Origin of the sequence: Chryseosolibacter histidinae (genome assembly GCF_018598225.1) — a bacterium.
Taxonomy (GTDB): Bacteria; Bacteroidota; Bacteroidia; order Cytophagales; family Cyclobacteriaceae; genus Chryseosolibacter; species Chryseosolibacter histidini.
On sequence record NZ_JAHESF010000005.1, the window covers coordinates 172,061 to 229,731 of the forward strand.

A 57,671-nucleotide genomic window follows, 5' to 3' on the forward strand; every position below is an offset into this window, starting at 1 on the left:
ACAATGCCGGAAACAATCTTTTCAGGAGACAAGACCAGATTGAGAGCACATACGAGGAAGGTTTTGCTTATGCAGATCCTGAGATCATCGACATCCTGCAGATCCCGCTGGTCTATGGCAATCCGCGTCATGCGCTGGACCAACCGAACACCATTGTTATCTCGAAACGTAAAGCCGACAAATATTTTCCGGGTGAAGATCCCGTTGGCAAGACCGTTATCTTTAACGAGGATAAATCAAGACCTTATACCATTGGTGGTGTGATGAAGGAGTTTCCTGTCAACTCGCACCTTCAGTATGATTTTCTCATCACGCTCACGCAGGAAGAATTCTGGAAGGGCGAGCAGACCAGCTGGTGTTGCTGGAACTACAACATCTATCTCAGGCTCAGGCCTGATGCCGACCCCGCGCAGCTCGAGAAGAAGCTGCTCTCTGTGAGGGATACCCACTATGTCGGTTATCTGAAAGAGATGGGCGACAAGAGCCTGGAGGATGTGCGCAAGTATCACTCGTTCCGGTTGCAGCCTGTGAGCGATATCTACCTGCAGGAGGAAGTTATCTGGGACAATCTCCGGCATGGCGACGTCAGGTATGTATGGCTTTTCGGTGGGGTTGCCTTTTTTATCCTGGCACTGGCCTGTATCAATTTTATCAACCTCTCCACCGCTAAATCGGCCAACCGCGCGAAAGAAGTGGGCCTGAGAAAAGTGGTGGGCTCCGTTCGTGGTTACCTGGTGCGGCAGTTCCTGACAGAGTCTGTACTTTACAGCCTGGTGTCTTTTGCGCTTGCCATTGTCATTGTATGCCTCGCGATGCCGTATTTCAACGGCCTGGCTGGTCGCACATTGTCTATTCCGTGGTCGGCATGGTGGTTGTTCCCGCTGCTCCTGCTTTCTGTTTTGGTGATCGGTTTTATGGCGGGCGTCTATCCTTCATTCTATCTCTCCGCCTTCAAGCCCATCGATGTGCTGAAGGGCAGCATCAGCCGTGGCACCCGGAATTCGAAAATGAGAAGCGTCATGGTGGTCTTTCAGTTTACCACTTCCATCATCCTGGTCATCGGCACTTTCATTATTTACCGTCAGATGAACTACATCTTGAATACGAAGGTCGGTTTTGACAAAGAGCAGGTGATCATGGTACAGGGGGCGAACACACTGCCCAATCAGAAGACATTTAAAGATGAGCTGAGGAAGCTTCCGGGGGTGGAAGATGTTACGGTGAGCTCTTATCTGCCGGTGGAAGGTACAAAACGCGACCAGAACTCTTTCTGGAGAGAAGGAAAATCGAAAGAGGAAAAATCCATCGGCGCGCAGAAATGGTATGTCGATGAAGATTTTATCGGCACCATGGGCATGAAGCTGGTGGCGGGAAGGAATTTTATGCAAGAGATGGCATCCGATTCACAGTCCATTATCATCAATGAGGCCATGGCCAAAGAGTTTGGATTCAAGAACCCTGTCGGTGAGCGCATCATGACCTGGGAAGTTTTTACGGTGATCGGCGTGGTGGAAGATTTTAACTTTGAATCAATGAAAGGAGAGATCGGTCCGCTCGCCTTTGTGCGGGGTGGATGGGGATCCATTGCTGCCGTAAAAGTAAAGACGGAAGATATGGCCGGCATGATCGCACAGGTTACCAACGTATGGGACAAAGTCATGCCCCATCAGCCCATACGTTACACATTCCTTGACGAGAGTTACGCACGCATGTATGACGACGTTCAGCGCATGGGCCAGATCTTCGCCAGCTTTGCTGTATTGGCCATTGTTGTTGCCTGCCTCGGTTTGTTTGCGCTTTCTGCCTTCATGGTAGAGCAGCGCAACAAAGAGATCAGCATCCGCCTGGTGTTGGGTGCATCTGTCAACAGCATCTTCAGGCTGCTGACCCAGAACTTTGTGATGCTGGTGCTGATCTCGTTTGTGGTGGCCGCGCCCCTCGCATGGTACCTGATGCAGGAGTGGCTTAAAGATTATGCTTACAGGATCGACATCACGTGGGATGTGTTCGCCTTGTCTGGCCTGCTTTCAGTGCTGGTGGCATTGCTCACCGTGAGCTACCAGTCAGTTCGCGCCGCTATGGTGAATCCCGCGACTCGTTTGCGGTCCGAATAAGCGTTTTGGGTTAAGGGGGAAGCGGGTTACAAGCGGCTCGCTTCCACCCCTTTTAGAAGGTACGAGGTACGATCCCGATAGCTATCGGGAACGACGTACGAAGTGCGGGTAGTGACTTTTCACTATATTGTCAGGCATTTACTTTGCCCGTATGACAACTTCCTATTTATCACTGCTCCTCAGCACCTTGTTACTCCTCACCAATCCTGAAAATCCTGTTAATCCTAAAAATCCTGGTCAAAATCCTGGTCAAACGAAGCGTTGGTTTAAAGGCAATCTGCACACCCACTCTTACTGGAGTGACGGCGATGAATTTCCGGAGATGATCCTGGACTGGTACAAAACGCATGGCTATGATTTTGTGGCGCTCTCTGATCATAACACCATGGCCCGTGGCGAGAAGTGGATCAAGGTTGTGAAAAGCAGGATGTATGCGGAAGCATTCGACAGGTATCTCGCCAAGTTCGGTCCTGAATGGGTGACCTATAAAGTAGACTCGGGGCGTACCCATGTGAAGCTCAAGACGTATCCCGAATACAAGAAACGTTTCGAAGATAAAAATTTTCTCATCGTGCCTGCAGAAGAGATCACGGACCGTTTTGAAGGCAAGCCGATCCACCTTTGTGCTACCAATCTACAAAATGTGTTGCCGCCCCAGGGTGGAAGCAGTGTGATGGAGACCATGCAGCGCAACGTAGATGCCGTGCTGGCGCAGCGCAAGGAGACCGGCATCCCGATGTTTCCGCACATCAACCATCCTAACTTTTATTACGCCATCACCACACAGGATATGATCGGCTTGCACGGCGAACGGTTCTTTGAAGTATACAATGGCCATCCGCTGGTGCACAACGAGGGCGATTCGCTTCACCCCGGCACGGAGCAGATGTGGGATGAGATCAACGTCGCTTATTTCAAAAGACAACAACCCCTGCTGCTGGGATTGGGCAGTGATGACAGCCACAGCTACCATCAGTTTGGTACCGCTTACAGTAATGCAGGCCGCGGGTGGGTGATGGTGTACGCCACTTCGCTTGAAGCCGGCGCGCTGATAGAGGCGATGGAGCGTGGTGATTTTTATTCGTCGTCAGGCGTGACCCTGAAAGATGTATCGGTTCAGAAGAAAACACTTTCGGTAGAAGTGGCAGGGGAGGCCGGCGTTACGTATACCATTGAGTTCATCGGCGCTACAACGGATGACGAACAGGCAAAGGTGCTCAAAACTGTCACGGGAACGAAAGCAAGTTTTCAGCTCACGGCACAACACCTGTTTGTTCGCGCGCGCATTACTTCCAGCAAAATGAAACCAAATCCCTACCGGGAAAATGAAGTGGAGATGGCATGGACCCAGCCGGTGTTGTACCGGTAAAACAAACATCATCTTCTGATACTTATTCAACCTGCGATGACACCAAGAATCGAAACCCTCAAAGAAAAGAAGCTGATCGGCAAACAGTTACGGATGTCGTTATCCAATAACAGAACGGGTGAGCTGTGGCGCAGCTTTATGCAGAACCGGAGATCGATCACAAATAATATCGGATCGGAGCTTTATTCCATGCAGATTTATGATCCTTCTTATTTCCGGAATTTTAATCCGGCCACCGAGTTTCAGAAATGGGCTGCGATAGAGGTTGTTGATCATAACACAGTGCCCGAAGGTATGGAGACTGTGACTTTGCCGGGAGGACTTTACGCCGTATTCTTTCACAAAGGAGACGCCAGCACAGGCCCCCAGGTGTTTCAGTATATTTTCGGCACGTGGTTGCCAGGTTCAGATTACGTGCTCGATAACCGGCCGCACTTCGAGCTGCTCGGCGAGAAATACAAAAACGGCGATCCCGCTTCTGAAGAAGAGTTCTGGATTCCCGTAAGGCCAAAATAGAAGCACCACTTTCTCAAAATCCTGAAAATTTTCCCGCAGATCACGCTGATTAAATTCAATTACCATCTGCGCTCATCTGCGCAATCAGCGGGAACAAAACCCCATATGCTTCAAAGCAAATCTTGTTTTTACCCGTACAGTTTATTTTTCGCTTTGTTCCGTTTTGTACAATTCCGGCAGGGATCGCTTGCATAAGTTTGAGACAACGCATTTTTGTATCTTTGTTTTCCGCTATCAGGTTTTGCAGTAAAATCGCACGTTTATGAAGTACCAGGAAATAGTGCCGGGCAGCAGGCTGAAGCCGTATGTGAAATGTTATTACATCTACGAGGCTGATTCCACGGCGTCGTTCGAGGATACCGTTTTTCCCAGCGGATGTATGGAGATCATTTTCAACCTGGGTACGGGCCACTGGCAGACCGCTGCCGCTGGCGATTTTGTTACCACGCCCTCCATTGAGCTGTGGGGCCAGATCACAAAGCCGTTGATGGTCAAATCTGTCGGAAAGAACACCATGCTGGGCATCCGTTTCTTTCCACATGCCGCGGCTTATTTCCTGAAAGAGAACATCGAACAGTTCAACAACCAGATCGTTGATCTGATGGATGTTTCCGGCAGTATGGTGAACGCGCTCCATACAAGATTGCTCGAAACCGCCGAATGGAATAAAAGGATCAGCCTTGTTGAAGAATTTTTATTACAGAAGCTTTCGCCGGTAGAAAGAAGACATAACAAGGTAGCCATGGTCAGTGACATCATGCACGAGATCAAACGTGAAGATTTTTTCGACAAGATCGAAGACATCGCCACACGGTATGGCATCACCTCACGTTACCTGCAGAAATTGTTTTTACAATATACCGGACTCACTCCGAAGCTCTACAGCAAGATCAACCGCTTTCAGAATAGCCTCCGCCTGGTCACCAGAAAGGATTCATCGCTTACCTCCATCGCTTACGACTGCGGATATTTTGATCAATCACATTTTATCTGGGAGTTCAAATCTTTTACAGGCCTTACACCTTCAGGTTATGCGTCTGAAAATTCTCCGCTCACCGTTGCCCTCGTAAATAATTAAGCAGTTCCGTTTTGTACAATGAATGCCCTCCATGGCATTCTACCTTTGTTTCACACACAGCAAGAGATCATCAAATGATGTGATCTGTACGCCAGGCACTCAGTTGCGCGATGCCTATCGTTGTTTCTGAATTGTATGGATCTGTGTGAATAATATTTAACAAATTAAAAACAAAACGGTATGTCGTCACAGTTTAAAAAATTCAAAGCCCTCCATCAGGCGGATAGCTTGTTTGTGTTGCCCAATGTGTGGAATGCGAAGAGCGCCATGGTCTTCCAGGAGAAACAGTTTCAGGCCGTAGGTACCTCGAGTGCCGCGGTCGCGAGTAGCCTGGGATATGAGGATGGCGAGCAGATGCAATTTTCAGATTACCTCTTTGTGATCGGTCGCGTTCTGGCATCGGTAAAAATTCCAGTGACCGTAGATCTCGAAACCGGTTATGGCCGCACGAACGATGAGATCGCGGCAAATGTAGTAAAGCTTGCCGACATGGGAGTGGCAGGTATCAACATCGAGGACTCCGTCATCAGCGGATCGAAACGTTCGTTACAGAAAGCGGATACATTCGCAAAAACCGTAGAAGCCATCAAGAACGCATTGGAGAAAAGGAAAACAGGCCTGTTCGTCAACATCCGCTGCGACACGTATATCCTGGACGTTAAGAATAAACAGCAGGAAACTGCGGCACGTCTGGAAATATACGGGAACACCGGTGCCGACGGGATCTTTCTGCCGTGCATCAGCCATGCGCAGGATATCACAGAAGCGTTGAACAATACCAGCTTACCACTCAATGTCATGTGTATCCCCGGGCTTCCCTGCCTCGATACCCTGAACGGCCTGGGTGTAAAACGCGCAAGCATGGGGCCGTTCCTCTTTAATAAGGTGTATACTCAAGCAGGTGAGCTCTCACAGGCAGTTCTCGCGGACAAAAGTTTTGCGCCACTTTTTTCGTAAGAATTTCTTTCACCAGCAAGACAGGTACGAAGTACGATCCCGATAGCTATCGGGAACGAGGTATGAGTCAGGTCTCCGATCGAAGGCCTCCTGGCTCCTTACTCCTGACTCCTGGCTTCTAGTCTTTGAAACACAATTTTTCAACCATAAAAACAAAAACCATGAATTTACCAAAACGCGCAGAAGATGCGCATGCAACACTCGCAGCAGCCTTCAACACCGGTAACGTAGCCACCGTACTGAGCATGTATGATGTGAACGGCATCATTGTACCCGAGCCCGGCAAATCGGTTTCAGGCAAAGAAAAATTTGAAGAAGCCGTAAAAGCGATCCTCTCCATTAAAGGAAAGATGGAGATCAAAACCGTGTATTGTCTCCAGACAGGCAACCTCGCCGTGGGTAGGTCTGAATGGAACATCACCGATGGCAAAGAAGTGAAAGTAAGTGCCAAAGGTATCGAGGTCATGCGTCAGCAACCCGATGGCACCTGGAAGATAGTGATCGATCACGCCTTCGGTGCGCTTGAAGAGCTGGTGGCTTAAAAAAGTATCCGTCCACAGATCAAGAGCGCACGTTACGTGCCAGAAATTGTATCCCTCGATCCAAATTTCTGTGGCACGTGAAATGCCAAACACAATATCCACGGGCTTCACCCGTGGATATTGACATTAACGCCCTCCAGGCCTTTGTTCGCTTCTCGCGTTTCAATCGGGTTATTAACGGTGAAGGTCAATGGTGTGTGGTTATTGATTCAAACTTCGCCGCTTCGATGCTCATTTCCCAAGCCCCGAGAGGGGCTTAATATTCATAACCCGCGGTGAAGCCGCGGGTTATGGGTGAGATGAGGAACTGCGTCACGCTCGATCGTGATCGGTGCGTAACTTTATCATGGCGCATAGCAGCAAGCTCGATGATCGAGAGAAATCACTCGCAAAAACTGACCCCACCGATAAAGCATCGTCTACTTACTCAAAAAGGAGTAGATGCATTTTTTATTGTGTTTCCCTGAAACAGGGATACTTGAAAACCACTATCTTTCATAAAATTAATTTTTATGTATTTCTTAATCTCACTGCTCATTTCAGTTTTTGGCTTGTCAGATGCAGGCCAGGCTGACCAGGCGGATAAAGGTGTGGTTGTACAACAGGAGAAACCTGGTTCATTTTATCATTCTTAAGACCGGTTGTCTCAAGGCCATCGTCACTGCAATGTGGTGATGTGTTTTTGAGACAACTTTTTTTATCATGTCATCTTCTTCGCGCATCTTTCTTTCTGTTTGTATCCTCACAAAAAATGAAGCGCAGTTCATCGGCGATTGTATCAACAGTGTAAAACGTGTTGCCGATGAGATCCTTGTTCTCGACTCTTATTCAACAGACGACACTGTAGCGATTGCTACTGCGGCGGGTTGCCGTGTGACGCAGCAGCCCTGGGTGGATTTCTCTTTTGCCAGGAACACGCTCATCGCACAGGCCCGGGGCAAATGGATCCTCTTCCTGGATGCCGACGAAACACTGCACAACGCCGCCTTGCTGAAATTCAGGCTTCGTTACCTGACCGGAAAAAAGACGGGAGGTTTTCTCATGGAGCGTACGGAGATCTTCAGGCACAAAGACTCCGGCAAGATCGAATCCGTGCCCATCGGCCTGGTGCGGCTATTCAGGAACCATGCCCAGGTCCGGTTTGAGTACACCGTTCATGAAACCGTGGATGCTTCTATACTGAAAGCCGGATTTGAGATCGGTATACTGAAACGTGCCAGACTGCATCACCGGATCTTTTTATCGGAACGCGCTTACATCGATGCCAAGCAAAAGAAATACCTGGAGATGATCGAGTCCTACCTCGCAGGAGATGGTGATGATGGCTGGATGCTGCTGCACAAAGCTAAAACACAATGGTACTTTGAACGCACGGGTGAAGCGCTGGCAACTTACCTGCGCGTTACCCTCTCAGGATGGATACCAACCAATATCAGGGCAACTGCCTGTTGTCATGCCGCATCTCTCTACGTGCACCATGGCAAACCTGATGAAGCCCTGCTTTTCCTGAAACAAAGCTTCGCGTTCGTAAAAGATCAGTCACTGGCGTGGCTTGTCAAAGGCGATCTTCATTTTGCCGCAGGTCATTACAGCGATGCGCTGGCATGTTATCATCGGCTGTTGCCTACCCTGCCATCGAAGTACCAGACGTGCATCTTCAGTTATTTGTACACACCGGCGCCTGTGAAATTGTTCAAGATGGGATGCTGCCACCTCGCGCTGGGTAACATTGGGAAAGCATATCTTTTGTTCAAGGCAGGTCTGCGCATGCAGAAGCGCTCCGCCGAGAACTGGCTTGGCCTTGCGCATTGCTACCATGAACGCAAGGATTATCCGCAGGCGCTTCACGCGGTGATGGAATGTTTGGCGCTGAATCCTGAGTGGAACCAGGCGCTGACACTGAAGAAAAGAATTGTGTCCAGGGCCTCGGCAGTCAGTAGATCAATTGCTGTATAAAAGCAGCTCGTCGCCACTGGCGGAGTGGATCTTGTTCCTGAAGCTCAGCCCCAGTTTTTCCAGGAGGCGGATGGACCTGACATTGCCAGGTAGCGTGATGGCGGCGATCTTCTGCAATCCTAGTTTCTCTTTCGCATATACCAGCGTAGCCCTGGCTATCTCCAGCGCATAACCCATTCCGCCGAAATCCGGAAGCAAGGCAAACCCGATATCGGGGCAATCGAGCGTGTCCCGGTTCAGGATGCCACACATTCCAATTGACAAGGCTGATTTCTCCTCCATGCCATTTTTCTTCTCTACCATATACAGCCCATAACCGTTTACCCGGTAACTTTTGAACGGGCCGTTTTCGAGGTAATGTTGTGCCTGCTCGCGGTTCCTTACATTTCTGTCGCCAATGAATTGAAGCCAGCCCGGGCTGTTCAGCAGCTCGATGATGAAGTCGCAGTCGTCGTACGTGAATTCACGCAGCCTCAGTCTTTCGGTTTCCAGTATGTATTTCATCGCGCGTGCTTTGGTGTTGGGAGTTTGTGATCCAAAGATCCGGTTTTCTTTTGTCTTCGATTCTGTTTTTCAATGAATGTTGACCAAATTTACCGGGTGGTGAAGTTATCGCCTGAACGGCCTATGAAGAACCTGGAATTGATCCTTCAGAATATTGCCAAACATATCTCCCTGACGGAAGAAGAAAAACGTTTGTTTACCGGCATGCTGGAAGCACGGCATCTGAAAAAGAAGGACGTCATTCTGAAGCAGGGTGAAGTTTGTAAATATTCAACGTTTATCGTCGATGGCGCCTTAAAAGGATTTACCGTGGGCAAGGATGGCAGCGAGCACGTGATCAATTTTGCGCTGAAAGACTGGTGGATCGCCGACATGTACAGCCTGATCTCGCAACAACCCGGTATGCTGACCATCGAGGCTATTGCCGACTCGGAAGTGTTATTGCTTTCCAAGCAGGACCAGCTGTTGCTTTACGAAAAGGTGCCGAAGTTCGAAAGGTTTTTCAGGATCCTGGTGGAGAATTCGCTTGTAGCCAGCCAGCAGCGCCTCATCAATAATTTAAGCCTTACCGCCGAGGAACGTTACCGTTTTTTTATGAAGAAGTATCCTTTCATCCTGGAATGTGCGCCGCTGCACAGCATTGCATCTTACCTGGGCATCACGCCTGAATTTTTGAGCAAGATCAGGAGGCGAATGGCCGGTAAGCTCAAATGAGCAATGCTTTCTTAACCTAGTTCAAGGCTTTTGGCGATCTTCCGGGAGTAATTTCACGTTATCAACGTAGCAATAAAAAATTACGAATCATGGAAAACAGGATCACAGGAATACATCATATAACAGCGATTGCCGGAAACGCCAAACGCAACTTCGACTTTTATACCAAAGTGCTCGGTCTCAGGCTGGTGAAAAAAACAGTGAACTTCGACGACCCCGGTACCTATCACTTTTATTTCGGCGATGAAACAGGAACGCCCGGCACCATTCTCACTTTCTTTCCCTGGGAAGGGATTCAGCAAGGAAAGACAGGCACCGGCATGGCAACCGACATCGGATATTCCGTGCCCGGAAAAAGCCTCGACTTCTGGAAAGAGCGTTTCAAAAAATACAATGTGAAGGTCACGGATACTGGTAAACGATTTGGCGAAGATTACATCTCTTTCGAGGATCCCGACGGACTGTCACTCACCCTGATCGTTCCCGCTTCAGCAGACGATCGCAAGCCGTGGGAAACGAGCGAGGTAAAAGCTGATGCTGCTACAAGAGGTTTTCACAGCATCACGCTGAAGCTGCGCAAGGTAGAAGCTACTGCCAGCGTGCTGACGAACATCTTCGGTTACACACTGCAGGGCAAAGAGGGTAACCGTTACAGGTATGTGACCGATGCCGTGCCGAATGCTTCAGTTGTTGACCTGATCGAGGCGCCTGACGAAGCTCCGGCGATCAACGCGGGAGGCACCATCCACCACGTTGCATTCAGGGTAAAGGATGAAGCGACACAAATGGCGTTCCGTGAAAAAGTTGTGAAGCATGGCCTGAGCATTACGCCGAAGATCGATCGCAACTACTTCTTCTCGCTTTACTTCCGCGAGCCGGGTGGTGTGCTCTTCGAGATCGCCACAGATAACCCGGGCTTTGCTGTTGATGAACCGGTGAACGAATTGGGCAAGAACCTGAAGCTGCCGCAACAATATGAAAGTCACCGTGCGAAGATAGAACAAGTATTACCTGTGCTGAACTAAGATCCGGTAATAGAAAAAGGTATCGGGCATTGGGGACTTGGAAGATAAAGTGTCAATGCCCAATGCCCTCCCGATCCTATCGGGATTCCCAATGCCCGAGAACAACATAGTGTTACAAATATGGAAAAGTTAATCACCGGTATCCACCACGTTACGGCCATCGCTTCGGATGCACAGCGCAACATCGACTTTTATGCAGGCATCCTGGGCCTGAGGCTGGTAAAGAAGACCGTCAACTTCGATGCGCCCGACGTGTATCATTTTTACTACGGCGACGAGCTCGGCCACCCGGGAAGTATCCTTACATTTTTTCCATACAGCGGCCTGATCAGGGGAAGACATGGGACAGGTTTTTTAAATACCACCACCTTCTCGCTTCCGATGGCTTCCCTCGATTACTGGATGGCCAGGTTGAAAAAATTCGACATCAATTTCAAGCATCCGCAGGAGCGGTTTCAACGCGAAGTGGTGGTGTACCTGGAAGATCCGGATGGACTCGGACTGGAGCTGGTCTTTGTGGAAGGCGATCCAAGAAAAGGTTTTACCTACGGCCATATTCCCGTGGCACACTCCATACGCGGTTTTAACAATGTAGAGATCTGGGAAGAAGGATATGAACGCACCGCGGCCCTGCTTACGGAGCAGCTCGATCACGTGCTGATCGCCGAGAATGGAAACCGCTTTCGTTTTGCCGCGCAGGATACGCCGGGAAATTATGTTGACATACTGTGTGCGCCCGATAGTCTTAAAGGAAGGAGTGGCAGCGGCACCGTGCACCACATCGCGTTCAGCACACCCGACAACAAGAGTCAGCTGGCCGTGAGAGAAAAGATCAACGGCAGGATGCTGAACCCAACGCCGGTGCTGGACAGGCAGTACTTCCGTTCCATTTATTTCAGGGAACCCGGTGGTGTGCTGTTTGAAGTGGCGACAGCAGATGACGGTTTCACCAAAGATGAAGACAAGGCTCACCTGGGCGAGGCGTTGAAGCTGCCAGCGTGGTTTGAGCCCGATCGTGAAAAAATTGAAAAAAGTGTAACACCCGTTGCACTGAACTTTGAAAAGTATAAATGATATGCATAAGAAAGAGATCGTTACGGCTGGAAAAAAACTGACGGAAGCCAAGAAGGCGCTGATCATGATCCATGGAAGAGGCGCTACGGCAGAAGACATCATAGGCCTGAGCAGCTACCTTCAGGTGAAGGACTTCGCGCTGCTGGCACCACAGGCCACCAATTATACCTGGTATCCTTATTCATTTTTGATGCCACCCAGGCAAAACGAACCCTGGCTGTCGTCAGCGCTCGCGCTTTTGGGCGACGTGGTTTCAGACGTCAACAAGGCGGGCATCGCGTCAGAGAACATATACTTCCTCGGCTTCTCCCAGGGCGCCTGTCTCACGCTCGAGTTTGTTACCCGCAACGCCAGGCGATGGGGCGGCGTTACAGCGTTCACCGGCGGGCTGATCGGTGACAAGATCTACCCGGAGAATTACAAAGGAGATTTTCAGGGAACACCCGTGTTTCTTGGTACCAGCGATCCTGACCCGCATGTTCCCGTTGAAAGGGTGTATGCCACCACCAACATCCTGAAATCCATGAATGCTGCTGTTACCGAAAAGATCTACCCGGGCATGGGCCACACCATCGACCAGGACGAGATCGAAACTGCTAACACGCTGATCTTTCAATGATATGTTTACGGTCACCAGAATTTACAGCGACGCCAGGGGCGAGAGTCATTTTGAAGACATGGAGATCCCCCTGAAAGATGCAGGCATCGTAGGTCGGTTGTCTGATCCTGTGAGCGCGCGGTCGGTGATCTTCAGGGAAGTTGCTCCTTCTTATGATTGGGATTTTCACCCGGCGCCCCAGCGGCAATATATCGTGTTGCTCGATGGCGAGATCGAGATCGAAACTTCGCTCGGGCATAAACGCAATTTCAGGGGCGGCCAGATCCTGCTGATGGAGGACACCACGGGGAAAGGGCACCGGACAAAGAATGTAAGGCCCGAAGCAAGGAAATCGATCTTCATCACGCTGAATGACTGAATCTTCAGCCGGCCCGTACTGCCGTAAGGAATCACCCTTTCTGGGTGAAGATTTTCATAAAATGACTCCTCCCGTTGCTTATCTTTACAGATTCTGAAACCTGTACCTATGCATCGGTTCCTGTTTTTAACTGCGCGGAAATTTTACTGTGTCCTGGAGGCCCAGGCAGGTACCACGGTGACGTTGGAAGTACCTTTAAAAGTAAGACAATCCGCATGACCAATCTGACCGCTGTTATTGTAGACGATGAAAGGCGGGGCCGTGAGCTGCTGAACCAGTTGCTGCAGGTGCACTGCCCCGAAGTTGAAGTGCTGGCACTGGCCGCTACGGTTGACGAAGCCATTGAAGCGGTGAACAGCCACCATCCCGATATACTGTTCCTCGACATCCGCATCGGAAATACTTTCGGGTTCGATGTGCTTCCGTCGCTCGTGGAGCCACTACCGGCTATCATTATCACCACAGCGCACGAAGAATATGCCATCAAAGCCGTGAAGGTGCAGGCCACTGACTACCTGCTGAAGCCCATCGTGAGCGATGAGCTCAAAAGTGCCGTGCGAAAAGTGATGGAGAAAAAGAAGAGCACAGGCGCCGAACCTGCATCTCCTTCAGGCGCCGTTGCAGGTGATAAGAAAATAGCCATTGCATCGGCCGAAGGATTGATCTTCATCAAAGCCGATCACATCATCCGCTGCGAGGCTTCCGGCGCCTACACCGAGATCTACGTTAAAGAGGGCAGCAAGATCGTGACCAGCACCAACCTGGGTGAGTTTGAAAAGTTATTGCCCGAATCCATGGGCTTCCTGCGCGTTCACCATTCCTCGCTGATCAACCTCGCAGAAGTCTCCATGTACGTAAAAGCCGAAGGTGGCAGCGTTGTCATGAGCGATAAAAGCAAAGTGCCCATCTCGCAACGAAAAAAGGCTTCCTTCCTCGAAGCCATTAAAAAATACACCAGCTAACCTCCCTGGCCAATAACCCGTCCCTAAAAACCCACACTTCCCGGCCATGGACTATCGACCATGGATTATGGACTTTTCCAGTTCATCACTTATTCCTCACAACCTGCACTTATCAACCCGGAAGCCCATTCCGCCAAAACGGCCCTTTTTCGGCGGTCCCCCGGCCATGCTCTTCCGTATAGACTACGGATTAAGCAATTAACATTTATCATTTATGACACAATTTTACAGGCTTTGCGGGGTATGGGCTGCGGCTTTGTTGCTGGCATTTTCCGCCAGTGCGCAAAGTACGTACTATGTAAAGGCGAACGCGTCGGGAAGTAACAACGGTACCTCCTGGACCAACGCTTTCACAGACCTTCAGCGCGCTATCGATGTTGCCGTGAGTGGCGATCAGATCTGGGTGGCGGCTGGAACGTACAAACCTTCTAAAGACATGGCGGGCAGCACAACGCCTGCCGATGCGCGTACCAAAACGTTCGTGATCAAAAACGGTGTAAAGCTCTATGGTGGTTTTGCGGGAACAGAGACCACACTGGGTCAAAGAAATGAGACCGTCAACGCTACGATCCTCAGCGGTGATATCAATGGCAACGATGGCGGCGACTTTGTCAACAACGGTGAAAATGTGTACCACGTGATGGTGGCCAATGCCATCACTACTGAAACAGTGCTGGACGGCTTTATCATCACCGGTGGTAATGCCAACCTCACCTCGGCGTTCCTGGGTATGAGCTACGGGCATCAGTATGGCGGCGGTCTCATATCGAGTCAGGTGAACACAAACCTGGCCGTGACACGTTGTATCTTCAGAGGCAACTATGCAGGTTTCGGCGGCGGAGCCATGCAATTGTATTATTCGGCGCCCGTCATCAGCGGTTGTGTGTTTGCAGGGAACAGTGTGAGTAACAGCTATGGCGGCGCCATTTATTTTGAGCATGGATCACCCGTGATCGCCAGCAGTGTTTTTACGGGCAACAAGTCAGACTACCAGGGTGGTGCACTGTATATTTTTAATTACTCCGATCCTGTGATCGTCAACAGCACATTCACCGATAACTATGCCAAGGTGAACGGTGGCGCGATCTACGTAAGAAATAGCTGTACCGTTGATATCAGGAATTCCGTTATCTGGAACAACACCGGTGGCGGCACACAAGCCGTTGCGAATGAGGGTATTGCCGTGATCGGTGTCACCTACTCTGATGTGCAGGGCGGTTACACAGGCACTGGCAATATCAACATAGATCCTGCTTTTCACAACGCTTCGGATGCTGACGGCGCAGACAACCTTTGGCGCACTGCAGATGATGGATTGGCGCTGCGTGCTGCTTCACCTTTAGCTAATACGGGAAGCAACGCCGCCATCCCTGCAGGCGTCACCACCGACATTCTTGGCAATGCGCGGATCCTTAATACCACAGTGAACATGGGCGCTTATGAAGCACTTCTTCCCGCGGTACGTTACTATGTCAACGGATCGGCATGGGTAAACGGCAACGGATCATCATGGTATAATACTTTCAACAACCTTCAAAGCGCAATTGATGTTGCCGTGAGTGGCGACGAGATCTGGGTGGCAGCCGGAACATACAAACCTACGAAAGATATCACCGGCTCCGGATTTCCTGCCGATGCACGCACCAGAACCTTCCTGATCAAAAACGGCGTGAAGCTTTATGGCGGTTTCGCGGGCCTGGAGTCAACGCTCAACGAAAGAGATTTTACGGCTAATCCCACCGTGCTCACCGGCGATATGTGGGACAATGATGAAAGCAACTTTATCAACAATGGCGAAAATGTTTATCACGTCACGACGGCCAGTGGCATTGTATCGCCCACGGTACTGGATGGCTTCATCATTAAGGGCGGCAACGCCAACCTCACCGCGGCATTTCTGGGTATGTCTTACGGACATCAGTACGGTGGCGGTCTCATCTGCAGCCAGGTGAACACGAACCTGTCGGTGACGCGTTGTATCTTTAAAGACAACTATGCAGGCTTCGGTGGCGGCGCCATGCAATTATATTATTCAGACCCTGCTATCACCGGCTGTGTGTTTGCAAATAACAGTGTAAGCAACAGCTATGGTGGTGCAATGTATTTTGATCACGGCTCTCCGGTGATTGCCAACAGTGTTTTCACAGGCAACAAGTCGAGCTACCAGGGTGGTGCGTTGTATATTTTCAATTACTCCAGTCCCCTGATCGTTAACAGCACGTTCACCGGTAATTATGCCTACGTTGACGGCGGCGCTGTGTATATGCGGAACACCAGCACGGTCAACCTGAAAAACGCCATCATCTGGGGCAACACCGGCGGCGGCGCACAAGCCATTGCCAATGAGGGCAGCGCTACGGTCAACGTCACTTATTCTGATGTGCAGGGAGGTTACACCGGCGCAGGGAACATCAACGCCGACCCTGCCTTTGCTCAGGGCGATGATGCCGATGGATACGACAACCTGTGGTTCACACTGGATGACGGTCTGGCTTTATTGAGTGATTCTCCCGCAGCCAATACCGGAAGTAATGCTGCGATTCCCGCAGGTATCGCAACGGACATCCTGGGTAATAACAGGATCGTGAACACCACGGTGAACATGGGTGCATACGAATTGCTCAGGCTGACGTCTTCTGTGGCACTTACAAACACATCAACTGTTTATGATGGCACCCCGAAATATGTAGATGTTATTACGGAACCTGCCGGGCTCACGGCATTGATATCGTACAACAGGGATGGACACGACGTCAGCGATCCTGCAGATGCCGGTGTATATCAGGTGACGGTGGTGATCGATGATGCCACCCATGGCGGTATAAAGACTGGTACACTAACCATTGCCAAAGCAACGGCGACCATCCGTTTTGAGAACCTCGTTCATACCTATGATGGTGAAGAGAAATGGGCCGATATTATCACCACACCTGAAGGCCTGCCCGTAAGAGAGGTCTATACCCAGAACGATGAGGAAGTAAGTGTCTACAATGCCGGCACGTATGAACTGACAGCCACCATCCAGGATAATAACTACGAGGGTACGGCTGTTGAAACTTTCACGATCAACAAAGCTCCTGCAACTTTGAATGTAAGCGGGCTGGAATATGTCTACGATGGCATGGCAAAAACAGTAACAGTTACTTCCGGTCCGGCAGACTTCGAAAACATTACCGTGACCTTCAGGCAGGATGGAAACATTGTAGCGCAGCCCGTAAATGCCGGCAGCTATGAAGTGGAAGCAAAACTGGAGAATGCCAATTATGCGGCCACCGTGAGTAAAACACTCGTGATCGCCAAAGCCAGCCAATCCATCACCTTCAATGCGCTTACCCCAAGAACCTTTGGTGATGCACCCGTTACACTTGACGCCACCGCTTCATCAGGGGCAACGGTGACCTACACCAGCAGCAATACCGCAGTGGCTACTGTCAGCGGCAATCAGCTTACCCTTGTGGGTGCCGGAACAACGACGATCACGGCCATCCAGGCAGGAGATCAGAACCATGGCGCGGCGGCCAATGTTGAGCGTGCCCTTACCGTGACCCCGAAACAACAGTCGATCACATTTGATGCACTGCAGGAGCGTACGATGGGTGAGCGCACTTTTTCAATCGTGGCATCTGCTTCTTCGGGCTTGCCTGTGACATTTACGAGCAGCAACCCTGCGGTGGCTACTGTTAGTGGCAACACCATCACCCTGGTGGGTGCGGGTACTACCGTGATCAAAGCAAACCAGTCCGGCGATTCACGTTATGCCAGTGCCCAGGGCGTTGAAAGAACATTGACAGTCCGTAAGAGAACACAGTCGATCACTTTCTCGGCGCTTACTGAAAAGATCCTGGGTGAAACAGACTTCCAGCTTGCAGCCACTACTTCATCGGGGCTTGTTATCAGCTATGCGAGCAGCGACCCGGCCGTGGCTACGGTAGTTGGAAACACCGTTACCTTGCGTGGCGCAGGAGAGACCACCATCACGGCTACGCAGCAGGGTAATGCGCAGTTCGACGCTGCCACCCCGGTAAGTCAGACTTTGGTTGTGAGGCTGGTGACGGGCATCGAAGCAGGTTATGATAATGCTGTAAAAGTGTATCCCAATCCGGTGATCGACCACATCACGGTAGAAAGCCATGGCCCTGACAATATTTTCAGCGTGCGCGATGTCACCGGCAAGGTGGTGCTCAACCCGAGCGCTTTGCTCTCTGACGGAAAGCAGCATACGCTGGACCTTGGCAGCCTCACAAGCGGCGTGTATTACCTCAGCATCAGCACAGGAAAAAGTATCGTCTCCAAACGTATCGTTAAAAAATAAAGTCAGGCAGGAAGCAGTGAGCGGAGGATGTTTGCTGCTTCCATAATCTTTTTAACAATGATGAACTACATTCAACAATTGCAATATATGCGCAGGTCTGTTTACATGCTGGCAATCATGATCAGTGTGGTGTACCTCTCCGGTTGTGATGGCGGCGACGAGCCCGGTGCGCAGGAGATCTTTATGGACAAGCTCGCAGGATCATGGACCCTGCGCAGCGGAAGAGTTACGGTAAATGATGTGGACGTAACAGGCGCATTCAAAGAACTCGCGATCACCTTTAATAAAGATATGAGCTATAACGTAACGAACCCGGCGGCATCGCTCTGGCCCCAATCCGGAAGCTTTACACTGCAACCCTCTGATGCGGACGCGCTGTTCAATATCGTACGCGACGATAACGTTGTGGTGGCTGTCAAAGAGCTTACCGCCACAACGGTGACCCTGGCGATGCAGTACGCTCCTCCCGGGGGACGTGTTAAAAGTGTTGGCGGTCAGTATGTATTCAAGATGAACCGGTAGGCACCAGGTGGAACGGAGAGTCTTCACCGTTCCATCATCCAAAATTTCCGCTGGCCGATTCTTTAGTTTGATCTTGTTTGCCAAAAACGCATCTTGGTACACACGATATAAACCCTATGAAAAAAATACTTGTGCTGATCATCCCGGCTTTGCTCCTTTTCTCCTGTCTCGATGACGATGCATTCCCCCGGATCGAAAACATCACGAAGGGTGGTAAATGGACCCTGAAGATCGGGAGCACACCTGAAGAGGTTTACAGCCAGCTCCAGGAATTTGCCATAGACAAAGTGTTTGACTTGGCCGTGGTTGGCCGGAACTCGTTTTCAAAACCGGAGCAGGTTCGCGACCTGTTGCCTTTCTATAACTCCATTACCCTCCAGAATCCCGCGTCAGGGCGGATCGACCGGGCCATTTTTTACCTGGACCAGGACAAGGTAAGCAGGATCGAGGCAGGTGGCGGAATGCCTGAAGAAGTGTTTCAATGGCCACTGGAGGTTTCCGATGGTGTCAGCATCCTCGGCGGCGATCCGCTGGATGTGTTGTACGACAAGCTGGTGACGATCTATCAAATGCCTGCCTACAGCAACTACCAGATCTATTTGCCAAACAAGACACTGAACAAACCTTTCGATCCCGACATGGCCAACTACGAGCAATGGAATTTTTCCTTCGAGACAGAAGTACGCCCAAACGTCCGCGGCAGATCTAACGTTACCCTGTACTTCGGCAACGGCGTGCTGAAAAAGATCCACCATGAATACAATGAAGCAACGGTATATATAGATGTGCAGCAAGTGAATTAGTCACGGGTGATTCTTGCCTGAACTCACATACGCTAAGTCCCGGTTAGGGCGACGTCATTAGTTAAGAAATCAACTAAAGGTTAACAATCCCCCAGCCCTGAAGGGGCTGAATGTCAATATCCATGGGTAAAGCCCATGGATATTGTGTATTTGGTATTTCACGTGCCATAGGTACTCCAGATCGGGGTACTTCTGATCTGGCGCGTAGCGCATGCACCAGATCAAGGCTCGCTTAAAAAAAAATCGGTACTTTTGTTCACTAACCCAGCCACCCCATGACGAAGCAAGCTTCACCTCACGCCATCACGCGCAGACATTTTTTACAAACCGGAGCACTCGTTTCCGCGTCGGCTTTTGGACTCGCCGCGCTCGCGCCCCGCACGAAGGCAAAGTTCAAAATGGGGTTGCAGCTTTTTACCGTTCGCGATGCCATGGCCCGTGATGCAAAGGGCACGCTGAAAACCATCGCTGCATTGGGCTACCAGGACCTCGAAACCTATGGCTTCGACTCCAATAACCAGAAGTATTATGGCTTCCCCGCCAGCGACTTCAAAAAACTGCTGGAAGACCTTCAGCTCACTACCACCAGCGGACACTACGATCTTTTCCGTTTTCTCAACGCTCCTGACGATAACCTGAAGCGTTATGTCGATGAATGCATTCAGGGAGCCCATACACTCGGGCAACCGTACATCACCTGGCCCTGGCTTGATCCCGATTCCAGGTCGATCGACAAATTCAAGCTGCTTGCCACGAAGCTCAACATGATCGGTGAACAGATCCGGAAAGCTGGACTTACCCTGGCGTACCACAACCACGATTTCGAGTTCATCGATCATGGCGGTCAGAATGGTTACACCATCGTTATGAATGAGACCGATCCAAAACTGGTGAAGCTGCAGATTGACCTCTACTGGGCTGTGCATTCTTCGCCCCTGAGTCCGCACGAGTTATTTCTGAAGCAGCCGGGACGTTTTGTGATGTGGCATGTGAAGGATATGGATAAAAAGACGCGCGACTACACGGAGCTGGGAAATGGCTCCATTGACTATAAGGTCATCCTTCCGGATGCTCCCCTTGCCGGGATGAAATACTATTACATTGAGCAGGGCGGAAATTTTGCCAAAGATTCCATGCAGAGCATTTCAGACAGCGCTGCCTTCATGAAGCAGCATCTTGAAAAATACTGGTAGTAATTCCGTTGCCAGTTCATGTACAGGTCAGCAGTAGCTACCGGGTTGCCGATAACAGCCGGTTGCAATCAATGATAGTCTGGCAACAATCCCCAATGGAGTCTTCGGTCACTTCGCGGCTCTTAAACGAAGCACTTTTTTTTGATGCGTTGACAGGAACTTTTTGCACTGACACAGGAGTTTAAGTGGAAAACTGAAACGCAAAAAAATGTCTGCTCAAAGGCCGCTGGTACTTGTCGATGATGACAAGGAGGATCAGGAACTACTGTTACTCGTGTTGCGCGAACTTGGCTTTGATCACGAAATCAAATTGTTCAATACTGCTGAAGCGGCTTTAAATTTCCTGTATGAGTCAGGCGATCGGCCATTCATGATCGTGTCTGATATCAACATGCCCAGGATGGATGGAATAACCTTTAAAAAGAAGATCGAAAGTTGTAAAATTCTGCAGCCAAGACATATCCCTTTTGTCTTCCTGTCGACATCGGCAAAGTTTGTAGCGCAAACAGGAGGCCTGAACATTCAAGGTTATTTCCAGAAAGGCAATAGCTGGCAGGAGCTACGCGAAACCGTAGAAGTTATCTTACGGTACTGGCAGCGGACACAGCACACAGCCTCAAACTAGCTTTTCGGTCAGGAAATCTTTCGCTGAACATCGCTTCCTCTTTTAATATCTCGTCTGAAAATTATACTGTTATTGCCCCGGCAGACGGCCATCTCGTTGATAAAATGTTAACAGTATGTGCTTAAAATAATTGCGGCGGGACATCTCGAAAGATAATTTTAACACACTGTAACGATTAGCAGCGGCTGAATGTTAAAATAATGAAGGGAGAAAGCAGGTCATGACAATTCTGTATATCGATGACGACGCTGATGACGCAGAGATTTTCTGCGAAGCGGTAAAAAGAATTGACCCTGAGATCAAATGCCTGATCACCGCTAACCGCCGAAAAGCTTTTGAAAAGGTGGACCCCTGTCCTGATTTTATCTTTTTAGAATACCGGATGTCTCAATTTTCCGGATTGGAAGTGGTGGAGCAGTTAGCTAAAAGTGTGTGCTTTAAGGTTTCAAGGATCATCATGTATTCAACCTTTATGAGCGACTGGGAAATGGCTGCGTGCAAAAGACTGGGAGTACACAGCTTCATACGGAAAACAGGACATTTTACTTCTTTGATCCAAATAATTAAAGATCAGCTCTTTCCCATTGATCCATCACCCGCCCCTGAAGAACTAACGGCCTGAACGTGCGCGGGGTAAATTATCTACACATTACTTTTGAACTGCTTTAGGACATTTGTATATATTTACTTCTGCTGAGCCCTGCATATTTTTTAATTTATAGCTGGTGGGCTCCAACGAAAAAGTCCTTATGAACTCGCGATTAGAAGGTAGAAAAACAAAGCGAAGCACATCTAATGTACGGTCTGGCTGTGAGGCGGTCAGTTTGGCAAGCATCAATGTAAACGCGCCTACAAACTTTTTTTGAGCTGCGGACTTTCTTAAAAAAAACATTACGGCTAAACATCACTTAATGGCTGACACCATGTTGGATGAAGGCGCCGGTAATATTGCAAAAACCCTTAATAAGAAGACTTATGGTATTGTTGATTGACGATGATAAAGATGACTGCGATATCTTTTGTGATGCTGCCAACCAGGTAAGCGAATGCAAATGCCACTGCGTTCACAGCCCTGTTGACGCTTTGTCTGTTCTTGCCAAAACTCAAAAATTACCCATCTGCATTTTCCTTGACATCAACATGCCGGTAATGGATGGGTTTGCAGTTCTCAAACAGATCAGGAGCAACCCGAAATTTTCAAACGTTCCCGTGGTGGTATACTCTACCACACCCAACCCCAATGAAGCTAAAAGAGCTTTGGCCTCCGGTGCCGACCGATTCATCAGAAAAACTTCCGATTATAGCAGATTGGTTAGCATGCTGCGAGAAGTAAAGACGGAGCTCATTGATGGCCGGCTTGGTAATCGGTGAGTCTATGGTTCACAGTCCACGGACCACAGACCGCGGCAGGATAGAGAATTGATCTCCACATTCTTTTTTATCAAATTTTTGACATCAAGACCCGGCACTGTCGGCAACTCCGAACGGCTGTGGACCGTCGACTGTGGACTAATCCCTATCTTTGATAAAAAACGAAAACAATGAAACATCTCACCATACTGGTTCCCGATGGAGAGAACAATCTCAGCAGCATCGTGGGGGCTTACAAGATCTTTACCAGGGCCAACGACTATTGGAAGAAGGCCGGTAAAAAAGAATTGTTCCGGATCGAGCTGGCAGGCATCTCAAAGAAAGTGGATTTTTACAACGGACTGTTTACCGTCACACCGCAGACCCATATTTCGGCGATCAAAAAAACGAACCTCATCATCATTCCTTCGCTGAATCACAACTATGAAAAAACAGTGCAGCATAACCAAAAGCTGATCGACTGGATCGAAAAACAATATAAGAACGGGGCGGAGGTGGCCAGTATCTGCACCGGGGCTTTTATGCTGGCTTCGTCAGGTTTGCTGGATGGCAAGAGCTGCTCCACGCACTGGTCGGCAGCCGACACTTTCAGAACCAAATTCCCGCAGGTGAACCTGCAGGCCGACAGGCTGATCACTGACGAGAATGGCATCTATACGAACGGTGGCGCATACTCCTTCCTGAACCTGATGCTCTACCTCGTAGAAAAATATTACGACCGGCAGGCTGCGATCTTTTGTTCCAAGGTATTTCAGATCGACATCGACCGGCAAAATCAGTCGGCCTTCACAATCTTCACGGGCCAGAAATCGCATGGAGATGAAATGGTAATAAAAGCGCAAGCCTATATCGAAAGCCACCTGCAGGAGAAGATCTCCGTTGAGCAGTTGTCGTCCAGGTTCTCGGTGGGCAGGCGCAACTTCGACAGGAGGTTTGTCAAAGCTACGGGTAACACGCCCGTTGAGTACGCGCAGAGAGTGAAGATCGAATCGGCCAAAAAAGCTTTCGAAGCCAGCCGCAAAACCATCAACGAAGTAATGTACGACGTGGGCTACTCCGATGTAAAAACTTTCCGCGAGATCTTCAGGCGTATCACAGGAATGTCTCCGCTGGAATACAGAAGCAAATACAACCGCGAAGCCGCGCTCCAATAATTATTCGTACCGCAGCGAGTCGATCGGGTTTGCCCGTGCCGCCTGCAAGGTCTGGAAGCTCACCGTGAGCAGGGTGATCAGCAATACCGTGAGGCCGGCGGCGATGAATACAAATACTGGGATGGGTGTCCGGTAGGCAAAGCCGTTGAGCCAGTCGTTCATGAGCAGATATACCAGCGGCATACCCAGCACGATCGCCAGCATCACAGGCTTGATGTATTCTTTAGACAGCAGCACGAAAATGCCACCCTCGCTCGAGCCGAGCACTTTGCGGATGCCGATCTCTTTTGTACGTTGTGTTACCGTGTAGGCTGACAATCCCAGCAATCCGAGACAACCGATAGCCAGGGCTACGGCGGCGAAGGCAGTGAACAACGTGCCGAACCGGTGCTCGTTTTTGTATTGCTGATCGAAGTAATCGTCGAGGAAGAAATAATCGAAAGGGTTTCCGGGGAAAGCTTTTTCCCATGATGCTTTGATGTGGTCTATTGTTTCAGAAAGATTACCTGTGCTGATGCGCATGGAGTAGAATTCTCCTTCGTATTGTGTGCAAAAAAAGATCGTAGGATCCATCGCACGTTTCAGCGACACCTGGTGATAGTCATTTACCACCCCCACCACGATGGGACTCCACGGCCATTCAGGAATGTTCAGCGTTTCTCCCACGGCAGCGGCAGCATCTTTGAAGCCGAGAAGTTTTGCGGCCGACTCCGTGATGATGGCAGCAGTGTCAGGATCGCTCGTGTACGCTTCTGAAAAAGTGCGGCCCGCCACCAGTTTCATTTTGAATACATCGGTGAACTCATAGTCCATGCTGTTAGACCGCACGCTTACCAGCTGATCATCGCTGGCGCCGAATCTTTTTACCAGCGCTTTCCATTCGCGTTGTACACCAGGCACTGTGAACGATGCGGTAACCGATTGTATAGAGGGATCTTTTTTTAGCTCGTTGCGGAATACATCGATCTCTGAAGTGAACCCTTCCCGCTGAGGACCGATACCAGGACGTTCCACTACCAGCACCTGCTCGATATCCACACCGATGTTCCGGCTCATCATGTAGTTGAGCTGGTTGTAAACGATCAGCGTACCGGCGATGAGCACCACAGAAGCGGTGAACTGGAATACCACCAGCGACTTGCGCAGAACGATGCCGCGGCTGCTGTTCTTCAATTTACCTTTGAGTATGACCGCGGGCCGGAAAGATGACAGCACAATGGCAGGATAAAAACCTGACAGCACCGTTCCGCCGATCCATAATAAAACCACGAGCACCACAAACCAGGGACGAAGCAGGTAGCCTGCGTCCAGTGACAACCCTGAGAGCGTGTTGAAGAATGGAAGCGCGGCACCTACAATGGCCAGCGCCACGAGGATGGAAAACAGGTTCACCAACGCAGCTTCCGTCAGAAAGTGGCTGATCAGCTGAAACCTGAAGGCGCCCATCACTTTGCGAACGCCCACCTCTTTGGCACGTTCCATTGCTTTTGCTGTTGACAGGTTGATGTAGTTGATCCACGCGATCACCAGCACAAACAACCCGATCATTCCCAGGAATCTCACGGTGCGGCCGTCGCCATTTGTTTCGGGTTCTTCAGCAAGGTTTGAATGCAGGTGAATGTCTGCCAGTGGCTGCAGTGATAATACATAATCCTGGTTTGCTTTTTCCAGGTCGGGGTTCAGCCTGTGAACAAGCCCGGGAAACTTTGACTCCAGTGCCCTGGCATCGGTGCCCGGTGCCACCTGGATAAAAGTATACATGTCGTTGCGTCGCCAGCTCTGATCATACCGCACAATGCCGTAGTTGGGCCGTGTGCCCTGCCTGGCGTACAGGGTTTTGTAAGAGAACAGGATGTCGAATTTCAAATGCGTGTTGACCGGTACAGCTTCGATCACGCCGGTAACTTTTGCCAGCTCGTTGTTGTTGTCATCGTCCTGCAGGTGCAGCGTTTTGCCCAGTGGATCTTCATTGCCGAAGTAACGTTTGGCATAGGCGGCCGTGATCACAGCGGTGTTGGGTTCCGCCAGCGCAGTGTTCACATCGCCGGCCATGAGCTTGTAACCCATCATGGGCAGGAAGGCAGAGTCGGCATAGAGGAACCGGCGCTGTTTGAAAGCAACAGGTTCGGGCTTTGCATCGTCATAGGTAATGATCACGTTGTTCTTGTAACCCATATTATAGAGCCGCGAGTAACCCGTCACTTCGGGGAATGCCGCCTTCAACGCAGGCCCGGCAGCCGGAAAATTCTCGGCGGTGGTTTTCACAAGCTCGCGGTTGCTGTAGATATCAAGGTTCAGCCTGTAGAGGGTCGACACCTCCGGCACAAAGTCTTCGTAGCTGTTCTCGAATTTAACATACTGCGAGATGAGCATGAACACGGCCATGCCCGTAGCAAGTCCCAGGATATTGAGGGAAGCGAAAAATTTGTTCTTTAAAAAACTGCGGTAAGCCCTTGTCAGGATGGTAATCATGTCGATAATGTTTTATTCAGCGCATCTGGCTGCGCCTGTTTTGCAAAAAGGCAGCCAGTTTATTGCTACCCCATAAGGCGTTATCTTAAACAGATGAAAAACAACGTTTTACAAACAGGATTTTGAAAATGACACCAGCAGGCATCGTTCCACTTCGTCCGGGTGCGGTCACCGCTTTTCGTTTGCGGGCATTTAAAGTAACTCCGCCGCCTCTTCCACCAACGACTCCATCAGCGTTTTTACATTTCTATGCTTGAGCAACGGTGCGATCTGGCCACCCCAGAAAAATACCATGTCCCATTTCTTCTGATCGAGCGCAGCTTTTCTGAGTGACGACATCAACGTGGTCTGCAGTGGAAAGGGCAGGTGATTATCCTTACCCGCATGCGCTTCGCCTATTTTGTTGCTGAGGCCGCGGCCAAGCCTGCCCGTGAAGGCTCTGGTGAGCATCGTTTTTCGGGCAGCCTGCGAGAACAACATCTCCCGGTGAATGGGCAGCGCGTTCGATTCTTCACACGCCAGGAAGGCAGTGCCCACCTGCACAGCATCCGCACCCAACGTCATGGCTGCTGCTATGCCACGTCCGTTGGCGATGCCTCCCGCCGCGATCACCGGTATCTTTACTTTTTCGCGGATCAGCTGCAACAGCACAAACGTTCCGGTGAGAGACGACTCAGCCGACGCAAGAAAGGAGGGACGGTGACCACCTGCCTCGAAGCCCGAAGCAATGATCATGTCTACACCTGTGTTCTCCAAAGCAATGGCTTCGTCAAGCGTGGTGGCCGCGCCGGCGGTCCTGATCCCCAATCGCTGACACTGCTCGATCACATCGGGTGGCAACGCGCCGAATACAAAGCTGAATACTTTCGGCCGGATATCCATGATCACCTGTAGCTGGTTCTGGAACCGCGAATGGAACGGTGCCGGTTTTTCAGGAAAAGGCAGTCCCGCTTCTTCGAAATACGGCCCGAACATTTGCCTGGCCCGCGCATATTGCTCATCGCTGATCACAACACCGGATGCGTCTGTATCCGATACCCAGAGGTTCAGGTTGTAAGGGCGATTGGTGAGCGCCCTGATCTGCTTGTCCACGTCATAGATCTCCTGCGGACTGAATGTATAAGCGCCAAAGCCGCCGAGGCCGCCCGCGTTCGATACCGCTGCCACGAGCGCCGGCGAAGAAAGACCGCCGCCAAAAGGTCCCTGCATGATCGGATAACTGATGTCCAGTAACTTTGTTGTTTTTGTGTTATACCACATGGTTGAAGATTGATGTGTGAATGTCGTTGTGACTTTTTCTTTACCTTGACTTTTATTTAACAATAAATATAGGCTGCAAAGCATTACTTCGTGAAAAATGTTTGTCGAAAACCTGGTCCTTGTTATTAGCTGTCTCGGCGTAGTGCAGGCCGTTCTCATATGTATTTATCTGTTCTCCGTAAGGGAAAAAAAAGGCAATATGTTCCTGGCATTGACGCTGCTCGGACTCATCATGATCGTGGGCAAGTCTGTGCTTAATAATTACATGGGGCTGCCTTCGTGGCTCCGCGTGCTCGGCATTTCAGGAAGTTTGATGATAGGCCCCTGCCTCTGGCTTTACGGTAGATCACTGTTTGAAAAAAAGGAACCTTCAAAAAGCAATTTCAAAGCTGGCCCTGCCTTCGCCGCACAACGCTTCCATGGACCATGGACTATGGACCATCGACTATTTCACTTAATTCCATTCGTTGTTTTCGATCTGTTGTGCTGGGCCATTCCCAACGGCGCTGATTTTACATCTTACCTGATCGCGTCGGTGGTATTTCTGCACCTGGGCGTTTACCTGGCCGTTTGCTGGCGTCTCATCATCAAAAACCCGGAGGGCTCAAGGCTTCTGCCGTGGTACCGCAGCATCGTGATAGGCGTAACCGTGATCTGGTTTCTGTACGTTGGCATTTTTATCGGAATCATTCCCCTCTATATATTAGGTGCCGTATTCTTTTCATTTCTGATCTACGTCTTCTCGTACCTTTTATTGAAGCGGCATGTTTTTGCGCTGGAGAAATACGGCAACTCCGCCATCAGCCCCGGTACGTCAAAACAATTGCTGGAGCGGATAAAAGTGCTGTTCGAGACAAAAGAAATTTATCTCGAGAGCACCGTTTCGTTAAAAGTGGTGGCGGAGAAGCTTTCCACCAGCCCCCGAGAGGTGTCGCAGGCCATCAACGAGCATGGTCACATGAACTTCTCTGAATTTGTAAACCATTACCGGGTGGCCAGGGCAAAGGTGCTGCTGGCTGACCCGGCCCGCCTGCAGGAAAAGATCGAGACCATTGCCTACGACTGTGGTTTTGGAAACGTTACCTCCTTCAACCTGGCTTTCAAGGCTGAGACCGGCACCACCCCTTCACAATACCGCAACCAGTTCAGCGCGGCCTGATCACCCACAAAAGGTATTCTTTCACGCTTTTTCGCTTTAAGGATCATGTTTATTAAAGGATTCTGAGCTCGTTTGTGAGATCCTTGCGCTAAAAACGATATGGATCGATCAATGGGAAAGTTTACAGCGGGGATACAATTTTTATTTTTGGCGCTGGCCGTGTTGCCCCTCGCCAGCCAGGCACAGGTGCAGAATAAGGTCAGCGGCAGGGTGCTGAGCCGGCAGGGTGAGCCCCTCATGGGGAATGTGGTGGCGCTCTCGGTCAAAGATTCCAGCTTTATAAAAGGGAACAGTTTTATCGCGGGCGACTTTGAGCTATTGGAGCTGAACGCAAAAGAAGTGCTGGTGAAACTGACTTCGCTGCAATTTAAAGATACCGTTTTCAGGGTGTCATTTGTTGAAAAGGCGTCTGCAGACCTGGGCGTGATCATGGTGAATGATGGCGCGCAGGAGCTGGAAGCAGTCGAGATCGAAGGCTCCGTACCCTTGTTCAACACACGGCCCGATGGTGTTTTGCAGGTCAACGTTGCCAATACCGTGCTGGCTACCAGTAATTCGGTGAACGAGATCCTTACCCGTTCACCAAACGTGACTGCTGACGATGATGGCATTTCCGTTTTTGGCAAGGGACAGGCCATCCTCTACCTGAACGGAAAACGCATCCCGCCAGAACGGCTCTCGGCTATTTCCGCCAGCCAGGTCAAAAGCATCGAGATCATTACCAACCCTTCGGCTATCTACGATGCAGAAGGCCGGGCCGTGATCAACATTATTACCAAAGACGATCTGCAGGATGGCTACAGGGCCACCGTCCAGCAGCAGGCAACGTGGTCTGACTTCGCCGGCGCCATGACCAGCACCATGCTCAATCTTAATTACAAGAAGAGAAAGATCGACATTGCCGGCACGTACGATCTCAGGCTTGGCAACGACCGCGAGAAGCTCATTACATCACGGGTCCGCAGTGCCGAAGATGATTACCTGAACTCACAGGTGCTCTGGGACCGGCGCCGGGATTATAAAAATGTATCCAATTATAGTCTCGGTGCCTCGTACGACCTCAATGGAAAAGGTTATGCTTCACTTCAGTACAATGGCTCTTATGAGAACATGCAAGATCCCACCGATAACCGTAACCATATTGTAACCGCTGATGAGAATGGCCTGTATGCCAGCCGTGTCAACAGGATGGGATTGACCCGTAACAATGCCGTGACCATGAACCTGAATACGATGCTTGATAGTTTGGGATCGTCGTTCTTTGCCGGCGGCCAGTTCTCGCATTACCGGTTTGTTGCGAACGACAACATTACCGAAAATAATGTGGTGAACGGAGAAGAAGCTTCCGCACTTTTGAGAAGCCGGCAGAACAGTGAGATCATCATTGTTAATCCGCAGGCCGATCTTGTAAAAGTTTTTTCTGGCGGCGGCAAGCTGGGTATCGGCGCCAAGCTCAGCTACGCCAGGGCTACGTCAGACCAGAGGTTTTACAGGGCTGCCGGCGAAGACTACACGATTGACACGCAACGCTCCAACGATTTTGAATACGAAGAAACCGTACCTGCAGCCTACCTTCAATATGATGGCATCGCTAACAGCAACGTAACCTATGGTCTGGGCCTGCGAAGCGAGTGGACACACTACAACCTGCACACTACTGCACAGGGGCAGAATACATTCCGGTCTTCTTATCTAAACCTGTTTCCCAATGCGCAGGTAAACGTAACGTTGTCTGAGCAGTTCAAGCTTCGTGCGGCCTATACCTCCCGCATTGGCCGGCCAGCGTACCAGGCACTAAGTCCCTCGCTCATTTACCAGGACAGGTATACGTCCATCGAAGGCAATCCAAAGCTGCTCCCCGAAAAGACGCACGCCCTGGAAGTGGGCGCCACTTTCAATATGTTTGACTTTGTTGCAGGATACAATTACACGATAGATCCCCTGAGTGGCGCAGCCTTACGGGGTGCCGATGAAAAAAGTTATGTGCTGAAAAGGATCAACCTCGGTAAGGGCCATTCTTATTTTACCTCGGTGTCGGCTTCCGTCAACACGCGCTGGCTCAGCTCCGTGAATACCGTGAGCATAAATTATGGCACGCTGACGCCCGGTCAATATGACTATGAACAGGTAGGATCGAAGCCGCAGGTGTATGCCTATACCAGCAACAAGATCAACGTAGGCAATGCATTCACGGTGCATGTGCTGGCGTGGTATCTCGGCAGCAGATATTATAGCTTGCGTTATGATCAGAGCAGGTCTGTGGTCACAGTAGGTGTGGAGAAAGATCTCTTTCACAAGCTTCTGAAGTGCAGCCTCACGGCAAACGACATTTTTTTCAACAGCCACGCCGCTGGCAGCTATGCCGTTGGACAAACCTTCGTGCGCTACGACCGGTCATTCAGTACGAGTTATTTCAGGCTGGCCCTTATTTGCACCGTCGGTCAGCTGAAAAAAGTATCGTATAAAAATAAGTCAACAGGTGAAGCGGAGAACAGCCGTGCAAGATGATGTAAAATCAGCTGTTGTTACTTTCGTTTTGTTCTGCGTTCCAACCAAAATTTACCCGGGTGTGTCTTAATGGTGACGCGCGCGTAAGAATTTAGTAAATGAATCACACAAACGAACTAAAAGAATTATGAAACAAACTTTGAAATTTGCATCGGTAGCCATCCTGTTGTGTTTATTTGTCTCCTGTTCGGAGCAGGATGAGAACATCAATCCCGAAGTCAGCTTAAAAGGTAAAGATGTCGGTATAGAACGTAAGTGGAGCCTCACCCATTTTGGGAAGGGTCTTGCCGGAGTTGACATCTACGAGGCAGGTGACATCATCTGGCGATTCGATTCACAGAAGAAACTTACCGTAGAGATCAACGTTGATATTTCTGGTGCAATAGTGCCCATTTTTAAAGAAGGCAAATATCCCTTTGATGTAAAATCTGGTAAGGTTGTGCTCAACAATGTTGAATATGATTACATGATCAGTGATGACGAGCTGACTATTTCCGATCACCCGGAAGTGGATGGACCGTACCTGACCTTCAAAAGTGTAAAGTAGTCTTGCGACAGGTCCTGTTGCATACAACTTAACGCTGTTGCTCAAACGACGCCGGGATGCTCTGTGGATGGGCACCCCGGATGTCGCCTTCCAGCTCATGGATCGCGCCATTCAGCAGGTTGACGAAGATGGTGAAAGCTTCATTGGCATCCAGATTCTCGGAGATGAGCTGCTCAAACGCATTGTTGCGGATGAGGAACAGCTCCGCCAGGTATTTGCGTTTCTTCTCCAGGTCAGTGGTCTGGCGTGCGTGATTGGTAACGTAGAGCACCTTTTGGTAGTAGCTGTCCACGCGGTCTTTTCTTCTTTGTTTCAAGTATTTGAACAGCGTTGTCAATGCGCCGCTGGTGAGCACCAGGATGGACACGAGCAATCCGATCACTTCAGACTCGCGTTCCCAAAAAGTGGGCTGATCGCGGGTCATGTATTTAACGGTGCCGGCGTGAAGCGGGAAAGAGAACTTGTGCGATTCAAAATCATCGTCCAGCATTCCGAACTCGAAATTCTCTTCTGAAAGTGACTGCCGGTGATCGTAGATGCTCTGCACCACATCGTGCACCACATGTGGGTCCAGGTCCTTGTGACAAACAAGCACATCATAGACCGCAAAGGTAAGCACGGGCTTCAGTGGCCATTGCCCATAGATGGCTTTCGGGATAATGAAAGGAACCGCCTTAGGGTACGCCATACAGAACCCGTCTATGATAGAACCTTTTCCCATAAGTGCAGGATCGTCGAGGCTGTAAATGGTGCCGTTCCACGAACGTAAAATATTGCGCACACTCTGGCTGTTGAGCGACGCGAAGAGGATGAGCACGTCGTATTCGTTCAGCGCTTCTGTGATGCCATCGGTATCGGAGGCGTGAATGGTGCCGATGTTGTTCGATGAGGTGCCATTTTTCTTCAGGAACTTTTCTACCACCGTCATCTCTTCCTCCTTATCGAGGATCACGGCGGCCTTGTTGCGCGTGAGCAGATGTTGGATAGACGGCGTGGAGTCGCTCCGGGAGAGGATGAGCAGTACGTCAGGGAACAACGGCAGCAAGGTGCGCACGTTATTAAAACCTTTGCTCATCTCAACGTCATTCTTGACGATACCGAAATCGATCTTCCCCGTATTGATCAGGTCAATGATGTCGGCCTCTTTTTCAATAGAAGCGTTTTTGAAGTTAAGGGTTACACCCAGGGGAGTGATTGCTTTCTTCAGTGACGATACCGTGGGGTGATTGGTAACCGTTTCACCAAGCTCCAGGTCAGAGATGATGGTGAAATCTTTCTTTTCACCGCAGCCGGAAACCAAAACAAGAAGTATGATGAGAAGCGTTGCCGCTTTTCGCAGGTCAAAGAGGATCAAAGACATAGACCGAGTGGGGTTGTTCCGGTAAAGATATTAAAAATAGTCCACGGTCCCACTGTCCACGGACCAAAGCAGGTTAGAGTCTATTCCAGCGCCAGGACTGGCAAGTCCCGTTAGGGACGACATACCATGGCCAAAAAAAGATCGCCCGCCGGAGCACATTCATGCAGCGGCGGGCGATGGTTGATCAGGGCAAAGATTATTTCTTTTTGAAAGCGTAAGTGCCTTTTACTTTCATGACCACCGAGGCGCCTTGCTGCGACATGGTATAGTCATAATCCCACTTCATTTTAAGGGTGGTGCTGGTCTGTTCAACAACGGTGGCCTTCTGGGTACCATTGGCGTTGGTGATCGTGATGGTGCTGCCATCCAGCGCCCAGGTGCCATCGATCATAAAACCTTCAAAGGGATAGTCTTGTGTAACGGTCTGTCCTGCGGTAGTGCTCGTCAGGGTCACCGTGTAGCTCCCTGTGCTGGTGAACGTGGCGGGATTATCATTGAAAGTGATAGCCATCGCCATGTCTTTTCCTTTACCAGTAAAATCGCTTTTAACCGAAATACCCTGAACAGTAGTGGTGGTGGTTCCCGCATAATCAACCGCGGTCACCGTCCACCCTCCGAGCAGGCCCTCTCTCGTGGGCTTTGGATCTTCATCCTCACTACAAGCAAAAAAAATGACCGCAAGACCGATCAGTAAAAGTTTTGTGATTTTCATTGATACAAATTTTGTTTAAAGTGAAAGGGATTATTGAGCGACAAAGGTAACCATTTCACAATAGCCGGCTGCAGGCATTGCGTGGAATGTCCTTCAAAATATTACATGCAAAACGATTTTCAGATAGGCAGGAGGTTAATGTGTGAAGTATTCGTTCAGCGACAGGTTGGTGGACACAACCTGGCCTTGCTCCGCTATGGTGTGTTGCTCCGACAGGGCAACCTCCCCATTAATTTCAACCTGAATTTGCATGGTGTAAGGTACAAACGAGGCGCCGATCTGTACAAGGGAGTTGTCTTTGAAGGTCACGTTGACCATGGTGAGATAGGGGATCTCCTGGTTCAGATAGGTTCTCTTGTAAGGCAGGTGATCGTTCGCAGACGAGTTTGTTTTGAGCTCCAGGTCCGTTCCGTATACGATCGTCTCGACCTCCGTTAGTCTATGCCTGTCGTATGCGTCGATCACGATCTCGATGTCCGCTTTTCGGGGAAAACCGTTGGTATCGTCATCAGAACAGGCTGCCAGGAAAAATAATGCCGGGAGAAGGATCAGGGTGGTTTTCATATTTTATAAAGAGGTTGATGTTTTTGAACGTACACGTTAGCAAAATACCTGCCAGCGTTTTTAATCCACAGACCGCCGATTCTTTGATTGTCGGGTCCTTTAAGGTTGACCTCTTCCTTTTTCCGATGTTAAAAAGTGGAATGGTGAAAACCATTGGCGTGGGATGGATTGTGATCATGCTCATGATGATCGGTTTAGCGATTAGGTTACGTCAACAGGCGAAAAAGGTGATGCCGCAGGTTGATGGCACAGAATAGAAGGGAATTTTGAATATTTGTGGATACGGTAATGTGGCTGGAAAAAATATTAAAAGTTTTGTCCAATCCCCTGACCCCGTTCGATAAGGGGTTATAAAACTAAAAAATTCACTATTTATGAAAGATTTCCTATTCGTATTCAGAACTGACTACAGCAAAATGCCCAAAGGTTCACCGGAAGAAATGCAGGCGCTGTCCAAACGGTGGATGGACTGGATTGGCGGCATCGGCGCACAGGGTAACCTGGTAGACCGTGGCAACCGCCTTGTACCCGGTACTGGAAAAGTGGTGAAGCCCGCCAGTGTGATCACCGACGGTCCATATATGGAGATCAAAGAATCAATCGGGGGTTATACCATCGTGAAGGCAAACTCGCTCGAAGAGGCTGCCGCGCTGGCGAAAGGATGCCCCATCCTCAATTTCGGAGGTAATGTGGAGGTGCGGGAGATCTCAGCGCTGTAGTTGTATCTAAGCAAAATGCCTTTGTAACTTGCAAAGGCATTTGTTTTTTGCATGGAGCAGTCAGACCTCATACCCCACCTGTTCAGAACAGAGTACAGGAAGATCGTAGCGGTGCTTTGCAAGTTATTCGGTATAGACCACATCGAAACTGCGGAAGATATCGTGAGCAATACTTTCTTGCAGGCTTCGGAGCTGTGGGGACTGAAAGGACCGCCACCCAATCCCACGGCGTGGCTCTACGCAGCCGCCAAGAACAAAACAATCGACTACCTGCGGCGCCACGCGAATTTTGCCCAGAATATTTCGAAGGAGCTGAAGCATCTCAATTTCCCCAGTGAAGAGATCGAGGTTGATCTTTCAGACAAGAATATCACCGACAGCCAGCTGGCCATGATCTTTGTGATCTGCCATCCCTGCAATCCTGCCGAAGCGCAGATCGGGCTTGCCCTGAACCTGCTTTGCGGCTTCGGTGTGGATGAGATCGCCCAGGCATTTCTCACCAACAGGGAAGTGATCTACAAACGACTGCAACGCGCCAAAGAAAAACTGCGGATAGAAAAAATAAAGATCGAGTCACCCGAGCTCACCGGGATCGACAACAGGATCTCGTCTGTGCTCATGACCCTCTACCTGCTTTTCAACGAAGGATATTACTCCGCCAGCCAGGATGTGACCCTGCGCCGGGAGCTGTGTATGGAAGCCATGCGACTGACGTACCTGCTTACGGAGTACCCGCAGACGGACAAACCCGAAGTGAATGCTTTGCTTTCGCTGATGTGTTTTCATGCGTCGCGGTTCGATGCCCGGCTCGGTCAGCACGGCGAAACGATCTTGTACCATGACCAGGACAGTGACCGCTGGAACCAGGAGCTGATCGCAAAAGGAGAGTACTTTCTGAACCTGGCTTCTCGCGGCAGCAAGCTCTCTAAATTTCACCTCGAGGCTGCCATTGCCTACTGGCATACCATCAGGGAAGACACCGAAGAGAAATGGGAGAACATCCTGCAGCTTTACAACGAGCTGCTCTTCCTGGAGTACTCACCCATTGCTGCGCTGAACAGAACGTATGCGTTGTCAAAAGCAAACGGAAAAGCAGAAGCCATCGCGGAAGCCGAAAAGATCAACCTCAAAGACAATCATTTGTATCATTCCCTGCTGGGAGCGCTATACCATGGCGTTGACAATGAAAAAGCGCTGCACCATTTGCAGCAGGCAATGGCTTTGGCAAAATCAGCCAGCGACAAGAGTATTATCGCTCACAAGATATCCCGGTTGTGAATCGAAGTTCTCCCTGGGGCGGAAGTTTCTTCCGGCCTTCTCTGAAACGATGAACGAAGTACAGTCCCCGATACGGAAGTTACTTCCGTAACCGAGCCCGGTTGTGGAACTAAGTTCCACATATGATAAAAAGTGGAACGAAGCGCACGGAAATAACTTCCGCGCTAGAGGGCTATTATTGCTCACAAGATATCTCAGTTGTGAATCGAAGTCCTCTCTGGGGCGGAAGTTTCTTCCGGCTCTTCTTTGACACGATGAACGAAGTCCAGTCCCCGATACGGAAGTTACTTCCGTAACCGAACCCGGTTGTGGAACTAAGTTCCACATTAAGAGTGGTGCTATGATAAAAGTGGAACAAAGCGCACGGAAATAACTTCCGCGCTAGAAGGGTTGATAAACGTCCCTGAAAAATTTAGCCCTGCTTCAACGGTCACACTAAACAAGGAACGACACCGTTTATTAATTTTCGTATCTTACAACGACGCACTGGACCTTAACTCACCAACCCAATATGAGCTTCTTACAAAAGAATGTACTGACGATCGCTGCGCTGTCGGTGATCATCTTTTCATGTTCAACCGATCAGAAAAAGGAAACAGACACCGCCGGCATCAAGCGCACTTTCGACAGCCTGCTGAATGCCTACCACGAAGAGCGGCTCCCGTTGTCACCACTGGAGGCTACCGTGGCGGGAGATAACCGCTACAACGCCCTGTTCCCGAACGTGATCTCCGCCGCATACATCAATCAGTTCAAAGAATTCAACGAGCGCTATCGCAAAAACCTTTCTGCCATAGACCGCAGCAAGCTCTCCGCCGAAGACCAGCTGAGCTACGATGTGCTGGCCTGGGAATGCGACATAGCGCTGGAAGGATCCCGCTGGAAAGAAGAGCTGATGCCCATCAACCAGATCTTTTCCATGAATCTTTACATAGCCCAATTCACCAGCGGCCAGAGCATTCAGCCTTTTAAAACCGTGAAAGATTATGAAGACTGGCTGAAACGCCTGGATGGATACGTTGCATGGTGCGATACCGCGATCGTGAACATGAAAAAAGGTATGGCAACCGGATACGTGCTTCCCAAAGCGTTGGCAAAGAAAGTAGTGCCACAGCTGGCCAGCTTTGATCATGGTCCTGTGAAAGATCATCTTTTCTTCATGCCTGCGAAGAATATGCCGGCTGATTTTTCAGCAGCAGATAAGACCCGGCTCAGCAAAGCGTATGAAGATGCCGTGGCAACCAAAGTTATTCCGGTGCACAGGCGCCTCAAAGATTTCTTCGTGAAAGAATACATTCCCGCCTGCCGCGAAAGCTCAGGGGTCGATGCCATTCCCTATGGCAAGCAATATTATGCCTACAGGATCAAGCTTTTCACCACTACCGATCTTTCTGCCGATGAGATCTTCGCGCTGGGTAAACGTGAGGTAGACCGGATTACACAGGAGATGGAGAAGGTGAAAGATCAGGTTGGATTCAAAGGCGATATGAAAGCATTCTTCGATCACCTGAGAACAAAGAAGGAGCTGATGCCTTTTACCCGCCCGGAGCAGGTGATCGAGAACTTCAATGCCATTCACGAGAAAATGAAACCCAACCTGGCGAAGCTGTTTGATAAAACACCTAAAACGGGTTTCGAGGTAAGGCGTACGGAAGCTTTCCGGGAGGCGTCGGCCAGTGCGGAGTATAATCCGGGTTCGCAGGATGGCTCACGCCCCGGGATCTTTTATGTGCCGATACCGGATGTGAAACACTACAATGTTCTTTCAGATGAAGACCTGTTCTTGCATGAAGCCATCCCCGGCCATCATTACCAGATCATGCTGCAGATGGAGGATACGTCGCTTCCCCAGTTCAGGAGAATACTCACCTACAGCGCCTATGCCGAGGGTTGGGCCTTGTATACAGAGTCGCTCGGTAAGGAACTGGGACTGTACACCGATCCTTACCAGTACATGGGCATGCTGAGCGCCGAGATGCACCGTGCCATCCGCCTGGTGGTGGATGCGGGCATGCATACGCAGGGATGGACCCGCGAGCAGGCGATCCAGTACTCTAAAGACCATGAAGCGGAAACAGAGGAGGGTATTATTGCAGAGATCGAACGCTACATGGCAGGGCCGGGACAGGCATTGTCTTATAAGATCGGCCAGCTCAAGATCCGTGAGCTGCGTACAAAAGCCGAGCAAGCCCTGGGACCCAAGTTCAACATTGCACAGTTTCACAACCAGGTGCTGGAAACAGGCAGTGTCCCCATGAAGCTGCTGGAAGAAAAGATCAACCGGTGGATCGAGGCGAATAAATAGTCCACGGTCGACAGTCCATGGTCCACAGATGAGTAGTGTCACATCAACTTATTGTGCCTTCTATCTTATGTGACGCATTAAGCAAGAATGGTAGGTAAAATAAACAACCAAGACGGCACGTCTGTGGTCCGTGGTCTGTGGACTCTCAACCACACGCCCGAAGCATAGCTCCGTTTCTCAATTAGTCTTGATGTATCCTCCTGGCTCCTTACTCCTGGCTTCTGACTCCTTGCCAGAAGGGATTACTCACTTCGAAGCGAGTCTACCGGATTCATATTAGCCGCGCGCCAGATCCGCAGGCTGGTAACCGTAAATGCGAGCGTAACCGTAACAGCCGTAACGATGACGAAGGCCAGCCACGGAATGTCGGTTTTCACGGCAAAGTCGGAAAGCCAGCTGTTCATCACCATGTAGGCAACCGGTAGTGCTATGACGAGTGCCACCAGCACCAGCACGAAGAACTCGCGGTTGAGCAACAATACGATCCTGCTCACGGAAGACCCCAGCACTTTGCGAATGCCGATCTCCTTCACTTTCTGGGTTACGGTGAACGATATGAGCCCCCACAAACCCATGCAGGCAATCACAATGGCAAGGCCTGCGAACCAGGTGATGATGCTCATGCTGCGTTCTTCGCTGCGGTACAACGTGTCGAAGTTGCTATCGACAAAGAAATAGCTGAAAGGCCTCGTTGGATCGAGCGTCTTCCATTTTTTCTCGATCAGTGGAAGCACATCGGAGGGGTGGCCGGATATTTTCATCGATAGAAAATTGTTCGCCTGGTTGTCGGGCGTGCGATACACGAACATGATCGGCTCGATGGCACGTGAGAGGTTGCCGTAGTGATGATCTTCCACAACGCCTACCACCATGGTACGCCGTCCGGCTTTTTTGCCTTCAATGTCACTCCAGCCAAAAGCTTTCATGGCGGCCTCATTGATGATGGCAAAATTTCGCACCAGTGTATCGACCGGTATGATCTCGTCATTGAAGTTCTCGCCGGCAATGAATTTTATATCGTATAATTTAAAGTAAGACTCGTCCACCAAAACTTTCATGATGCGGAAGGGCTGCTCTTCTGTCCATCCGTCGGGGCGCGTCATGGTCCAGCTCGCTGTAGAGGTGTTCGAAGGCACGATATCCGAAGCGGACACATACGAGATCCGCGAGTCCTGCAACAGCTCCCGTTTCAGGCTGCCGACACGCACACGGGCACCTTCGGGGTCCATCATGTTGTCCGTGTCCGTGGGTATCACTACAACGTTCTCCTTGTTCAGTCCCAGGTCGTGCGTTTTCATGAACTGCACCTGGCGGTAGATCACGATGGTGGCGAAGAAGAGGATCACGGAGAGCGAGAATTGCGTAACGATGAGCACACGTTTGAATCCCGTTCCTGTGGGCGTGCTCTTCAATTTGCCTTTGATCGATTCAACGGTTTTGTATCGGGAGATAAAGAACGCCGGGAAGCTGCCTGACGATACCCCGATCAGGATGAAAGCTGCCAGCATCAGCAGCAATACACGTGGTGTTGTGAGCAATTCCGTCTGGATGGTGATACCGAGGAGCTGGTTTACAAACGGAAGGCCAAGCTGCAACACGACGCAGGCTCCGGCAAACGCCACGGTGGTGAGCACAAGCGATTCGCTGAGGAACTGGCGGATCAGGGTGCCGCGCGATGCCCCCAGCACTTTTCTTAACCCGATCTCTTTGGCCCGTTCGATGGAGCGTACGGTGGTGAGGTTGATGTAATTGACCACGGCGATCAGCACAATGATAAAGGCTACGCACAACATGCTGTAGGCGGTGCGGTTAGACGCGGTGGTTTGATTGTGATAATTCGCCAGCGGGAGCAGCCTGAAGATCATGCGCTGCGCTGTTTCTTCGTTGAAATATTTTTTTACGAACGCCGGAAAGAGTGTCTCCAGCTTCGCAGCGTTGGCGGCATGATCCGTTGTGATGAAGGTGAGCAGAAAGGCTTCGTCCCATTCCGCCTGCCGCACCCAGTCGATGTCCATGGCAATTTCGAATGACATCACGATGTCAGGATTTACCGAAGAATTGGGCGGCACTTGCTCGAGCACTGCGGCCACTGTGAGCTCGAAGAGTTTTCCGTTCATGGCTACACGCACGGGTTTGCCGATGGGATCGGTCGCGCCGAACAAACGTGTTGCCGCTTTAGGAGAAAGAATGATATTTGACTTGTTCTGAAGAATGCGGTGCCCATCGCCCTGCTTCGTGGGCAGGTGAAAGACAGTGAACAGCGAAGGGTCTGTAAAAGTCACCGATTCCGAAAATTGCCGGTCGCCGATGGTGAGAAATCCCCGTTGCTCAAAGATTCGCGCTCCGTCCTTCACATCGGGATACTCATCTTTCATCGCCTGAAGCATCGGCACCCAGCTTCCGTACACCAGCTGATTGCCGCCAGGTGTGATCCGTTCTTTATAGACCAGGTAAACGTCCTGCTTATTATGCATTGAATCGAAGGTCAGCTCCTGGTAGGCATACAGCGCGAGCACCAGCGCCGAAGAGATCCCGGCCAGTAGTCCCGACATGCTGATGAAAGTGTTGGCTTTATGCTTGAGCAGGTTGCGGAGGGCGATGGTAAAATAACTGATGAGCATAGGATTCAGGTTTGAGCTCCTGCCCATACAACTAAAGTGCCCGTTAAAAAAAGCCGGAATTTCAGGGAAATAAACAGCGTTCCATTGTTGTGTACTGTCACAGGTGAACGAATGTTGTTCGGTTTCGGGATTTTGACCATGATTTCGGGATTCAGCAGGATTGTTGTGATAGCCCAGCAGGTAATTTCTTGATGTGCCGTTGCTGGTCTTCGTGCCTTGATGCGCCGTTGTTGATGTTCTCATGCGCCGTTGTTGGTGTTCTTCACCAACAACCAACCCAATACATCAGAGGGTTACATTGAAGCAGATGGAAATTGATGTTTATCTTTATATAAAAATCACTGATCGTTTATGAACCTAAGAGGCGCTATTCTGATCGGGCTTGCCCTTTGTGCCATCGTTGGTGTGTTTCTGCTGCCACCCATTTCGCAGGACCCGGCGTTTCACCAGTTTGCGGATGACAGAACCATCTTCGCCATTCCTAATTTTTATAATGTGATGTCAAACCTTCCCTTCCTGGTACTGGGCATCATTGGCTTGTACGTTTTTTTCAGGAACAACAAACTCTCTGCAACCTCACTTGCTGTTCTTACCCTCTTCATTGGTGTAACGGGTATTGGCTTCGGTTCTGCTTATTATCATTGGCACCCCTCCAATGCTTCTTTGGTGTGGGACAGGATTCCCATGGCCATTACCTTCATGTCATTTTTTGTGATCATCATCGGTAACTACATCAACGAACGGTGGAGCTTTATGCTCCTGTTGTTGTTGCTCATCATGGGTGTGCTCAGCGTGGTCACCTGGTATTATGGCGAAGTGAACGGGCATGGCGACCTGAGACTTTACATACTCGTTCAGTTTTTTCCCATGTTGGCCATTCCGCTACTGATCTTCATGTATCCCACGCCGCGGGCCATCCGCATCGACGTGATCGCAGCGGTTATCCTCTATGCCATCGCTAAATTCTTTGAGGACAGAGATGCCATTATCTTTAACTCAGGCGGGGTGCTGAGCGGCCATACCATCAAGCACCTGTTTGCAGCTGCGGCCGTATTCTTTATATTACAGACCGTAAAAAGAACAAACAATGTTTCTGTGAGTGGTGTAAACCGGTAAGGCATTCCGGTACCATCACTAATAAAGATCAAAACCCCTCCAATGAAAACGCTGTTTTACAACACGCTGATCCTGTTCTTCATTCATCTTTGTGCAACAGACAGCCTTGCCCAAAGTTATGCGTACCCGCTCCGAAGCTTGCATGGCCCGGACAAGAGTCCGGTTGAGCTGATCGGCCAGGATGCCGGATTTGTCGTATGGTGTTTGCAAAGTGAGTTTGGAAAGTATCAGGACCAGCATGATGTATCAGGTTCAGAAACATCAGAAACCGGTGAGGCACCGGAGTCAATATCGCTGACCTGGAAAAATGTTGTGCGAAAGGAGTGGAGCGCTCAACTTTTCGATATCCAGTTTAATGCCTCCATCAATTCATATGAGCTGGATGACGGCAACGACGGACGGACGTCGCAGATGCGCCTGTCGTTCATTGATAAACGTGGCAATGACCTGCTTCGGGGAAAAACGCCATCCAGTGTAGCGATCAGGAAATTGTTGCAGACCCTTCTTTTCCAAAGTACCAGCTATGTCAATAGCGCCAATGGTTTGAATGTAAGGGCACAACCATCCCTGACGGCGCCGGTCGTTGAAGAGCTTGGCGACAACAGCAGGGTGATCATAAAAGAGAGAACGGGGTAATGGCTCGACCTTCGTTTCACCTGCCTTTCCCGTTCTTTTTTTCCTCGTCTGAAAATGACAGCTTTTGGATCGCTGACGATGAGGTGATCATCCGGCTCTATAAGCTTGTTTCCTATCATGCCGGTTTTACGAATCACAGAAACACGCTGCCCTACCAGCTACAGTATGTCAAATTGAAGATCGTTAAAAGCCCGAATGATTGAATAATGACCGAAACCAGCGTAACGATACGGAACTTCCAACCAACAGACTTAAACAGTTTGACCGGGCTGACCAATGAATTGGGGTATGTTACCACCATTGAACAGATGAAGGCAAGGATGGAAACAATCCTGTTGCTTCCTGATTACTGGACTTTTGTTGCTGTGGTTAATAACAAAGTTGTTGGGTACGTGGGAGTCAATAAGAACTACTTCTGGGAACAGGATGGATGTTTTATAAGAATTCAGGCTTTGGTGGTAAGCCAGCAACACAGGCGGCTCGGCATTGCACAGAAACTGGTCGAGACGGTTGAAATGTTGGCAAGGCAACTCGGCGCCAGGCTGATCATACTCAACTGCGGCAACCGTGAGGAGAGACGACAGGCACATCAATTCTACCCTAAAATGGGATTTGAACCAAAATCAACAGGGTATGTGAAACGACTGATCAATGATTGAAGGTTGTTGTGCGCTGAAATATCTAAAAATCGGCTGAGAACAAGCGGGTAATCTTTTTTCCTTACTAAAATGTAGAATGAACGGACTCTTTCCGTACCTTGGTTCTACAAATTAGTAATGAATGATCGAAACAAAACTCGGCGACTTTGAAGAAGTGCTGATGCTCATCATCGGGATCCTGGGAGAAGATGAATCCTATGCATTCCGGATCGCGCAGGAATTTAAGGACCAGACCGGCCGGCCAGTCTCCATCGGCGCCGTGCACTCGACCCTCGACAGGCTTGCGAACAAAGGGTTTTTGAAGTCTGAATTGCGCGAAGGCGCTTCCGACAGAGGTGCCCGTAAAAAAAGGATCTACTCCATCACAGCACTGGGCAAACGTGTTATTAAAGAGTCCATGGAATTCAAAGTAGCCCTGTGGAAACAATATCCTGCATTCAGCGGAAAATTCAACATGAGCATCTGACACTTGGAACAACCCGACCGAATACCGAAAGCTGCCCTGGCATTTCTGCGCCTGTTCCTCAGAAAAGACCTGCTCGATGAGGTCACCGGCGATTTACAGGAAATGTATGCACTCACCCGTAAAAAAAGATCACGGCTGGTGACGCGGCTCGTCATCTGGTATGAGGTCATGCACTACCTGCGGCCATTTGCCATTCGCAAAGCAACAATGCATTACGTAAATCCATATCCCATGTACAAAAGTTATTTGAAAACGGCTCTCCGGAATATGCTGCGAAACAAGCTCCACGCCTTCATCAATATCACCGGGCTTTCCGTAGGTATGGCCGTGACCATCACCATCGCGCTCTGGATCATTGACGAAATGACGTACGAGAAACATTTCGACAACTATTCACGGGTGGGCCGTGTGCTTCAGAATGTAACCAATAACGGGGAGGTACAAACATGGTGGAGCCTGCCGTGGCCGCTGGCCGATGAGCTGCGCAAAAATTATGGAACAGATTTTTCAGCAGTGGTCCTTACTTCCGGCGTCAACACGCACCTGCTTGCCACGGCCGATGAAAAACGACTGAATAAAAGAGGACTCTTTGCCGAGCCACAGTTTTCATCGGTCTTTTCATTAAAAATGCAGGCGGGTTCAGCCGACGCGCTGACAGACCAGGCATCCGTGCTATTATCATTATCTACCGCCAAAGCGCTTTTTGGCGATGCCGACCCCATTGGAGCCATGCTTACCATTGACCGCGATCAGAAGATGACCGTTAAAGTTGGCGGCGTATATGAAGACATGCCTTCCAATTCGGAGTTTGCCAACCTTGATTTTGTTGCAGCCTGGGATCTTTTAGCCAGCGCTACCAGCTGGATCCGTACCATAGGCGATCCGTGGAGACCAAACGCGTTTGATATCTATGTACAACTGAATGACCACGCAACATTTGAAGGCGCTTCTGCACGCATCCGCGACGCCAAGCTTAAAAAAGTGAATGAAGCGCTGGCGAAGAAGAAACCTGCCCTGTTCATTCACCCGATGAGCCAATGGCATTTATATTCAGAATTCGATAACGGCATTCAAACCGGCGGCCGCATCCAGTACGTGTGGTTGTTTGGCATAACAGGCGCTTTTGTATTGCTGATGGCCTGCATCAATTTCATGAACCTGAGCACGGCCCGTTCTGAAAAGAGGTCGAAGGAAGTTGGTATCCGCAAAGCGATTGGCTCTTTCCGTGGTCAGCTGATCAATCAGTTCTTCACGGAATCCATTCTTACGGCGTTCCTGTCGCTGGCCATGGCGGTTTTACTTGTAATGATCCTTTTACCTTCCTTTAATACCATTACCGGCAAGGCAGTAACGCTCCAGTGGCTCAACCCGCTGTGGTGGGGTGCAGGAATAGGATTCTGCATCGTGATCGGAATTATTGCGGGAAGCTACCCGGCGTTATACCTGTCGTCCATTCAATCTGTCAAGGCGATCAAGGGTGTTAATAAGGCGGGACGGTCTTCATCGCTCTTCCGCAAAACCCTTGTCACCACGCAGTTCACCATCTCCGTTGTGCTCATCATCGGCACCACCATTGTGTACCAGCAGATCCAGTATGCAAAGAACAGGCCGATCGGTTACAACACCAACGGGCTGGTAGCGGTGCCGATGGTAAATGAAGTGCATAAACACTTTGATGCGGTGAAAGACGCGCTTGAGAAGACTGGCGCCATCGTGTCAATGGCAGAGTCTGCGTCGCTCACCACAGACCAGTCATCGAGCACAAGCCAGCTCGACTGGAACGGAAAAGACCCGGACCTGTCAGTGGACTTCGCTACCGGAGGCGGTTCTTACGATTACGGTGCCACGGTAGGGTGGGAGATCATCATGGGCCGTGATTTTTCCCGCGATCATCCTTCTGATTCCACAGCGCTGATCCTGAACGAAGCTGCTGTCAATTACATGGGACTGAAAAATCCTATTGGGGAAACCATTCGCTGGTCGGGTACGCCTTGCACGGTGATTGGTGTGATCAAAGACATCATCACACGCTCGCCCTACGAGCCTGTAACACCAACGTTATATTACTTGTCCACCTGGTCTGACAGTTACTGGATCCTGCGGATCAACCCTGCAGTCAGCGCTACCGATGCGTTAGCGAAGATCGAATCAGCCTATAAAAAATATAATTCGGAGGTACCGTTCTCGTATCAGTTCATGGACACAACTTATGCCCTGAAGTTTGGAGACGAGGAGCGTATCGCAACACTGTCTACGATGTTTACAACCCTGGCGATCTTCATCAGCTGCCTGGGTATTTTTGGATTGTCGTCGTTTACCGCTGAGCAACGTATGAAAGAGATCGGCATCAGGAAAGTGATGGGCGCCACGGTGTTCCAGTTGTGGCAACTGATCTCCGTCGATTTTGTGGTGCTTGTGCTGGTGTCAGGCGTCATTGCCATACCCCTTGCTTACTTTGCCATGTCGTCGTGGCTGGAACATTATTCGTATCATGTCGGCATTTCGTGGTGGATCTTTACGGCAGCGATAGCAGGTACGGTGATCGTTACCATCATTACAGTAAGCTGGCACACCATGCTGGCAGCAGCAATGAACCCGGTGAAGACGTTGAGAGCTGAATAGGGATATTCTTATATGAAGCGTGAAAGGCTACCGCAAAAAGACCGAGATAGGGTTTTCTTTTCTAAGCTAATTCTTCAGAGACAATTTCTATCACCTTGCCAGCTTCGGTTAAGCCGGAGATCTGAAGCGTGTCGAACCCATTCCTTTTTACTGTTCCGAAATCCATTCTGGTTCCGTCAATAAGTGTGATGTATCCATCCGCATCAACCTTATCTGCGAACTCGTCATCGTAGTCGATGCCGTTGTAAGTCGAGAGCGTTATTTCAAACGTGTCATTGCCGTTCGGATCTTTATAAAATGTGCCGGCGACCCGGCTCTTCTGTTCCGCTGAATACTGCTCACAGAACATTGCATTATAGCCATGCTTGCAGCCGTCAAATAGAATGATCTCTTGCGCGCTGGCTGGGTCGACGGCTACAACCAATGAAGGAGCTTCTTCCGTGCCAACGATCAGATTCCGATGATGGGTATGCAACTGTCCAAAATACCTGATCCTGAATTTTGTTTGCCCGGAGGCCGTCCTAAGCTTTCTCCGCCACTCATGCTTTTGAAGATCTTCAGGCTCGCTGATCTGTTCGGTAAATCCATCGAGATAGGTTGGCCCCAAAACTCCGTTATCAGTGGTTGCAGATCTCTTTTTGCTTTTTTTGAAAAGGTCAATGAGTCCCATCTGTTAGAAGTTTTGTTGCTGTAACGCCAAGTACCGTTTAAACAATTCTTGACTCCGAATACAGGTCGTATGCCGCTACGAGCGATTCACGGCCGGACGATGTTCTGTAACTTTCATATTCGCCGATCTCGTCGCGATGCGTTGCATAAACGGGCCGGTATGCCGATTCGTACCGGTCCCAAACCACCAGTAAATAATTGTATCCTATTTTGTTCAGTCTGCCGTTCTCTAACCAAACATTAAAAACCTCTTCATCAAGCGATTTAGGGAAATCCGACCCGTCAAACATATCCGTAGCGTATTGTCTTCGCCGAAATTTAACACAAAAAAGGGCCACCTTCCTCAGGTGACCCCAGTTTACCTAATATAAACTGTTCCTATTTTTTCTTCAGGTTGATAATGATCACACCGTTTTTTCCCTGTTTGCCGTATTTGTCGGTGGCCGTGGTTCCTTTCAGCACCTCCATACTCGCAATGGTATTCGGATCGAGATCGGCCGGCAGCTCTCCTGTCATCCTTTTTTCATCGCCATCAATGATCACGTACAACGGTTTTGCATCAGGGTCTTTTCCCGGTTTCACCCGCAACGACACGCGCTGATTGTCGCTCAGCGGGGCCGTGATGGATCTTTCGTTTACAAATTCATCTTTGTGCACATCCAGCTTTTCCTGCTGTGCGGGAGTGAGCAGGTTCTTCACCTTCAGCAGCATGTCGAGCTTCATCTTCTTGATCTCGGCTTCCAGCACCAGCGACTTCTCCAACTGTGCCATCGCTGCTTTGCTATCTACTTTGCTGACGGAGATCAATTGCTCGAGCTTCACCATCATGGCATCGAGGTCCCACTTCTTGCTGTTGTAAGCTGCCAGCTCACCGTTGTAAATGCTCTTTATTTTTTCCACCTGGTCGGCAGAGAGGCTGGCTTCTTCCCGGTACTTCAGCACCAGGTCAGGGGCATATAACTTTTGCTGAAAAATGTCCTGTGCCAGCAAGGTGTTGGCCGCAGCAACCATCATGATCAATAATAGCTTCCTCATTGGATGTATCAATTTTTATTCAAGATCTTCTGATAAATAGTCCGTAGGCGACTCCCAGTCCGATAGCGATTGCTCCTGCACATCCATCAGCGAATGGGTTCTGGGGGCATCCTGGTAAACGAGAATGATAACTTCACCGGGTTGTACACGCTCAACGCTGCCTTGCCGCACGAGGTAAACAACAACCACGAGCGCCGTTACCACTGCGGCTGCCGCGTATAAAAATGAAGGTAGCCTCCGGGTCTTTTTCTGTTTTACGAAAGGAGGGATCACCAGCTGCTCATCCGACTTCTTCATTCCCCTGAAAAACGCCTCGATCTTATCTTCCTCCATGGTTTTGAATTTTTGTTTTTTCTATCAGGGTCTTCAATTGTTTCTTGCCCCTGTCGTAGTGTGTTCGTACCGTGCCGAGACCGATCTCCATCACGGTGCTGATCGCCTCCAGCGTCATGCCGTGGTAGAAGGCCAGTAACAATACCTCGGCCTGCTTTTCGGGGAGCTGCTGAAGCAGGGCTTTGTAATCCATGTCTTCTTCCGCCGGGTCGTCTGCGGGCATCGCCAGGTCACCTTCCAGGGGGGCGTGGGCCCGGGCATTACTTTGTTTCAGACTATCGATGGCAGTATACCGGATCACCGAGAACAACCAGGTGCGGAAGCCCGATCTTTCGTTAAACCGGGCGCGACCTTCAAAGATCTTCAGGTACACCATCTGCAGCACATCCCTGGCCAGGTCGTCGTTATAGTTACAGCATTGCCGTGCCCACAGGTACGCATCCCTGTGCGTATCTTCCAGTAACTCCTCAAGCTGCCTTCTATCCATTCGACATTTACACCGGTTAGTCTGTAAGGACGGGATTTATATGACAAGGATAAAGAAGTTTTTTTGCACAAGAGGATGGGATGTAAAAAGTTCTCGATGAGAAATAAAGTTATCTCCTCCTTTAAAAAGTTGCAACCCAAGAATATTTCCAATCCGCTTTGAAATGCAATTCATTTCTGTTTACTTTGAAATACAAAGTACTTTTATTTATATCGTTTTCACCCTTTCATCTATTGAGGAGGACAATAGACAGGGTAAACTAATCGTGCCGTAACTCAACTTTTGTTTATGAGTATTTCAAGCAGGCTTAACCATGTATATTACGAAGCAAAGGCAAACAAATGGTATCATTATTTTGCCGTTTTCTGTCGCATCATGTTGGCCCTGGCATTTGTTATCTCGGGGCTTGTAAAAGTCAACGGAGAAAGATTCGCCGCCGGTCTGCCCGCTAACCACCCCCTGGGACAGTATTTTGAATCGCTACACCAGACAGGATACTACTACACCTTTATCGGAATTTCGCAGCTATTCATTGCTGTTTTGTTACTTATTCCAAGAACAGCACTATTGGGTGCATTGATGTATTTTCCGGTGATTCTCAACATTTGCATCCTGACGTACGCTGTTCGATTCGAAGGAACGCGTGTCACTACATTCATGTTACTGGCTAACTTATATTTATTGTGCTGGGATTACGATCGTATAAAATATTCTTTAAAATATACTTTATCATCCAAACAAGTTGAGGAGGCTGACAGCGCAGCAGGGAAAAAACTGTTGCGTAACAAATTTCCATTCCTGTTTTTCGGGAGTGTTGTTGCCGTGATAGCCGCAGTAATAATTATTAACATGTATCTCTATGACATTCGGCCTGGCAATTCACCGGAGGAATGTATAAACGGATGCCCCGGCAACAAGGATCCAAAGGCCTGCGCAGCATTCTGTGATTGCATTTATAACCAGGGCAAACCGCTTCACGACTGCCTGACCGAATATAACAAAGCCGTGAACTGAGGGAGATGCGTGTTCAATAATGTCTCTATTCTTCTTTTCGCAAGACCCAAACGGTATCAACACCCAATCCCAAACCAACCGAACCAAAAGAGGAGAGAAAGCCCGAAGACTTATAATAGGCTGGCGCCAGTCTGATGAGGAACGTGGGAATAAAGTATTAAATTGCGCGAATTTGAGGTTGTAAAAGCATTGTAAAACTTGATCCCAATGAAGTCACTCCTGGAACGGCTGAAGCTCGTAGACTATTTGACTACAGAAATTTCAATTGATAAAAGAGAATTTGTTGAAAAGTTAAAAAAGAACATAGACCAGGGCGATACAGGTACATTTTTTTCTGCCTTCGAAGCATTCAGCTCCAGTAAAAATGAATATAAAGGCACGGTCACGCCCGACTCCTTTAAGTTAAGAAGGCGGCGAAAGATGTTCGACATGAACAGAAGCCTGGCCATCGCTGAAGGAACCTTCAGGCAAAAGGAAAACCTGCTGGTTATAGAGGCAACCATCAGCGGATTCCGGAGCATTTTCATACCATTCATAGTTTTACTTTTGCTATTATATGTAACAGCCGCAGTCTCTTTCTCCCTGTATAATACCGCTGGAACTTTAATGTGGTTCATGTTTCCATTTATGTTAGTGCACGCTTCATTGATGTTAGGCATTCCCTATTTTGTAATGCGAAGAAGTGTGTCCAGAATGAAGTATGAATTAGAGCGGGATTTTTATTACATAACAAAGAACTAACAAACCAATTTGACTTCTTAGTCGTTAATTGCCCAAAACTGTTTACTTACGCTTTGCCATCCGGTTGCTTTTTTACAGGGTTGTTAGTTTAATGGCAAAACCATAGCTGAATGGGTTCGAATCCCACCACTCTACCTTGGTAGTTTATGCCGGTTAAAACCAGTTATGAAACATTGTTCGAATCAATGTACAGCCACTAATTCGGCAGTATGAAGACTGCCATTGTGAGAGGCACAAGTGACCTTGCGCGCTGGCTCGTGCACAACACTTGCGCCAGTTTTGAGTGTCCCCATAGCTGGCGCAATCTTCAGGGTGGGAGGGATGCCCGCTTATCATCAAGGCGTTATTTTTCCAGGCCCATGCAACCTTCCGCAAGCCAGTCAAGTCATTGCCAGTGAACGATTATTTTTCGTTCTCCCTGTAACCTTTTTTTATAATAAAGTATCCTAGTTGATATAACCACCCGTTGCCATGCTCAGAAACTACCTGGTTGTCACCTTCAGAAACCTGCGGAAGAACGGTTTCTACTCATTTATAAACATCGCCGGCCTCAGTATCGGCATCACCTGCTCGATCCTCATCATCCTCTGGGTAGCCGATGAAACCTCCTTTGATAAATTCCATCCCAAGGCAGACCGGCTGTACCAGGTGTGGGCAAATGCCTATTTCGACGGTCGTATCAACTCCTGGACCTCCGTTCCCCTGCCTACGGCCGATGCCATGAAACCCGCCAATGCCAACATTGTGCGCGCAGCTGTTACCGATTGGGGTGGCGACCACCTGCTCGCTACAACGGATGATAAACGGATGAATAAACGAGGTTTTAACGTGGGTGAAGAGTTCCTCGAAATGTTCCAGTTCCCGCTCATCGCCGGCAATGCCGAACAGGTGCTGGACGACGCCAGCAACATCGTTATTACCGAGTCCACGGCCAAAGCGCTCTTCGGCGATGAAGATCCCATGAATAAGGTCATTCGTGTCGACAACCAGTTCGACCTTAAAGTTGCCGGCATACTCAAAGACATCCCTCCGAATTCATCATTCCAGTTCGATTTTCTTTTGCCCTACAAGCATTGGCATAATACCAACGAATGGGTCAGACGAAATGAAACCAACTGGGGCAACTACTCCTTCCAGGTGTTTGTAGAGCTCAACGACGCGAAGAACAAAGCATCGGTTGAAAACAGCATCCGCGGCATGCTTGGCGAACATGGTGAAGACAAGGAGATGAAGCACGAGTTCTTCCTTTACCCGCTCCTCCGCTGGAGACTGTATTCCAATTTTGAAAACGGTGTAGAGCAGGGTGGCATGAGCGACTATGTTCAGCTCTTTACCATCATCGCCGTGTTTATCATTGTGATCGCCTGTATCAACTTCATGAACCTGGCCACCGCACGAAGCGAACGCAGAGCACGTGAGGTCGGTGTTCGAAAAAGTGTAGGTTCACGCCGCCGCCAGCTCGTACTCCAGTTCATTGGCGAGTCGATGATCATAGCTTTTATTTCATTTGTCATTGCCATACTCGCAGCGCAGTTATTGCTGCCCTATTATAACACCCTCGTCGAGAAGAAATTGTTTATCGATTACACCAGCAAAGAATTCTGGATGTTTTCGCTTGGATTGATATTCTTTACCGGTGTTATCGCCGGAAGTTATCCCGCCTTCTATTTGTCCGGTTTCCAACCGGTGAAAGTATTGAAAGGCAAACCTACCGTAGGCAAAGGTGCCAGCCTCCCGCGAAAGATCCTGGTGACGCTGCAGTTTGGCGCCTCTATTTTCCTGATCATCTCCATGTTTGTGATCTACAACCAGATCCAGCTTGCCAAAGGCCGCGATATCGGCTACTCGCAGGAGAACCTCATCACCGTTCCGCTCAACAAAGATTATCACGATAACCTGCAGCATCTGAAAGTGGAGCTTCTGGCTTCCGGCGCAGTGGAGTCGATGGTCCGCGTCAACAGTGCTATCACCGACATTAACTCCAATAATTTTGTTGGCTGGCCCGGCAAACCTGAAGACCTGAAAGTGATCTTCACCACCATTGTAACCGACTACGACTGGGCCAAAACCATGGGCGTGAAAATGATCGAAGGCCGCGATTTTTCTGAAGATTTCAAATCAGACAGCATGGCCATCGTGGTCAATAAAGCAGCCGTCAAGATCATGGGCCTGAAAGATCCCATCGGCACGGAGCTGGACCTGTGGGGAAAGAAACGCAAGCTCATCGGCGTTTGCGATGATGTGCTCATGGGCTCTCCGTACGATGAAGTGAAACCGATGTTTGCCGTGCTCGACGACTGGTGGGGCTCCATCACCATCCGGTTAAAACCGACGAAGGATCTGCAAGCGTCCCTGAAGACCGTTGAAAACGTCTTCAAAAAATACGGTGCCGCTTATCCATTCGAGTACACTTTTGTGGATGTCGAGTTTCAGAAGAAGTTCACCACCATTAACCTCACCAGCAGCCTTGCCAGCCTGTTTGCCGTGCTCGCCATTGTGATCACGGGGCTTGGATTGTTTGGGCTCGCCGCCTTTACCGCAGAGCAACGCACAAAAGAGATCGGCATCCGTAAGGTTCTTGGTGCGTCTGTCTCCAGCGTTGTGAACCTGATCTCCCGCGACTTTTCTTTCCTGGTGATCATTGCATTCGCGATCTGCGCGCCATTGTCGTGGTGGGCCATGAACAGTTATCTTGAACGTTATACGGTCAGAACAGAAATTGCATGGTGGATCTTCCCCCTGACCGGCGCCATTGCCCTTATTTTTGCGTTGGTGATCGTGAGCACCCAGGCGTTAAGAGCCGCTCACTCGAATCCGGTGAACGCTTTGCGGAATGAATAATGACAACCCTTTGAGGGTTTTCAGGTGGTTCTTATATAAAGCGGGCTACTTGTTAAACCCTCAAAGGGTTTGTTGATTCGTTGCTTTGCGTCCTGATTTTCTTAAATTTCGCTTTCGTGATTGACAAATAAAACCCCACCACGCATGAGCGGAATTGTTAACTATGAAGCGTTTGTATTGGCCTGCATCCTGCTTAACCTCACTCCCGGAAACGACACCATCTTTATTCTCACCCGCAGCATAGGCCAGGGCAAAAAAGCAGGCGTGATCTCCGCATTGGGTATTGGCACCGGCAACATCGTGCACACGATGCTCGCTGCTTTCGGGCTTTCGCTGATCATCACACAATCCATTGTACTGTTTACGGCCATCAAATATGCGGGCGCTGTTTACCTCATCTATATCGGTTATAAAATGATTACTGAGAAAGCGTCCCTTCATACGGACGTGATCCCAACCCATGCCGTTGATTACACCACGATTTACCGCGATGGTGTTATCACCAATGTTTTAAACCCGAAGGTCGCTTTATTCTTCATGGCATTCCTGCCACAGTTCATCGACCCTGCGATGGAAAATACTATTTTGCCGTTCCTGATGCTGGGAGCAACATTTACAACTACAGGAACGATCTGGTGCCTGATCCTCGCAACATTTTCAGCAGCGATCTTCAGCAAACTGAAAACAAACAGAAGGGCTGCCGGATATATCAACAAAATTTGTGGAATGGCACTGGTAGCGCTCGGAATAAAAGTGGCGTTGACTGACAGAAGATAATCTCAATCCCGCTCGCTTCTCTCTTTCACGATCTCCAAAGTATTTTTTTGAATATCGCTCATGATCAACTGGCTCCAGAGGCCACTATAAAAATTGAAGTTTGTAGAAAGCCGGAACCGGGATGTCAGTATCGAGCTCAGCCTCTATCGGTCTTGGGAATCCCATGAATTGAAATAAAGAGTTACGGTTCTCTTCTTCGACTCTTTGAATTTCTTCATCGCATGTGTTGTCAAGTTCACGTTTCAGTGCAGCTAATTAATTAAAAAGTATCGGGATTGAATAAGGCCAGCCTTTATATTTTCTGTAAATTGTATTACATGGTTTCTTCAAAAAATCAGCAGGCTAAAACTATGAAAGGAAAATTATTAATTCTGCTTCTCCTGTTTTTCGTACGGGTAATCGCACAGCAAAATACTGAAACCTATCCTGTCGATCCGGCTTCTGAGGAACATGCCGGCGTGCCCAAAGGTGAGATCCTGAAGCTCACCTTTACAGACTCTAAGATATTTCCAGGCACAACCCGGGAGATCAGTGTTTACATTCCGGCACAATACAAAGCAGATAACCCGGCTTGTGTTTATGTAAACCAGGATGGCATTCAGTGGAAGGCGCCTACTGTTTTTGATAACCTGATTGCCAAACGCGAAATGCCTGTGACCATCGGTGTTTTTGTTTCGCCGGGTAAGGTGCCGGCACCGAACAACGAAGCCGTTGACCGTTTTAACAGAAGTTTTGAGTATGATGGGTTGGGAGATAGGTACGCGCGATTTTTATTAGAGGAAGTTTTTCCCTTTGTGGAAAGTCAAAAGACAGCTGACGGCAGGGCGATCCGTCTTTCAACGAATGGCAACGACCGGGCCATTGGCGGCTCCAGCAGCGGGGCTGTATGCGCTTTTACAGTTGCATGGGAGATGCCGGAACAGTTTTCAAGGGTGTTCAGTGCCATCGGTACTTATGTGGGGCTGCGTGGGGCCGACCGTTATGATATCCTGGTCAGGAAATATGAGCCCAAGCCCATCCGTGTCTTTATGCAGGACGGTTCAGGCGATCTCAACATCTACGCGGGAGACTGGTGGAAAGCAAATGAGTCGATGGAGCGCGCTTTGACCTTTGCAGGTTATGATGTGGATCACGTCTGGGGTAATGGCGGGCACAACGGCCAGCATGGTACTGCTGTGTTCCCGCAGGCCATGCGTTGGTTGTGGAGAGATCATCCTAATCCTGTCAGGGCGGGGCAAAGCAAAAATCAGTTTCTCACAGATATATTAGCAGAAGGCAATGGCTGGGAGCTGGTAGGTGAAAATTATGGCTTTACAGAAGGCATCGCGGTAAATGCAAAGGGAGAAGTTTTTTTTCAGGATATTCCGAACGCAAAAACTTATAAGATAGGGCAGAACGGCAAACCGGAATTGTACATCAGCGATTCAAAAAAAGCAAGCGGTACAACGTTCTCAACTTCAGGCGACATGATCACGATCACAGGCGGATGGTCAGAGCCACCCACGAAGCAGGTACACCGGTATAAGACACCAGGCGTTTACGAGGTGGTAGCTGATGAAACACCGGGTAATGATATTACAGTCGCGTTCAACGGCAACACCTACGTCACCTCGCCCGATGGCCGGGAGCGCCCCAGTAAATTATATTTGATCAAACCCAATGGCGAAAAGCGTGTGGTGGATGAAGGGCTGAAGTTTGCCAATGGTCTTTGCTTATCCGCCGATCAGACACAACTTTATGTAACAGAGTCGGCTACGCACTGGGTGTGGGTTTACCAGGTACAACCCGATGGCACGTTATCGCACAAACAAAAGTATGGATGGCTGCATGTGCGCGATGTGGATGAGAACGCCTGGAGCGATGGTTTGAAGAGCGACCGCGATGGCAGGATCTACGTGACCAGCCTCAGTGGAATTCAGGTAATGGATCAGCTCGGCAGGGTAAACGCTATCATCCCTGTTCCAAAAACAAAAGGCCAGGCTTCCAATCTTTGTTTCGGAGGTCCGGGTTTCGATATCCTGTACGTCACCTGCCACGACAAAGTGTTCAGAAGAAAGGTAAAAGTAAAAGGCGCCAATAATTTTGAGAAGCCTGTAAAACCCAATAACCCGAGGCTGTAGTATTTAGCCTGGAGCTACAGCGCTGAAATATGACAATTCATCAACGCCAGGTTACATTCCGGTAAGGAAAATTATGGTAGAGAAGGGGTACTGACTACTTTTCGTCCATAATCCATAACCGAACTATGAACTTCTCCCTTTTCCTCCGCATCCTGCTCATCATTCATATCGCAGGTGGTACCACTGCCCTGGTAAGTGGCCTTATTTCCATGCTGACCCGTAAAGGGGGTACTGCACACCGCCGTGCCGGAAAAATTTATTGCTGGGGCATGTCAGCGGTATTCATCAGCGCCGTAATTCTCTCGCTTGCCAAGGATAATATTTTCCTGTTGCTGGTAGGTTTCTTCAGCTACTACCTGACCGTGCGAGGTTACCGGATTTTGTACCTGAAGAACCTGCCTGCCGGTCAGAAAGCTATGGTGATAGACTGGCTGATCACCGGGCTGGCCGGACTGTTTATCTTAGCGCTGACAGGCTGGGGTATATTTCTGCTGACCCTGGGCCATAACATGGGTATTGTAGCGGTTGCTTTTGCCTTCATCGGTAGTTTGTTTGTGCGCAAAGATATCAGGCAGTTTGTTCGCCCGCCGCAGGAAAAGATGCACTGGTGGTATGGTCACATCAGCAGCATGGGTGGCAGCTATATCTCGGCTTTAACCGCGTTCATTGTGACCAACATCCAGCTGCCGGAATATCAATGGGTGCTCTGGCTGTTGCCATCGGTTGTCGGTACGATGCTCATTCTCCGCACCATCAGGCACTACAAGACACGTTTCAATAAACAGGCTGGCGTTGTCACTAACGCGTGATCACCTGAAATTCCTTCCCTCGTGGAAGATCTTTCCCTGAATGATCTCCACTTCGCCAGCCTGTGGTTTCTTC

Annotated in this window: 53 protein-coding genes (2 of these 53 running past the window's edge); 40 read left to right on the plus strand and 13 right to left on the minus strand. The window is 49.6% G+C overall.

Annotated elements, in window-relative coordinates:
• From KK083_RS07065 to KK083_RS07095, 8 genes are all read left to right on the plus strand, one after another.
• A protein-coding gene (locus tag KK083_RS07065) for an ABC transporter permease (RefSeq protein ID WP_254161918.1) crosses the window boundary here: on the plus strand, positions 1-2,114 show its 3' portion. Its footprint begins 547 nt before the window's first position; only the last 2,114 of its 2,661 coding nucleotides appear in the window; its start codon lies off the left edge, out of view; the stop codon is at positions 2,112-2,114.
• Between the two features lie 151 nt (positions 2,115-2,265).
• Positions 2,266-3,483: a PHP domain-containing protein gene (locus KK083_RS07070; RefSeq protein ID WP_254161920.1), complete on the plus strand. Its 1,218-nt coding sequence runs from the start codon at positions 2,266-2,268 to the stop codon at positions 3,481-3,483.
• A gap of 36 nt (positions 3,484-3,519) precedes the next feature.
• Positions 3,520-3,999, plus strand: a complete 480-nt coding sequence (locus KK083_RS07075) for a GyrI-like domain-containing protein (RefSeq protein WP_254161922.1) — start codon at positions 3,520-3,522, stop codon at positions 3,997-3,999.
• 262 nt (positions 4,000-4,261) lie between these two features.
• The gene (locus tag KK083_RS07080) at positions 4,262-5,077 is read left to right on the plus strand and encodes a response regulator transcription factor (protein WP_254161924.1); all 816 of its coding nucleotides are present in this window, start codon (positions 4,262-4,264) and stop codon (positions 5,075-5,077) included.
• A 180-nt stretch (positions 5,078-5,257) separates the two neighbouring features.
• On the plus strand, positions 5,258-6,034 hold the full coding sequence (locus tag KK083_RS07085; RefSeq protein WP_254161926.1) for an isocitrate lyase/PEP mutase family protein: 777 nt from the start codon (positions 5,258-5,260) through the stop codon (positions 6,032-6,034).
• A gap of 161 nt (positions 6,035-6,195) precedes the next feature.
• Positions 6,196-6,576, plus strand: a complete 381-nt coding sequence (locus KK083_RS07090; RefSeq protein WP_254161928.1) for a YybH family protein — start codon at positions 6,196-6,198, stop codon at positions 6,574-6,576.
• A gap of 512 nt (positions 6,577-7,088) precedes the next feature.
• Positions 7,089-7,211 (plus strand): hypothetical protein, encoded by a 123-nt coding sequence (locus KK083_RS32470; protein ID WP_262899466.1) that lies wholly within the window; start codon positions 7,089-7,091, stop codon positions 7,209-7,211.
• Between the two features lie 67 nt (positions 7,212-7,278).
• Entirely contained in the window at positions 7,279-8,532 is a 1,254-nt protein-coding gene (locus tag KK083_RS07095; RefSeq protein WP_254161930.1) for a glycosyltransferase, read from the plus strand.
• On the opposite strand, the gene KK083_RS07100 is transcribed toward KK083_RS07095, so the two are convergent.
• Positions 8,518-9,036 carry a GNAT family N-acetyltransferase gene (locus tag KK083_RS07100; protein ID WP_254161932.1) on the minus strand — a complete coding sequence of 173 codons (519 nt, stop codon included), beginning with the start codon at positions 9,034-9,036 and terminating at the stop codon, positions 8,518-8,520. The two genes, KK083_RS07095 and KK083_RS07100, sit on opposite strands and share 15 nt — an antisense overlap.
• Before the next feature lie 72 nt (positions 9,037-9,108).
• On the opposite strand from KK083_RS07100, the gene KK083_RS07105 reads away from it, so the two are divergent.
• The 14 genes from KK083_RS07105 to KK083_RS07170 all read left to right on the plus strand — a co-directional run bounded on the left by KK083_RS07105 (position 9,109) and on the right by KK083_RS07170 (position 23,768).
• Positions 9,109-9,750, plus strand: coding sequence for a Crp/Fnr family transcriptional regulator (locus tag KK083_RS07105; protein ID WP_254161934.1), 642 nt, complete (start codon positions 9,109-9,111; stop codon positions 9,748-9,750).
• Positions 9,751-9,839: 89 nt separating this feature from the next.
• A complete protein-coding gene (locus KK083_RS07110) occupies positions 9,840-10,775 on the plus strand; it encodes a ring-cleaving dioxygenase (RefSeq protein WP_254161936.1) in 936 nt (311 codons plus the stop codon).
• Between the two features lie 120 nt (positions 10,776-10,895).
• The gene (locus KK083_RS07115; protein ID WP_254161938.1) at positions 10,896-11,849 is read left to right on the plus strand and encodes a VOC family protein; all 954 of its coding nucleotides are present in this window, start codon (positions 10,896-10,898) and stop codon (positions 11,847-11,849) included.
• Position 11,850: 1 nt separating this feature from the next.
• Entirely contained in the window at positions 11,851-12,468 is a 618-nt protein-coding gene (locus KK083_RS07120; RefSeq protein ID WP_254161940.1) for an alpha/beta hydrolase, read from the plus strand.
• 1 nt (position 12,469) lies between these two features.
• The gene (locus KK083_RS07125; protein ID WP_254161942.1) at positions 12,470-12,826 is read left to right on the plus strand and encodes a cupin domain-containing protein; all 357 of its coding nucleotides are present in this window, start codon (positions 12,470-12,472) and stop codon (positions 12,824-12,826) included.
• Between the two features lie 215 nt (positions 12,827-13,041).
• The gene (locus KK083_RS07130; RefSeq protein ID WP_254161944.1) at positions 13,042-13,788 is read left to right on the plus strand and encodes a LytR/AlgR family response regulator transcription factor; all 747 of its coding nucleotides are present in this window, start codon (positions 13,042-13,044) and stop codon (positions 13,786-13,788) included.
• Between the two features lie 214 nt (positions 13,789-14,002).
• Complete coding sequence (locus tag KK083_RS07135) at positions 14,003-18,100, plus strand: MBG domain-containing protein (RefSeq protein WP_254161946.1); 4,098 nt, start codon at positions 14,003-14,005, stop codon at positions 18,098-18,100.
• Positions 18,101-18,157: 57 nt separating this feature from the next.
• Positions 18,158-18,622 carry a hypothetical protein gene (locus KK083_RS07140; protein ID WP_254161948.1) on the plus strand — a complete coding sequence of 155 codons (465 nt, stop codon included), beginning with the start codon at positions 18,158-18,160 and terminating at the stop codon, positions 18,620-18,622.
• 116 nt (positions 18,623-18,738) lie between these two features.
• Positions 18,739-19,425, plus strand: coding sequence for a hypothetical protein (locus KK083_RS07145; protein ID WP_254161950.1), 687 nt, complete (start codon positions 18,739-18,741; stop codon positions 19,423-19,425).
• A gap of 275 nt (positions 19,426-19,700) precedes the next feature.
• Positions 19,701-20,618: a sugar phosphate isomerase/epimerase family protein gene (locus tag KK083_RS07150; RefSeq protein ID WP_254161952.1), complete on the plus strand. Its 918-nt coding sequence runs from the start codon at positions 19,701-19,703 to the stop codon at positions 20,616-20,618.
• A gap of 208 nt (positions 20,619-20,826) precedes the next feature.
• Positions 20,827-21,243: a response regulator gene (locus KK083_RS07155; protein WP_254161954.1), complete on the plus strand. Its 417-nt coding sequence runs from the start codon at positions 20,827-20,829 to the stop codon at positions 21,241-21,243.
• Positions 21,244-21,463: 220 nt separating this feature from the next.
• Entirely contained in the window at positions 21,464-21,865 is a 402-nt protein-coding gene (locus KK083_RS07160) for a response regulator (RefSeq protein ID WP_254161956.1), read from the plus strand.
• 353 nt (positions 21,866-22,218) lie between these two features.
• Positions 22,219-22,614: a response regulator gene (locus tag KK083_RS07165; RefSeq protein WP_254161958.1), complete on the plus strand. Its 396-nt coding sequence runs from the start codon at positions 22,219-22,221 to the stop codon at positions 22,612-22,614.
• Positions 22,615-22,784: 170 nt separating this feature from the next.
• Entirely contained in the window at positions 22,785-23,768 is a 984-nt protein-coding gene (locus tag KK083_RS07170; protein ID WP_254161960.1) for a GlxA family transcriptional regulator, read from the plus strand.
• Here the strand turns inward: KK083_RS07170 and KK083_RS07175 are convergent, their stop codons facing one another.
• Positions 23,769-26,240, minus strand: coding sequence for an ABC transporter permease (locus KK083_RS07175; RefSeq protein WP_254161962.1), 2,472 nt, complete (start codon positions 26,238-26,240; stop codon positions 23,769-23,771).
• 192 nt (positions 26,241-26,432) lie between these two features.
• On the minus strand, positions 26,433-27,500 hold the full coding sequence (locus KK083_RS07180; RefSeq protein ID WP_254161964.1) for an NAD(P)H-dependent flavin oxidoreductase: 1,068 nt from the start codon (positions 27,498-27,500) through the stop codon (positions 26,433-26,435).
• A 199-nt stretch (positions 27,501-27,699) separates the two neighbouring features.
• Between KK083_RS07180 and KK083_RS07185 the strand changes: the two genes are divergently transcribed.
• The 3 genes from KK083_RS07185 to KK083_RS07195 all read left to right on the plus strand — a co-directional run bounded on the left by KK083_RS07185 (position 27,700) and on the right by KK083_RS07195 (position 31,714).
• Positions 27,700-28,659 (plus strand): helix-turn-helix domain-containing protein, encoded by a 960-nt coding sequence (locus tag KK083_RS07185; protein ID WP_254161966.1) that lies wholly within the window; start codon positions 27,700-27,702, stop codon positions 28,657-28,659.
• Positions 28,660-28,758: 99 nt separating this feature from the next.
• Positions 28,759-31,167 (plus strand): TonB-dependent receptor domain-containing protein, encoded by a 2,409-nt coding sequence (locus KK083_RS07190; RefSeq protein WP_254161968.1) that lies wholly within the window; start codon positions 28,759-28,761, stop codon positions 31,165-31,167.
• 127 nt (positions 31,168-31,294) lie between these two features.
• A complete protein-coding gene (locus KK083_RS07195; protein WP_254161970.1) occupies positions 31,295-31,714 on the plus strand; it encodes a hypothetical protein in 420 nt (139 codons plus the stop codon).
• Between the two features lie 28 nt (positions 31,715-31,742).
• On the opposite strand, the gene KK083_RS07200 is transcribed toward KK083_RS07195, so the two are convergent.
• From KK083_RS07200 to KK083_RS07210, 3 genes are all read right to left on the minus strand, one after another.
• Positions 31,743-33,074, minus strand: coding sequence for a TAXI family TRAP transporter solute-binding subunit (locus tag KK083_RS07200; RefSeq protein ID WP_254161972.1), 1,332 nt, complete (start codon positions 33,072-33,074; stop codon positions 31,743-31,745).
• Positions 33,075-33,270: 196 nt separating this feature from the next.
• Complete coding sequence (locus KK083_RS07205) at positions 33,271-33,786, minus strand: lipocalin family protein (RefSeq protein ID WP_254161973.1); 516 nt, start codon at positions 33,784-33,786, stop codon at positions 33,271-33,273.
• A gap of 135 nt (positions 33,787-33,921) precedes the next feature.
• Entirely contained in the window at positions 33,922-34,350 is a 429-nt protein-coding gene (locus KK083_RS07210; protein WP_254161975.1) for a putative periplasmic lipoprotein, read from the minus strand.
• Positions 34,351-34,367: 17 nt separating this feature from the next.
• Here KK083_RS07210 and KK083_RS07215 point away from each other — a divergent pair, with 17 nt between their 5' ends.
• The 4 genes from KK083_RS07215 to KK083_RS07230 all read left to right on the plus strand — a co-directional run bounded on the left by KK083_RS07215 (position 34,368) and on the right by KK083_RS07230 (position 38,652).
• A complete protein-coding gene (locus KK083_RS07215) occupies positions 34,368-34,607 on the plus strand; it encodes a hypothetical protein (RefSeq protein ID WP_254161977.1) in 240 nt (79 codons plus the stop codon).
• Between the two features lie 117 nt (positions 34,608-34,724).
• Positions 34,725-35,069: a YciI family protein gene (locus KK083_RS07220; protein WP_254161979.1), complete on the plus strand. Its 345-nt coding sequence runs from the start codon at positions 34,725-34,727 to the stop codon at positions 35,067-35,069.
• A 51-nt stretch (positions 35,070-35,120) separates the two neighbouring features.
• Positions 35,121-36,347 (plus strand): RNA polymerase sigma factor, encoded by a 1,227-nt coding sequence (locus KK083_RS07225; RefSeq protein WP_254161981.1) that lies wholly within the window; start codon positions 35,121-35,123, stop codon positions 36,345-36,347.
• Positions 36,348-36,858: 511 nt separating this feature from the next.
• The gene (locus KK083_RS07230) at positions 36,859-38,652 is read left to right on the plus strand and encodes a DUF885 domain-containing protein (protein WP_254161983.1); all 1,794 of its coding nucleotides are present in this window, start codon (positions 36,859-36,861) and stop codon (positions 38,650-38,652) included.
• A gap of 242 nt (positions 38,653-38,894) precedes the next feature.
• Here KK083_RS07230 and KK083_RS07235 read toward each other — a convergent pair whose 3' ends face one another.
• Complete coding sequence (locus tag KK083_RS07235) at positions 38,895-41,516, minus strand: FtsX-like permease family protein (protein ID WP_254161985.1); 2,622 nt, start codon at positions 41,514-41,516, stop codon at positions 38,895-38,897.
• A gap of 108 nt (positions 41,517-41,624) precedes the next feature.
• Between KK083_RS07235 and KK083_RS07240 the strand changes: the two genes are divergently transcribed.
• The 5 genes from KK083_RS07240 (at position 41,625) to KK083_RS07260 (ending at position 46,772) form a co-directional block, all read left to right on the plus strand.
• Positions 41,625-42,389 (plus strand): ceramidase domain-containing protein, encoded by a 765-nt coding sequence (locus KK083_RS07240; protein ID WP_254161987.1) that lies wholly within the window; start codon positions 41,625-41,627, stop codon positions 42,387-42,389.
• Between the two features lie 42 nt (positions 42,390-42,431).
• On the plus strand, positions 42,432-43,025 hold the full coding sequence (locus KK083_RS32820; protein ID WP_254161988.1) for an SH3 domain-containing protein: 594 nt from the start codon (positions 42,432-42,434) through the stop codon (positions 43,023-43,025).
• 206 nt (positions 43,026-43,231) lie between these two features.
• Complete coding sequence (locus KK083_RS07250) at positions 43,232-43,684, plus strand: GNAT family N-acetyltransferase (RefSeq protein ID WP_254161990.1); 453 nt, start codon at positions 43,232-43,234, stop codon at positions 43,682-43,684.
• Positions 43,685-43,805: 121 nt separating this feature from the next.
• The gene (locus tag KK083_RS07255) at positions 43,806-44,150 is read left to right on the plus strand and encodes a PadR family transcriptional regulator (protein ID WP_254161992.1); all 345 of its coding nucleotides are present in this window, start codon (positions 43,806-43,808) and stop codon (positions 44,148-44,150) included.
• A 3-nt stretch (positions 44,151-44,153) separates the two neighbouring features.
• Positions 44,154-46,772 carry an ABC transporter permease gene (locus KK083_RS07260; RefSeq protein ID WP_254161994.1) on the plus strand — a complete coding sequence of 873 codons (2,619 nt, stop codon included), beginning with the start codon at positions 44,154-44,156 and terminating at the stop codon, positions 46,770-46,772.
• A 61-nt stretch (positions 46,773-46,833) separates the two neighbouring features.
• On the opposite strand, the gene KK083_RS07265 is transcribed toward KK083_RS07260, so the two are convergent.
• The 5 genes from KK083_RS07265 to KK083_RS07285 all read right to left on the minus strand — a co-directional run bounded on the left by KK083_RS07265 (position 46,834) and on the right by KK083_RS07285 (position 49,296).
• Positions 46,834-47,442: a hypothetical protein gene (locus tag KK083_RS07265; RefSeq protein WP_254161996.1), complete on the minus strand. Its 609-nt coding sequence runs from the start codon at positions 47,440-47,442 to the stop codon at positions 46,834-46,836.
• Positions 47,443-47,479: 37 nt separating this feature from the next.
• The gene (locus tag KK083_RS07270; RefSeq protein ID WP_254161998.1) at positions 47,480-47,731 is read right to left on the minus strand and encodes a hypothetical protein; all 252 of its coding nucleotides are present in this window, start codon (positions 47,729-47,731) and stop codon (positions 47,480-47,482) included.
• A gap of 88 nt (positions 47,732-47,819) precedes the next feature.
• Positions 47,820-48,476, minus strand: a complete 657-nt coding sequence (locus KK083_RS07275; protein WP_254162000.1) for a Spy/CpxP family protein refolding chaperone — start codon at positions 48,474-48,476, stop codon at positions 47,820-47,822.
• 15 nt (positions 48,477-48,491) lie between these two features.
• Positions 48,492-48,809, minus strand: a complete 318-nt coding sequence (locus tag KK083_RS07280; RefSeq protein WP_254162002.1) for a hypothetical protein — start codon at positions 48,807-48,809, stop codon at positions 48,492-48,494.
• Positions 48,796-49,296, minus strand: a complete 501-nt coding sequence (locus tag KK083_RS07285; RefSeq protein WP_254162004.1) for an RNA polymerase sigma factor — start codon at positions 49,294-49,296, stop codon at positions 48,796-48,798. The genes KK083_RS07280 and KK083_RS07285 overlap by 14 nt, the downstream gene beginning before the upstream one ends.
• A 288-nt stretch (positions 49,297-49,584) precedes the next feature.
• Here KK083_RS07285 and KK083_RS07290 point away from each other — a divergent pair, with 288 nt between their 5' ends.
• The 6 genes from KK083_RS07290 to KK083_RS07315 all read left to right on the plus strand — a co-directional run bounded on the left by KK083_RS07290 (position 49,585) and on the right by KK083_RS07315 (position 57,598).
• Positions 49,585-50,310, plus strand: a complete 726-nt coding sequence (locus KK083_RS07290) for a DoxX family protein (protein WP_254162006.1) — start codon at positions 49,585-49,587, stop codon at positions 50,308-50,310.
• 207 nt (positions 50,311-50,517) lie between these two features.
• Positions 50,518-51,051, plus strand: a complete 534-nt coding sequence (locus KK083_RS07295; RefSeq protein ID WP_254162008.1) for a hypothetical protein — start codon at positions 50,518-50,520, stop codon at positions 51,049-51,051.
• A 471-nt stretch (positions 51,052-51,522) separates the two neighbouring features.
• A complete protein-coding gene (locus KK083_RS07300) occupies positions 51,523-53,892 on the plus strand; it encodes an ABC transporter permease (protein WP_254162010.1) in 2,370 nt (789 codons plus the stop codon).
• 144 nt (positions 53,893-54,036) lie between these two features.
• Positions 54,037-54,669, plus strand: coding sequence for a LysE family translocator (locus KK083_RS07305; protein ID WP_254162012.1), 633 nt, complete (start codon positions 54,037-54,039; stop codon positions 54,667-54,669).
• A gap of 350 nt (positions 54,670-55,019) precedes the next feature.
• Entirely contained in the window at positions 55,020-56,789 is a 1,770-nt protein-coding gene (locus tag KK083_RS07310; RefSeq protein ID WP_254162014.1) for an SMP-30/gluconolactonase/LRE family protein, read from the plus strand.
• Positions 56,790-56,914: 125 nt separating this feature from the next.
• A complete protein-coding gene (locus KK083_RS07315) occupies positions 56,915-57,598 on the plus strand; it encodes a DUF2306 domain-containing protein (protein WP_254162016.1) in 684 nt (227 codons plus the stop codon).
• Here KK083_RS07315 and KK083_RS07320 read toward each other — a convergent pair whose 3' ends face one another.
• Positions 57,599-57,671 carry the final stretch of an error-prone DNA polymerase gene (locus tag KK083_RS07320; protein WP_254162018.1) on the minus strand. 3,149 nt of this gene lie beyond the right edge of the window, so the window shows 73 of its 3,222 coding nt (coding positions 3,150-3,222); its start codon lies off the right edge, out of view; its stop codon occupies positions 57,599-57,601. It abuts the gene before it with no gap.

Bases quoted from the DNA above. Each gene is read 5' to 3' on its own strand.
- KK083_RS07070 (WP_254161920.1), top strand. From the start codon at position 2,266: ATGACAACTTCCTATTTATCACTGCTCCTCAGCACCTTGTTACTCCTC.
- KK083_RS07075 (WP_254161922.1), top strand. From the start codon at position 3,520: ATGACACCAAGAATCGAAACCCTCAAAGAAAAGAAGCTGATCGGCAAA.
- KK083_RS07080 (WP_254161924.1), top strand. From the start codon at position 4,262: ATGAAGTACCAGGAAATAGTGCCGGGCAGCAGGCTGAAGCCGTATGTG.
- KK083_RS07085 (WP_254161926.1), top strand. From the start codon at position 5,258: ATGTCGTCACAGTTTAAAAAATTCAAAGCCCTCCATCAGGCGGATAGC.
- KK083_RS07090 (WP_254161928.1), top strand. From the start codon at position 6,196: ATGAATTTACCAAAACGCGCAGAAGATGCGCATGCAACACTCGCAGCA.
- KK083_RS32470 (WP_262899466.1), top strand. From the start codon at position 7,089: ATGTATTTCTTAATCTCACTGCTCATTTCAGTTTTTGGCTTGTCAGAT.
- KK083_RS07095 (WP_254161930.1), top strand. From the start codon at position 7,279: ATGTCATCTTCTTCGCGCATCTTTCTTTCTGTTTGTATCCTCACAAAA.
- KK083_RS07100 (WP_254161932.1), bottom strand. From the start codon at position 9,036: ATGAAATACATACTGGAAACCGAAAGACTGAGGCTGCGTGAATTCACG.
- KK083_RS07105 (WP_254161934.1), top strand. From the start codon at position 9,109: ATGAATGTTGACCAAATTTACCGGGTGGTGAAGTTATCGCCTGAACGG.
- KK083_RS07110 (WP_254161936.1), top strand. From the start codon at position 9,840: ATGGAAAACAGGATCACAGGAATACATCATATAACAGCGATTGCCGGA.
- KK083_RS07115 (WP_254161938.1), top strand. From the start codon at position 10,896: ATGGAAAAGTTAATCACCGGTATCCACCACGTTACGGCCATCGCTTCG.
- KK083_RS07120 (WP_254161940.1), top strand. From the start codon at position 11,851: ATGCATAAGAAAGAGATCGTTACGGCTGGAAAAAAACTGACGGAAGCC.
- KK083_RS07125 (WP_254161942.1), top strand. From the start codon at position 12,470: ATGTTTACGGTCACCAGAATTTACAGCGACGCCAGGGGCGAGAGTCAT.
- KK083_RS07130 (WP_254161944.1), top strand. From the start codon at position 13,042: ATGACCAATCTGACCGCTGTTATTGTAGACGATGAAAGGCGGGGCCGT.
- KK083_RS07135 (WP_254161946.1), top strand. From the start codon at position 14,003: ATGACACAATTTTACAGGCTTTGCGGGGTATGGGCTGCGGCTTTGTTG.
- KK083_RS07140 (WP_254161948.1), top strand. From the start codon at position 18,158: ATGATGAACTACATTCAACAATTGCAATATATGCGCAGGTCTGTTTAC.
- KK083_RS07145 (WP_254161950.1), top strand. From the start codon at position 18,739: ATGAAAAAAATACTTGTGCTGATCATCCCGGCTTTGCTCCTTTTCTCC.
- KK083_RS07150 (WP_254161952.1), top strand. From the start codon at position 19,701: ATGACGAAGCAAGCTTCACCTCACGCCATCACGCGCAGACATTTTTTA.
- KK083_RS07155 (WP_254161954.1), top strand. From the start codon at position 20,827: ATGTCTGCTCAAAGGCCGCTGGTACTTGTCGATGATGACAAGGAGGAT.
- KK083_RS07160 (WP_254161956.1), top strand. From the start codon at position 21,464: ATGACAATTCTGTATATCGATGACGACGCTGATGACGCAGAGATTTTC.
- KK083_RS07165 (WP_254161958.1), top strand. From the start codon at position 22,219: ATGGTATTGTTGATTGACGATGATAAAGATGACTGCGATATCTTTTGT.
- KK083_RS07170 (WP_254161960.1), top strand. From the start codon at position 22,785: ATGAAACATCTCACCATACTGGTTCCCGATGGAGAGAACAATCTCAGC.
- KK083_RS07175 (WP_254161962.1), bottom strand. From the start codon at position 26,240: ATGATTACCATCCTGACAAGGGCTTACCGCAGTTTTTTAAAGAACAAA.
- KK083_RS07180 (WP_254161964.1), bottom strand. From the start codon at position 27,500: ATGTGGTATAACACAAAAACAACAAAGTTACTGGACATCAGTTATCCG.
- KK083_RS07185 (WP_254161966.1), top strand. From the start codon at position 27,700: ATGTTCCTGGCATTGACGCTGCTCGGACTCATCATGATCGTGGGCAAG.
- KK083_RS07190 (WP_254161968.1), top strand. From the start codon at position 28,759: ATGGATCGATCAATGGGAAAGTTTACAGCGGGGATACAATTTTTATTT.
- KK083_RS07195 (WP_254161970.1), top strand. From the start codon at position 31,295: ATGAAACAAACTTTGAAATTTGCATCGGTAGCCATCCTGTTGTGTTTA.
- KK083_RS07200 (WP_254161972.1), bottom strand. From the start codon at position 33,074: ATGTCTTTGATCCTCTTTGACCTGCGAAAAGCGGCAACGCTTCTCATC.
- KK083_RS07205 (WP_254161973.1), bottom strand. From the start codon at position 33,786: ATGAAAATCACAAAACTTTTACTGATCGGTCTTGCGGTCATTTTTTTT.
- KK083_RS07210 (WP_254161975.1), bottom strand. From the start codon at position 34,350: ATGAAAACCACCCTGATCCTTCTCCCGGCATTATTTTTCCTGGCAGCC.
- KK083_RS07215 (WP_254161977.1), top strand. From the start codon at position 34,368: ATGTTTTTGAACGTACACGTTAGCAAAATACCTGCCAGCGTTTTTAAT.
- KK083_RS07220 (WP_254161979.1), top strand. From the start codon at position 34,725: ATGAAAGATTTCCTATTCGTATTCAGAACTGACTACAGCAAAATGCCC.
- KK083_RS07225 (WP_254161981.1), top strand. From the start codon at position 35,121: ATGGAGCAGTCAGACCTCATACCCCACCTGTTCAGAACAGAGTACAGG.
- KK083_RS07230 (WP_254161983.1), top strand. From the start codon at position 36,859: ATGAGCTTCTTACAAAAGAATGTACTGACGATCGCTGCGCTGTCGGTG.
- KK083_RS07235 (WP_254161985.1), bottom strand. From the start codon at position 41,516: ATGAGAACATCAACAACGGCGCATCAAGGCACGAAGACCAGCAACGGC.
- KK083_RS07240 (WP_254161987.1), top strand. From the start codon at position 41,625: ATGAACCTAAGAGGCGCTATTCTGATCGGGCTTGCCCTTTGTGCCATC.
- KK083_RS32820 (WP_254161988.1), top strand. From the start codon at position 42,432: ATGAAAACGCTGTTTTACAACACGCTGATCCTGTTCTTCATTCATCTT.
- KK083_RS07250 (WP_254161990.1), top strand. From the start codon at position 43,232: ATGACCGAAACCAGCGTAACGATACGGAACTTCCAACCAACAGACTTA.
- KK083_RS07255 (WP_254161992.1), top strand. From the start codon at position 43,806: ATGATCGAAACAAAACTCGGCGACTTTGAAGAAGTGCTGATGCTCATC.
- KK083_RS07265 (WP_254161996.1), bottom strand. From the start codon at position 47,442: ATGGGACTCATTGACCTTTTCAAAAAAAGCAAAAAGAGATCTGCAACC.
- KK083_RS07270 (WP_254161998.1), bottom strand. From the start codon at position 47,731: ATGTTTGACGGGTCGGATTTCCCTAAATCGCTTGATGAAGAGGTTTTT.
- KK083_RS07275 (WP_254162000.1), bottom strand. From the start codon at position 48,476: ATGAGGAAGCTATTATTGATCATGATGGTTGCTGCGGCCAACACCTTG.
- KK083_RS07280 (WP_254162002.1), bottom strand. From the start codon at position 48,809: ATGGAGGAAGATAAGATCGAGGCGTTTTTCAGGGGAATGAAGAAGTCG.
- KK083_RS07285 (WP_254162004.1), bottom strand. From the start codon at position 49,296: ATGGATAGAAGGCAGCTTGAGGAGTTACTGGAAGATACGCACAGGGAT.
- KK083_RS07290 (WP_254162006.1), top strand. From the start codon at position 49,585: ATGAGTATTTCAAGCAGGCTTAACCATGTATATTACGAAGCAAAGGCA.
- KK083_RS07295 (WP_254162008.1), top strand. From the start codon at position 50,518: ATGAAGTCACTCCTGGAACGGCTGAAGCTCGTAGACTATTTGACTACA.
- KK083_RS07300 (WP_254162010.1), top strand. From the start codon at position 51,523: ATGCTCAGAAACTACCTGGTTGTCACCTTCAGAAACCTGCGGAAGAAC.
- KK083_RS07305 (WP_254162012.1), top strand. From the start codon at position 54,037: ATGAGCGGAATTGTTAACTATGAAGCGTTTGTATTGGCCTGCATCCTG.
- KK083_RS07310 (WP_254162014.1), top strand. From the start codon at position 55,020: ATGAAAGGAAAATTATTAATTCTGCTTCTCCTGTTTTTCGTACGGGTA.
- KK083_RS07315 (WP_254162016.1), top strand. From the start codon at position 56,915: ATGAACTTCTCCCTTTTCCTCCGCATCCTGCTCATCATTCATATCGCA.